Annotated in this window: 42 protein-coding genes, 1 tRNA gene and 1 pseudogene (1 of these 44 running past the window's edge); 35 read left to right on the forward strand and 9 right to left on the reverse strand. The window is 64.0% G+C overall.

The annotated features are described in order from the left end of the window. Positions 1-1,410: retention module-containing protein (locus CAG11_RS22700; RefSeq protein WP_143494735.1), on the reverse strand; the 1,410-nt coding region annotated here is incomplete at its 3' end. A gap of 362 nt (positions 1,411-1,772) precedes the next feature. Here CAG11_RS22700 and CAG11_RS22705 point away from each other — a divergent pair. From CAG11_RS22705 to CAG11_RS22735, 7 genes are all read left to right on the forward strand, one after another. Further along, complete coding sequence (locus CAG11_RS22705) at positions 1,773-3,125, forward strand: TolC family outer membrane protein (protein ID WP_022643250.1); 1,353 nt, start codon at positions 1,773-1,775, stop codon at positions 3,123-3,125. Between the two features lie 38 nt (positions 3,126-3,163). Continuing rightward, the gene (locus CAG11_RS22710) at positions 3,164-5,320 is read left to right on the forward strand and encodes a type I secretion system permease/ATPase (protein WP_085598047.1); all 2,157 of its coding nucleotides are present in this window, start codon (positions 3,164-3,166) and stop codon (positions 5,318-5,320) included. Then, positions 5,310-6,677: an HlyD family type I secretion periplasmic adaptor subunit gene (locus CAG11_RS22715; protein WP_085598048.1), complete on the forward strand. Its 1,368-nt coding sequence runs from the start codon at positions 5,310-5,312 to the stop codon at positions 6,675-6,677. The genes CAG11_RS22710 and CAG11_RS22715 overlap by 11 nt, the downstream gene beginning before the upstream one ends. Positions 6,678-6,830: 153 nt before the next feature. Next, positions 6,831-7,754, forward strand: a complete 924-nt coding sequence (locus CAG11_RS22720) for a LysR family transcriptional regulator (RefSeq protein WP_085598049.1) — start codon at positions 6,831-6,833, stop codon at positions 7,752-7,754. A 117-nt stretch (positions 7,755-7,871) separates the two neighbouring features. Next, a complete protein-coding gene (locus CAG11_RS22725; RefSeq protein ID WP_085598050.1) occupies positions 7,872-9,416 on the forward strand; it encodes an MFS transporter in 1,545 nt (514 codons plus the stop codon). Positions 9,417-9,442: 26 nt separating this feature from the next. Next, complete coding sequence (locus CAG11_RS22730) at positions 9,443-10,513, forward strand: HlyD family secretion protein (RefSeq protein ID WP_085598051.1); 1,071 nt, start codon at positions 9,443-9,445, stop codon at positions 10,511-10,513. Further along, positions 10,510-11,994, forward strand: a complete 1,485-nt coding sequence (locus CAG11_RS22735) for an efflux transporter outer membrane subunit (protein ID WP_085598052.1) — start codon at positions 10,510-10,512, stop codon at positions 11,992-11,994. Before CAG11_RS22730 ends, CAG11_RS22735 begins: the two co-directional genes overlap by 4 nt. Here the strand turns inward: CAG11_RS22735 and CAG11_RS22740 are convergent. Together CAG11_RS22740 and CAG11_RS22745 are read right to left on the reverse strand one after the other, a co-directional pair. Then, complete coding sequence (locus CAG11_RS22740; RefSeq protein ID WP_085598053.1) at positions 11,957-12,706, reverse strand: DUF3142 domain-containing protein; 750 nt, start codon at positions 12,704-12,706, stop codon at positions 11,957-11,959. The two genes, CAG11_RS22735 and CAG11_RS22740, sit on opposite strands and share 38 nt — an antisense overlap. Next, complete coding sequence (locus CAG11_RS22745; protein WP_085598054.1) at positions 12,676-14,892, reverse strand: outer membrane assembly lipoprotein YfiO; 2,217 nt, start codon at positions 14,890-14,892, stop codon at positions 12,676-12,678. The genes CAG11_RS22740 and CAG11_RS22745 overlap by 31 nt, the downstream gene beginning before the upstream one ends. A gap of 444 nt (positions 14,893-15,336) precedes the next feature. Between CAG11_RS22745 and CAG11_RS22750 the strand changes: the two genes are divergently transcribed. The 20 genes and pseudogenes from CAG11_RS22750 (at position 15,337) to CAG11_RS22845 (ending at position 47,617) form a co-directional block, all read left to right on the forward strand. Beyond that, complete coding sequence (locus CAG11_RS22750) at positions 15,337-16,923, forward strand: glycosyltransferase family 39 protein (RefSeq protein WP_085598055.1); 1,587 nt, start codon at positions 15,337-15,339, stop codon at positions 16,921-16,923. 152 nt (positions 16,924-17,075) lie between these two features. Further along, positions 17,076-17,537, forward strand: coding sequence for an aminoacyl-tRNA deacylase (locus CAG11_RS22755; RefSeq protein WP_085598056.1), 462 nt, complete (start codon positions 17,076-17,078; stop codon positions 17,535-17,537). Between the two features lie 14 nt (positions 17,538-17,551). After that, complete coding sequence (locus CAG11_RS22760; RefSeq protein ID WP_085598057.1) at positions 17,552-17,800, forward strand: DUF2789 domain-containing protein; 249 nt, start codon at positions 17,552-17,554, stop codon at positions 17,798-17,800. A 61-nt stretch (positions 17,801-17,861) separates the two neighbouring features. Next, positions 17,862-18,107, forward strand: a complete 246-nt coding sequence (locus tag CAG11_RS22765) for a type II toxin-antitoxin system prevent-host-death family antitoxin (RefSeq protein ID WP_085598199.1) — start codon at positions 17,862-17,864, stop codon at positions 18,105-18,107. Continuing rightward, positions 18,097-18,377 (forward strand): annotated as a pseudogene (locus tag CAG11_RS22770) (type II toxin-antitoxin system RelE/ParE family toxin). Before CAG11_RS22765 ends, CAG11_RS22770 begins: the two are co-directional and overlap by 11 nt. Positions 18,378-18,508: 131 nt before the next feature. Further along, positions 18,509-18,937: a MarR family winged helix-turn-helix transcriptional regulator gene (locus CAG11_RS22775; protein ID WP_022643265.1), complete on the forward strand. Its 429-nt coding sequence runs from the start codon at positions 18,509-18,511 to the stop codon at positions 18,935-18,937. Beyond that, a complete protein-coding gene (locus tag CAG11_RS22780) occupies positions 18,934-21,021 on the forward strand; it encodes an FUSC family protein (protein WP_085598058.1) in 2,088 nt (695 codons plus the stop codon). The genes CAG11_RS22775 and CAG11_RS22780 overlap by 4 nt, the downstream gene beginning before the upstream one ends. Next, complete coding sequence (locus CAG11_RS22785; RefSeq protein WP_022643266.1) at positions 21,018-21,227, forward strand: DUF1656 domain-containing protein; 210 nt, start codon at positions 21,018-21,020, stop codon at positions 21,225-21,227. Before CAG11_RS22780 ends, CAG11_RS22785 begins: the two co-directional genes overlap by 4 nt. After that, a complete protein-coding gene (locus CAG11_RS22790) occupies positions 21,224-22,114 on the forward strand; it encodes an HlyD family secretion protein (RefSeq protein ID WP_031321298.1) in 891 nt (296 codons plus the stop codon). The genes CAG11_RS22785 and CAG11_RS22790 overlap by 4 nt, the downstream gene beginning before the upstream one ends. Next, positions 22,111-23,556 carry an efflux transporter outer membrane subunit gene (locus CAG11_RS22795; protein ID WP_085598059.1) on the forward strand — a complete coding sequence of 482 codons (1,446 nt, stop codon included), beginning with the start codon at positions 22,111-22,113 and terminating at the stop codon, positions 23,554-23,556. Before CAG11_RS22790 ends, CAG11_RS22795 begins: the two co-directional genes overlap by 4 nt. 90 nt (positions 23,557-23,646) lie before the next feature. Beyond that, positions 23,647-24,282, forward strand: coding sequence for an NADH:ubiquinone oxidoreductase subunit N (locus CAG11_RS22800; protein WP_085598060.1), 636 nt, complete (start codon positions 23,647-23,649; stop codon positions 24,280-24,282). A gap of 286 nt (positions 24,283-24,568) precedes the next feature. Next, positions 24,569-26,071 (forward strand): YdgA family protein, encoded by a 1,503-nt coding sequence (locus tag CAG11_RS22810; protein ID WP_085598062.1) that lies wholly within the window; start codon positions 24,569-24,571, stop codon positions 26,069-26,071. A 282-nt stretch (positions 26,072-26,353) separates the two neighbouring features. Then, on the forward strand, positions 26,354-28,831 hold the full coding sequence (pgaA, locus tag CAG11_RS22815) for a poly-beta-1,6 N-acetyl-D-glucosamine export porin PgaA (RefSeq protein WP_085598063.1): 2,478 nt from the start codon (positions 26,354-26,356) through the stop codon (positions 28,829-28,831). A gap of 12 nt (positions 28,832-28,843) precedes the next feature. Further along, the gene (gene pgaB, locus CAG11_RS22820; protein ID WP_085598064.1) at positions 28,844-30,841 is read left to right on the forward strand and encodes a poly-beta-1,6-N-acetyl-D-glucosamine N-deacetylase PgaB; all 1,998 of its coding nucleotides are present in this window, start codon (positions 28,844-28,846) and stop codon (positions 30,839-30,841) included. Positions 30,842-30,844: 3 nt separating this feature from the next. Beyond that, positions 30,845-32,194 (forward strand): poly-beta-1,6-N-acetyl-D-glucosamine synthase, encoded by a 1,350-nt coding sequence (gene pgaC, locus CAG11_RS22825; RefSeq protein WP_085598065.1) that lies wholly within the window; start codon positions 30,845-30,847, stop codon positions 32,192-32,194. Further along, entirely contained in the window at positions 32,194-32,706 is a 513-nt protein-coding gene (pgaD, locus tag CAG11_RS22830; protein ID WP_085598066.1) for a poly-beta-1,6-N-acetyl-D-glucosamine biosynthesis protein PgaD, read from the forward strand. Before pgaC ends, pgaD begins: the two co-directional genes overlap by 1 nt. A 577-nt stretch (positions 32,707-33,283) precedes the next feature. Then, complete coding sequence (locus tag CAG11_RS22835; RefSeq protein WP_085598067.1) at positions 33,284-35,017, forward strand: ShlB/FhaC/HecB family hemolysin secretion/activation protein; 1,734 nt, start codon at positions 33,284-33,286, stop codon at positions 35,015-35,017. A 27-nt stretch (positions 35,018-35,044) separates the two neighbouring features. Then, positions 35,045-46,828 carry a filamentous hemagglutinin N-terminal domain-containing protein gene (locus CAG11_RS34375; RefSeq protein WP_085598068.1) on the forward strand — a complete coding sequence of 3,928 codons (11,784 nt, stop codon included), beginning with the start codon at positions 35,045-35,047 and terminating at the stop codon, positions 46,826-46,828. Further along, positions 46,825-47,079, forward strand: coding sequence for a hypothetical protein (locus CAG11_RS33315; RefSeq protein WP_143494737.1), 255 nt, complete (start codon positions 46,825-46,827; stop codon positions 47,077-47,079). Before CAG11_RS34375 ends, CAG11_RS33315 begins: the two co-directional genes overlap by 4 nt. Before the next feature lie 145 nt (positions 47,080-47,224). After that, positions 47,225-47,617: a DUF2846 domain-containing protein gene (locus tag CAG11_RS22845; RefSeq protein WP_158091440.1), complete on the forward strand. Its 393-nt coding sequence runs from the start codon at positions 47,225-47,227 to the stop codon at positions 47,615-47,617. A gap of 213 nt (positions 47,618-47,830) precedes the next feature. On the opposite strand, the gene CAG11_RS22850 is transcribed toward CAG11_RS22845, so the two are convergent. The 3 genes from CAG11_RS22850 to CAG11_RS34380 all read right to left on the reverse strand — a co-directional run bounded on the left by CAG11_RS22850 (position 47,831) and on the right by CAG11_RS34380 (position 50,231). Continuing rightward, entirely contained in the window at positions 47,831-48,424 is a 594-nt protein-coding gene (locus CAG11_RS22850) for a DUF4291 domain-containing protein (protein ID WP_085598070.1), read from the reverse strand. A 113-nt stretch (positions 48,425-48,537) separates the two neighbouring features. After that, positions 48,538-48,999 (reverse strand): hypothetical protein, encoded by a 462-nt coding sequence (locus tag CAG11_RS22855; protein ID WP_022643471.1) that lies wholly within the window; start codon positions 48,997-48,999, stop codon positions 48,538-48,540. Between the two features lie 5 nt (positions 49,000-49,004). Further along, the gene (locus CAG11_RS34380) at positions 49,005-50,231 is read right to left on the reverse strand and encodes a PAAR domain-containing protein (RefSeq protein WP_085598071.1); all 1,227 of its coding nucleotides are present in this window, start codon (positions 50,229-50,231) and stop codon (positions 49,005-49,007) included. A 442-nt stretch (positions 50,232-50,673) separates the two neighbouring features. Between CAG11_RS34380 and CAG11_RS22865 the strand changes: the two genes are divergently transcribed. The 5 genes from CAG11_RS22865 to CAG11_RS22885 all read left to right on the forward strand — a co-directional run bounded on the left by CAG11_RS22865 (position 50,674) and on the right by CAG11_RS22885 (position 54,644). Next, complete coding sequence (locus tag CAG11_RS22865) at positions 50,674-51,234, forward strand: YbhB/YbcL family Raf kinase inhibitor-like protein (RefSeq protein WP_053132885.1); 561 nt, start codon at positions 50,674-50,676, stop codon at positions 51,232-51,234. Between the two features lie 89 nt (positions 51,235-51,323). Then, positions 51,324-53,072: a VWA domain-containing protein gene (locus tag CAG11_RS22870; RefSeq protein WP_085598072.1), complete on the forward strand. Its 1,749-nt coding sequence runs from the start codon at positions 51,324-51,326 to the stop codon at positions 53,070-53,072. Positions 53,073-53,109: 37 nt separating this feature from the next. Next, the gene (locus CAG11_RS22875) at positions 53,110-53,691 is read left to right on the forward strand and encodes an RNA polymerase sigma factor (protein ID WP_085598073.1); all 582 of its coding nucleotides are present in this window, start codon (positions 53,110-53,112) and stop codon (positions 53,689-53,691) included. Further along, positions 53,688-54,389 (forward strand): hypothetical protein, encoded by a 702-nt coding sequence (locus CAG11_RS22880; RefSeq protein ID WP_085598074.1) that lies wholly within the window; start codon positions 53,688-53,690, stop codon positions 54,387-54,389. The genes CAG11_RS22875 and CAG11_RS22880 overlap by 4 nt, the downstream gene beginning before the upstream one ends. A gap of 72 nt (positions 54,390-54,461) precedes the next feature. Next, a complete protein-coding gene (locus tag CAG11_RS22885) occupies positions 54,462-54,644 on the forward strand; it encodes a hypothetical protein (RefSeq protein ID WP_085598075.1) in 183 nt (60 codons plus the stop codon). 18 nt (positions 54,645-54,662) lie between these two features. Here CAG11_RS22885 and CAG11_RS22890 read toward each other — a convergent pair whose 3' ends face one another. From CAG11_RS22890 to CAG11_RS22900, 3 genes are all read right to left on the reverse strand, one after another. Next, positions 54,663-55,127, reverse strand: coding sequence for a hypothetical protein (locus tag CAG11_RS22890; RefSeq protein ID WP_085598076.1), 465 nt, complete (start codon positions 55,125-55,127; stop codon positions 54,663-54,665). Continuing rightward, positions 55,111-55,962: a hypothetical protein gene (locus CAG11_RS22895; RefSeq protein ID WP_085598077.1), complete on the reverse strand. Its 852-nt coding sequence runs from the start codon at positions 55,960-55,962 to the stop codon at positions 55,111-55,113. Before CAG11_RS22895 ends, CAG11_RS22890 begins: the two co-directional genes overlap by 17 nt. Positions 55,963-56,106: 144 nt before the next feature. Beyond that, positions 56,107-56,183 (reverse strand) — tRNA-Arg (locus tag CAG11_RS22900). 187 nt (positions 56,184-56,370) lie between these two features. Between CAG11_RS22900 and CAG11_RS22905 the strand changes: the two genes are divergently transcribed. The 3 genes from CAG11_RS22905 to CAG11_RS22915 form a co-directional block, all read left to right on the forward strand. Next, complete coding sequence (locus tag CAG11_RS22905; RefSeq protein ID WP_256578696.1) at positions 56,371-56,913, forward strand: RNA polymerase sigma factor; 543 nt, start codon at positions 56,371-56,373, stop codon at positions 56,911-56,913. Positions 56,914-57,031: 118 nt separating this feature from the next. After that, the gene (locus tag CAG11_RS22910) at positions 57,032-57,259 is read left to right on the forward strand and encodes a RebB family R body protein (protein ID WP_031321382.1); all 228 of its coding nucleotides are present in this window, start codon (positions 57,032-57,034) and stop codon (positions 57,257-57,259) included. A 24-nt stretch (positions 57,260-57,283) separates the two neighbouring features. Continuing rightward, a protein-coding gene (locus tag CAG11_RS22915; protein ID WP_085598078.1) for a hypothetical protein crosses the window boundary here: on the forward strand, positions 57,284-57,671 show its 5' portion. Its footprint extends 245 nt past the window's final position; 388 of the gene's 633 nt are visible here — the first part of the coding sequence; it begins with the start codon at positions 57,284-57,286; its stop codon lies off the right edge, out of view.

Genomic DNA, 57,671 nt, shown 5'->3' on the forward strand with positions numbered 1-57,671 from the left:
AGCCGGAGTTGTACTCGGCACCAAGTTCTCGAAATTACCGCCTTCAGCTTTGGTGATGGTGGCTTCGACTTTACCGGCGTCTTTATAGACGTCATCGGCAGGCGCCGGAACGGTCACGGTGCCAGTGGTCTTGCCCGCTTCGATAGTAATCACCGCGCCGTTGCTCAGGGTCACGGTGACCGGAGTACCGGCAGGATTGGTCAGTGTCGCGGTGTAGGTGATCGAGCCACCTTCAGCCACGGTGCCGGTGGCACTCAAGCTCAGCCCAGTATCGTCGATGGTGTCGGTAACCGTGGTCACCGCTTTGTCGGGGTTGGCAACCAGGTTCTCGAAGTTGCCGCCATCGGCCTTGGTGATGCCGACTTCAACCTTGTCGCCATTCTTGTAGACGTCATCGGCTGGTGCCGGGACGTTGATCGAGCCGCTGGACTTGCCCGCCTCGATGGTGATCACCGAGCCGTTGGACAAGGTGATGGTCACCGGGGTCTGCGCCGGGTTGGTCAGGGTTGCGGTGTAGATGATCTGCCCGCCTTCGGTGACACTGGCATCGGCGGTCAGGGTTACCGTGGTGGTGTCGATGGTATCGGTGATCTGGGTCACCGCCGGGTTCGGATCGACAGTGACCTGCAGGCCACCGCCGCCGGTGGTGCCGGTGACGCTTACGCTGATCTGGCCCGGGTCGATATAGACGTTGTCCTGGGGCGCCATGGGCACCTGTACGGTCCCGGTCAGCTGGCCGGCGCTGATCACGATGACCGCGCCATTGGACAGGGTGACGCTCAGGTCAGTCAGCGGAGCCTGGGTCACGGTGGCGGTGTAGACCAGGGTGCCACCGGCTTCGGTGATGGTCGGGGTGGCGTTGAGGGTCAGGGTGGCCGGACGCAGGCTATCGCTGCCGCTGCCATTGGTGGTGCCATTGCTGTTGGCCAGGCCGCCAAAGTTGTTGTCCAGGGCCGAAGTGGCCCGGCCCAGGCCGGCGGTTGGGAAGCCGATGGTGGGGTCTACCCGGCCGGCGGTTTCCTGCAATTGGACGAAGCTATGGCCGCCCCCGGCATTGCCCCCGGTACCGGCAGCGGTCGGGCCGGCGGCAGTGGCTTCAAGGTCGGTGGTCGGGTCGACGCCGGCGGCGATGGCCTGCTGCAGTTCTTCGACCGAAGGCGCGGCTTGCGCGGCGGCCTGGGCCAGGTCGGCGCCGGAGTCCGGAGCGGCACCGCTCCATTGAGTGTCACGCCCCAGGTCGAGCGTACGGCCATCGGTCAGCTCCAGGCTGACGGCGCCCGCTGGGCCGGTATCCACCTGGTCGCCCACGAACAGGCGGTCACCCTCGATGAGTACACGCCGGATCCCTTCCGGGGATACCACGAAAACTTGACCGACAATGCTTTTGACGATGGCAACAACACTGCTCATTAAGGACTCTCCGGTGTACCGCTCATTCGACTTCCATGTACCGGCTCGGGCGCTGGCCGCAGCTCAGTCTGGGGGTACATTGCTGTGTATTTGGGAACGGGTAATTGACAGGTGAATTGTCAATATTTTGGCTATATTCTTTCGAAATTAAGTTTATGCCAAACTATTGACCTTATGGGTGCCATCCTAAACAATCGCTCTATTAATGTCACATTGATATTCACGCGGTAACCTGACTTGAAGTATGTGAACCAGTTCTTAGTTTGAACTTTCCGACAGACGGTCGTTGTGGTTGTAGTCATTCGATGTGGTTCCACGTTCTGACGTGAATCTGGACATACCGTCCGAGGAAATTTCTTACCATGCGTTTTCACCTGTTCAAGGCCCTGCCCTTCGCTCTTGCCGCCAGTTTCGTACAGGCGCAGACACTCCCTGAAGCCATGCAGAAAGCACTGGATGTGCACCCGGAAATCCAGGCCGGTGTGAACAGCCGCCTGGCTGCCGATTACCAATTGAAGGCCGCCAAGGGGGGGTACCTGCCCCGTGTCGACATGCTCGCCGGCTATGGCCGTGAAGGCACAGATAACCCCACTACTCGCGCGGGTAGTGGCAGCAATCACTGGGAAAGCATGACCCGTGGTGAGTCAAGTTTACGTCTTCAGCAGATGGTTTTTGACGGTTTTGCCACCTCCAGCGAGGTTGGGCGTCAACAAGCCACCGTCAACTCCCGGGCCTATTCTCTGCTGGGCACCTCCGAGCGCACCGGCCTGACCGTGGCCCAGGTGTACCTGGACGTGTTGACCCGTCGCCAGTTCGTCCAACTGGCCGAAGACAACCTGCGCAACCACGAACGTATCTACGACCAGATCAAGCTGCGTACCCAGCGTGGCGTAGGCAGCGGCGCCGACCTCGACCAGGCCGAAGCTCGCCTGGCCCAGGCCCGCAACAACCTGATCACCGAGCAGACCAACCTGGCCGACGCCCAGACCAACTACCTGAGTGCGGTAGGGGAACTGCCCGACCAGCTGGAGCGTCCTGCCAGCTTCATGGCGATGATGCCGGCCAACCTCGACGAGGCTCGCCGCCAGATGCTGGAGAACAGCCCGATCCTGCGTTCGGCCGAGTCCGATATCGTGGCGGCCGAGAAGCAGTACGAAGCGGCCAAATCGGCGTTCTACCCACGTTTCGATGCGGAGCTGGGACGCACCGCGGACAACGACCTGGACGGCCAGAACGGCCACAACAACGAATGGCAGGCCATGCTGCGCATGCGCTTCAACCTGTTCGCCGGCGGCAGCAACAAGGCTGACCTGGAGTCCAAGGCCTACCAGTCGAACCAGGCCCTGGATATCCGCAACAATGCCCTGCGGGTGCTGAACGAAGAACTGGGCCTGGCCTGGAACGCCATGAACAACGCCAACTCCCAGGTGCCGATCGCCCAGGAATACGTCGATCGCAGTACCGCGGTGCGTACCGCCTACCAGAAGCAGTTCAGCCTGGGCGAGCGTACCTTGCTGGACTTGCTCGACAGTGAAAACGAACTGTTCACCGCTTCCCGTCGCCTGGCCGAGATCAAGAACATTCAGTTATTTACTCAGTATCGAATCAAGGCGACCATTGGCGAGTTGCTCAAGAGCCAGGGAGTGGTCGCACCCATGGCTTCCGTCGTGCAGAACGACGTGAAGCCCAAGGTCCAGCTGCCTGGGATGAATTGAGCTAATTTCATCCTTATAGCCAGCCAAGAGTGTCGAGAGTGGAATCAGAAGTCCGTCGAGTGCAGCTCCATCATGATCCACGCGGTATGCATGACGACCCTTTGCTGGACGGTTTGCTGACCCTCTGCTTCTTGCACCAGAAGCCCGCCAGCGCGGCAATGCTGACCACCGGCCTGCCATTGCCGTCCCAGCGCCTGAGCGCCGCGCTGCTGCCTCGCGCAGCGGCCCGGGCCGGGCTCCAGGGCCGCGTCCTGCGGCGCAAGCTGGAACAGATCCCGAGCATCGCCATGCCCGCCCTGCTGTTGCTCAAGGACGGCCGCAGCGCCGTGCTGCTGGGCTGGCAGGGCGATGACCAGGCGCGGCTGTTGCTCAGCGAGAGCGATGGCGGCGAGGTCTGCGTCAACCGCGAGCTGCTGGCCGACGACTATATCGGGCAGGTGTTCTTCGCCCAGCCCCAGCACAAGTTCGACGTCAACCACGGTTCGCTGATCCCTCGGGCCCGCTCCTGGTTCCGCGATACCCTCAAGCGCTCGCGCTGGCTGTACATCGATGCCGTCGCCGCCAGCCTGCTGATCAACATCATCGCCATGGCCGCGCCGCTGTTCGTGATGAACGTCTACGACCGGGTGGTGCCCAACCAGGCGACCGCGACCCTGTGGATGTTGTCCATCGGCATCATCGGCGCCTATGTCTTCGACCTGATCCTCAAGGGTTTGCGCAGTCTGTGCCTGGACCTTGCCGGGAAGAAGACCGACCTGATCATCTCCGCCACGCTGTTCGAGCGCATCGTCGGCATGGCCATGAAGTACCGTCCACCGCGGGTCGGCAGCTTTGCCCAGAACATCCACGAGTTCCAGAGCCTGCGGGACTTCCTTGCCTCGCTGACCCTTACCAGCCTCATCGACCTGCCCTTCACCCTGCTGATCTTCCTGGTGATCGCCATCCTCGGCGGGCACCTGGTGTGGATCCCGGTGCTGGCCTTCCCCATTGCCCTGGGTATCGGCTATGCGTTGCAGAAACCCCTGGTGGCGACCATGGAAAAGACCATGGCCCTGGGCGCCGAGCGCCAGTCGAGCCTGATCGAGACCCTGGCCGGGCTGGATGCGGTCAAGGTCAACAACGCCGAGAGCGAGCGCCAGTACCAGTGGGAGCAGACCATCGGCACCCTCAGCCGCCTCGAGCTGCGGGTCAAGATGCTCTCCAGCCTGGCGATGAACATCACCCTGCTGATCCAGCAACTGGCCGGGGTGGTGATGATCATCTTCGGCGTATACCAGATCATCGACGGCAACCTCAGCATGGGCGGTCTGATCGCCTGCTACATGCTCAGCGGCCGGGCCCTGAGCCCGCTGGCTTCGCTGTCCGGCCTGCTGACCCGCTACCAGCAGGCCCGCGTCACCATGACCTCGGTGGACCAGATGATGGAGCTGCCCCAGGAGCGCAACTTCGGCGAGCGTCCGCTGAGCCGTAGCGTGCTGCAGGGCGCCATCGAATGCCGGCAGCTGAACTTCACCTACCCGGGCCAGCAGAGTCCGGCGCTGAAGAACATCAACCTGGTGATCAAGCCGGGCGAGAAGATCGGCATCATCGGCCGCAGCGGCTCGGGCAAGAGCTCCCTGGCCAAGTTGCTGGTGGGCCTCTACCAGCCGGACTCCGGAGCCTTGCTGGTGGACGGCGTGGACATCCGCCAGATCGACGTCAGCGAGCTGCGCCACAACATCGGCTACGTGCCCCAGGACATCCAGCTGCTGGCCGGCAGCCTGCGCGACAACCTGACTTCCGGCGCCCGCTACGTCGAGGACGAGCTGGTGCTGCAGGCCGCCGAGCTGGCGGGGGTCCACGAATTCGCCCGCCTGCATCCCCAGGGGTACGAGCTGCAAGTTGGCGAGCGCGGGCAGAACCTGTCCGGCGGCCAGCGGCAGAACGTCGCCCTGGCCCGCGCCCTGTTGCTCAACCCGCAGATCCTGCTGCTCGACGAGCCCACCAGCGCCATGGACAACACCGGTGAGGAGCGCTTGAAACAGCGCCTGGAAGCGGTGGTGCAGACCAAGACCGTGGTCCTGGTGACCCACCGGGCCTCGCTGTTGTCGTTGGTCGACCGGCTGCTGGTGGTCGACCGTGGGCAGATCCTGGCCGATGGTCCGAAGGCAGTGGTCATGGAAGCGTTGAAGAAGGGGCAGATCAGTGTTGCTTAAGCCGCAAATCAGGGACTCGATCCGCCGTTACTTCAAGGGCAGCGATTCCCTCCAGGGGCAGCCGCTGCCCGAGGTCAACAAGGCTCTGATCGAAGATACGCCACGGGTCATCCGCCTGACCATCTGGGGCATCATCGCCTTCTTCCTGTTCATGCTGCTGTGGGCCAACTTCGCGGTGATCGACGAAGTGACCAAGGGCGAGGGCAAGGCGATTCCTTCCTCCAAGGTGCAGAAGATCCAGAACCTTGAAGGCGGGATCGTTGCCGAGCTGTACGTCAAGGAAGGCCAGGTGGTAGAGGCCGGCGCGCCGCTGATCCGCCTGGACGACACGCGCTTCCAGTCCAACGTCGGCGAAACCGAGACCGTGCGCCTGTCCATGCTGCTGCGGGTCGAGCGCCTGAGCGCCGAGGTGGAGGAGCGTCCGCTGAACTTCCCCGAGGACGCGCTGCGGGATGCCCCGGGCCAGGCGGCCAGCGAGAAGTCCCTGTACGAGAGCCGGCGCCAGCAGCTGCATGACGAGATCGGTGGCATGCAAGAGCAACTGATCCAGAAGCAGCAGGAGCTGCGCGAGTTCAACTCCAAGCAGGCGCAGTACCGCCAGCAACTGGGCCTGCAACGCCAGGAAATCAACATGTCCGAGCCGCTGGTGGCCCAGGGCGCGGTGTCGCCGGTGGAAGTGCTGCGGCTCAAGCGGGCCGAGGTCGAGACCCGTGGCCAGCTGGACGCCACCACCCTGGCGATTCCCCGCGCCGAGTCGGCGATCAAGGAAGTGCAGCGCAAGATCGACGAAACCCGCGGCAAGTTCCGCAGCGAGGCCCTGACCCAGCTCAACGAGGCCCGCACCGAACTGAACAAGGCCAGCGCCACCGGCAAGGCCCTGGAGGACCGGGTCAGCCGGACCATGGTCACAACACCGGTGCGCGGCATCGTCAAGCAGTTGATGGTCAACACCATCGGCGGGGTGATCCAGCCGGGCAGCGACATGGTGGAGATCGTGCCGCTGGACGACACCTTGCTGGTGGAAGCCAAGATCCGTCCCCAGGACATCGCCTTCCTGCATCCGGGGCAAGAAGCGATCGTCAAGTTCAGCGCCTATGACTACACCATCTACGGCGGCCTCAAGGCCCGCCTGGAGCAGATCGGCGCCGACACCATCACCGACGAAGACAAGAAGACCACCTACTACATGATCAAGCTGCGCACCGAGCGCAGCCACCTGGGCAGTGACGACAAGCCGCTGCTGATCATCCCCGGGATGGTGGCCTCGGTGGACATCATCACCGGCAAGAAGAGCATCCTCAGCTACCTGCTCAAGCCGATCATCCGCGCCCGCGCCGAAGCCCTGCACGAACGCTGATCCCTACCCTGCGCCATGCTCGTTCGCCGGACGGCCTTTCGGGGCCGTCTGTCCCGGCAAGCCGTGGCGTGGGTTGGTCCCGCTCAGGATCGCGACCCGCAATCCTGCTAGGATTGCGTTCCAGTCATCATCGATCAGTCATGAGTGCTCAGAATGCAACTTCCGGACATGAATCTCCTGGTGGCCCTCGACATCCTGCTGGACGAGGGCAGCGTGGTGGGCGCCGCGCGCCGCATGAACCTCAGCCCGGCGGCCATGAGCCGGACCCTGACGCGAATCCGCGAAGCCCTGGGCGATCCGGTGCTGGTGCGCGCCGGGCGCGGCCTGGTGCCGACGTCCAAGGCCCTGGAGCTGCGGGCCCAGGTGCATGAGCTGGTGGAGCAGGCGGCACTGGTGTTCCGTTCGGCGGACACCATCGATCTCGCTTCGCTGCAGCGGCGCTTCAGCGTGCGTGCCAACGACTTCTTCGTCGGTGTCTACGGTGGTCGCCTGATCGATATCCTCGAGCGTCAGGCGCCGCTGTGCGAGCTGCGCTTCGTCCCCGTAGGCGATGGTGACGACGAGGCCCTGCGCGAAGGGCGGATCGACCTGCGCATCAGCAATACCCGGCCCCTGAGCCCGGAAGTGAAGGTGCAGAACCTGTTCACCACCAACTTCGTCGGCCTGGTGCGTGAAGACCATCCGTTGCTGGCCGAAGAGATCACCGCCGAGCGGTTTGCCGCCTATCCCCACATCAGCATGTCCCGGCGCGGCATCGCCCGTGGCCCGATCGACGCAGCGCTGGCCGAACTGGGGCTCAAGCGCCGGGTACCGATGATCGCCCCGGGCTTCCACGCCGCGATGTTCATGCTGCCGGACTCGGACCTGATCCTGCCGGTGCCCAAGGAGTCCCAACTCAGCGTTCGGCGCCTGGGCCTGCGGCTGCGCTCCTTCGTACTGCCGATCCCCCTGCCGACCCTGATCCTCAACCAGTCCTGGCATCCGCGAGATGACAAGGACCAGGCCCACAAGTGGTTTCGCGAGGTGGTCCGCACCTGCTGCCACGAGACCTGGAAGCAAGCCCAGCAGGGATCCTGACGCAGGGGCGCCGATCATTGCGTTTGGTGCATTTATTAAGTTCCGATAAGTCAGTTTTCGTCAGTACTGGCTGTTCATAAACTGCTCTGGTATTTCTTTATCTGGAGCAGTACGTCCATGAGTTTCCTCGCTGTCGCTGCGCCTGCTTCGGTCGAAGCCGCCAGCAAGCCGGCGGCCCCCCCTGCGCAAGCCTTTGGGCTGCGGATTGTCATCGGGCTGGTGGGTGTGTTGTTGGCGGTGCTGGTCTCCGGCCTCAACGAGATGGTGACCAAGATCGCCCTGGCGGATATCCGCGGCGCGCTGTTCATCGGCTATGACGAAGGCACCTGGCTGGTGGCCTGCTACACCGCCACCTCGGTGGCTGCCATGGCGTTCGCGCCATGGTGTTCGGTGACCTTTTCCCTGCGGCGCTTCACCCTCTGTGCCATCGCGCTGTTCACCCTGCTGGGGATCTTGTGTCCCTTCGCCCCCAACTACGAAAGCCTGTTGCTCCTGCGGACCCTGCAAGGCCTGGCTGGTGGCGCCTTGCCGCCGATGCTGATGACCGTGGCCCTGCGTTTCCTGCCGGCCAACGTCAAGCTCTACGGCCTGGCCAGCTATGCCCTGACCGCCACCTTCGGCCCGAGCCTGGGCACGCCGCTGGCGGCGCTGTGGACCGAGTACGTGGGCTGGCGCTGGGCCTTCTGGCAGGTGGTGGGGCCTTGCTTGCTGGCCATGGCGGCGGTCGCCTACGGCCTGCCCCAGGACCCGCTGCGCCTGGAGCGTTTCAAGCAATTCAACTGGCGCGGCCTGCTGCTGGGCTTCCCGGCGATCTGCATGCTGGTGATCGGCATCTTGCAGGGCAATCGCCTGGACTGGTTCGAGTCGTCATTGATCACCCTGTTGCTCGGTGGCGGCCTGATCCTGCTGGTGTTGTTCATGATCAATGAATGGTCGCAGCCGATTCCCTTCTTCAAGCTGCAGATGCTGGGCATCCGCAACCTGTCGTTCTCCCTGCTGACCCTGGCCGGGGTGCTGGTGGTGCTCACCGCGGTGATCATCATCCCGTCTTCCTTCCTGGCCCAGGTCCAGGGCTACCGGCCGTTGCAGACGGCGCCGGTGATGCTGGTGATGGCCTTGCCGCAACTGATTGCGCTGCCGCTGGTGGCGGCCTTGTGCAACCTGCGCTGGGTCGACTGCCGCTGGGTGCTGGGGATCGGCCTGGGCATGCTGACCCTGTCGTGCCTGGGGGGCACGCACCTGACCTCGGCCTGGATCCGCGATGATTTCTATGTGCTGCAACTGCTGCAGATCTTCGGCCAGCCGATGGCGGTGCTGCCCTTGCTGATGCTCGCCACGGGCAGCATCGCACCGGTGGAAGGGCCTTTCGCATCGTCCTGGTTCAACACGGTCAAGGGCCTGGCGGCGGTGGTCGCCACTGGGGTCCTGGACGCGCTGACCACGCACCGCCTGCATGTGCACTCCACCATGCTGGTGGACAGCCTGGGCAACTCGCCCCTGGTGGACGACCGGGTGCCCGGCCTGGCCGCGCGCCTGCACCAGCAGGCGGTGGTCCTGACCTGTGCCGACCTCTTTTTGTGCATGGCAGGGGTGGCCGCTGCGCTGATCCTGCTGATTTTCTGGCTGCCGACGCGGATGTATCCGCCGCGTGCGCCTGTTTGAACGCTGATTGATACGGAAGAATTCCCATGACTATTGCAAGCAAAGACAAGATCGCCATCGCGGTGGCGGCGGTAGCGGCCCTCGGCGTGCTGGCCTACCTGGTGGCGCCGGGGCTGTTCGGCCGCTCCGGCGAGCAGAGCACCAACGATGCCTTCATCGTCGCCGACTACACCCTGGTGGCGCCCCGCGTGGCGGGGTTCATCAAGGAGGTGCTGGTGGAAGACAACCAGCAGGTCAAGGCCGGGCAACTGCTGGCGCTGATCGATGATCGCGACCTGCGGGCCGCGGCCCAGGCGGCGGACGCCGAGACCCTGGTGGCCAAGGCGCAATTGCAGAACGCCCGGGCGACCCTGGACCGCCAGAGCTCGGTGATCGCCCAGGCCCAGGCCGCGGTGGTGGCTGCCCGGGCCGAGATGGATTTCGCCCAGCATGAGCTCAATCGCTACAACCACCTGGCCGGGGTCGGCGCCGGCACCGTGCAGAACGCCCAGCAAGCACGTACCCGCATCGACCAGGCCAGCGCCCGGCTGGCGACGACCACGGCGGCCCTGGCGGCGGAACGCAAGCAGGTGGAAGTCCTCACCGCCCAGCGCGATGCCGCCGAAGGTGGCCTGAAACGGGCCCAGGCGGCCCTGGAAATGGCCAGCTACGAGCTGTCCTACACCCGCATCGTCGCCCCGGTCGACGGCATGGTCGGCGAGCGCGCGGTGCGGGTCGGTGCCTACGTCACCCCCGGCAGCAAGATCCTCGCCGTAGTGCCGCTGCAACAGGCCTATGTCGTGGCCAATTTCCAGGAAACCCAGCTCGCTGCCATGCGTGCCGGGCAAGTGGCCGAGGTGCGTGTCGACAGCCTCGGCGGCGAGACCCTGCATGGCCGTGTCGAAAGCCTGGCCCCGGCCACTGGCGTGACCTTCGCCGCGGTGAAGCCGGACAACGCCACGGGCAACTTCACCAAGGTGGTGCAGCGCATCCCGGTGAAGATTCTCCTGGACCCCAACCAGGCAATGGCCGAGCGCCTGCGTGTGGGCATGTCGGTGGAAGCCAGCGTCGATACCCGCAGCTCCGCCACCAGCGCCCGTGAGGTGACCCAGCGATGAGCCTTGAATACAGCAGCCACGGGGCCCGTACTCTGCTGGCAGTGAGCTTGTTGGCACTGGCCGCGTGCACTGTCGGCCCGGATTTCCAGCGGCCCCAAGCCACCCAGCTCCAGGCCTGGCCGACGCCGGCACAGGCCGCCGACAGCCAGGCGGTGGACAGCGCCCTGCAAGAGCGCTGGTGGGAAGTGTTCGCCGATGCGCAACTGTCGGCCCTGAGCCGTCGGGCCCTGGCCGACAACCTCGACTTGCAACTGGCCACCAGTCGCTTGCAGCAGAGCCGGGCAGCGCGCCAGGTGATCACCGCCCAACGCTATCCCGGCACTGCCGCCAATGGCGGCTATGGACGCAAGCGCAACAGCGCCGAAGGCCTGAACGACCCCTCCGGGCACCAGGGCAAGTCCGACTTCAACCTCTGGGAGGCCGGCTTCTCGGCCTCCTGGGAGCTGGATTTCTGGGGCCGCGTGCGGCGCGAGACCGAGGCCGCCGATGCCAGCCTGGAGGTGGCGGAAAATGACCGGCGCGTAGTGTTGCTGTCGGTGCTGGCGGAAACCGCCCAGGACTACATCCAATTACGCAGCGTACAAAGCACCCGGGCCGTCACCGAGCAGAACCTGGAGGTTGCGCGCCACAGCCTGAAGCTTTCGCAATTGCGCCTGGCCGACGGGGTGGCCACCGACCTGGACGTGGCCGAGGCCGCGGCCCAGGTCGCCACCATCGAGGCGCGCCTGCCGGAGTTGCAGCAGCGCCAGGCGCAGTTGATCAATGCCCTGAGCCTGCTGTTGGGCGAGCCGCCCCAGGCCTTGCAGAAGGAGTTGGCCAGCGATGCACCAGTGCCGCAGCCACCGGTGCGGTTGGCGATCGGCCTGCCTTCGCAACTGGCCGAGCGCCGTCCAGACATCCGCCAGGCCGAGGCGCGGTTGCATGCGGCCACGGCCAGCATCGGCGTGGCCAAGGGGGATTTCTATCCGCGCATCACCCTGTCCGGCAACTTCGGCTCCCAGGCCATGCAGTTGGCGGACTTCGGCTCCTGGAACTCCCGGCAGTACAGCTTCGGCCCGCAGTTCAGCCTGCCGCTGTTCGACGGCGGTCGCCTGCGCGGCGTGCTCAAGCTGCGTGAAGCCCAGCAGCAGGAAGCGGCGGTGGCCTACCAGCAGACCGTGCTGCGGGCCTGGCATGAAATCGACGACCAGCTGACTCGCTACAACGCCAGCCAACTGCGGCGCGACAGCCTCGCCGAGGCGGTGCGGCAGAACCAGATCGCCCTGCGTACCGCGCAGCAGCAGTACATCGAGGGGGTGGTGGACTTCGTCAACGTCCTGACCGTGCAGGGCGCCTTGCTGGCCACCCAGGAACAGCTGGTGGAAAGCTCCGCCGGGGTATCCCTGGCCATGGTCGGTTTGTACAAGGCCCTGGGCGGTGGCTGGGAGTCGGTGTATCCGCTGGCTAGCCAGGGTTCTGCAGGAACACCACGTAGCCTTTGAACCAGGGGCTGTCGCGCAGCGCCTGGGGTTCTTGCCAGGCGCCACCCTGGATCAACCCGACCTTGTAGGGCAGGCCCATGCGGTCCAGGCGTGGCAGGTAGGCGCCATAGTTGGCGATGCTGTGGCGGCCCTGGTAGGTCTGCACCACCACTTCGTCCACCACGCCCTTGAGCTGGCCGATGGCTTGCGGGTCGGCGTTGCTGCCCCAGTCCATCAGGCCGGTGATGCTCAGGCGGTACTGCGCCGGCAGGCGCTGGCGCAGGTCCCGCAGGAACTGCCCGTAGCGCTCCAGGTCACGGGTGCCGCTGTCGAAGTCGATCTGGATACCCACCACCCGGGTGCCGCTGTTCTGCCAGCGCTGCATCTGGCCCAGCAACTGCTGGTAGACCTTCTCCGGCCAGGCCAGGGTGTGGGCGCGATACACCACCCACACCTGTTCCTGGCGCAGTCGCGACACCGGCAGGCCCTGGGCGATGAGCTCGACACCCCGTGCCGGCTGGCGCCGTGAACGGCTGACCTGGCCCTGGAGGATGTACAGGGTCCTGGCCTGGGCCAGCACCGGTTGGGTCTTGACGCCGCTCCACAGCCAGAAGGCATCGTGGTCGGCGGCATCCACCGCTGCGGCCGCCGGATTCGTCCAGCACAGCCACAGCGGCAGCAGGCAGCAGCCCAGGTATTTCCTCACCAGTAGTAACGCAGCGACTGGGCCCACTGGGTGTCCCCCAGCTTGGTCTTCAACTGGCGGAACCAGGCCTTGCGTACCTCTGGCTCCACGCCCTGGCCGCCACAGCGGTTGTTGCCGGAGGAGGCGTAGCAGTAGATCCCCCGGTACAGGGCGAAGGCCCGCTCATCGCGGCTGGCCTTGGGGTTGTCGATCACCTTGCGGTAGCTGTCGAGCCGCGAGTAGGTGCTGCCCGGGAACTGGTCCGGGGTGCCGCCCAGGCGCTCGGCCTCGGGCTTGGTATCCAGGGGCATCTGGTCGAAGTTGTTCAGCCGTATGAACTCCGCCAGGCACAACAGGCCAGCGGGGGACTTGGGGTCTTTCTGCAAGGTCGCCGCGGTTTCGGCAATGCCCGGGCATGTGTAGTTGGCGCTCTCGCCCGCCTCGCCCTGGCCATTCCAGTTGAACACCTGCAGCGAAGGGCCGTCGGCGTAGATGTAGCCCAGGTAGTTGCCGATGTTGTCGTTGGACAGGACGCCCTTGCCCTGGCTCGTATCCAGGCCCTGGTTGACGCTGTGCAAGTCTTCGCTGAAGGCGGCGTACCGGCCACGGGTCAGGCTCTTGTACAGCAGGACGAAGTACGCGGTGTTGCGTTCCTCGAGCGAATCGGCCTGGCGAGCTTGCTGGCGCAGTAGCTCGGGCGAGGCCACGTGGCGCAGGAGGATGGCGCGCACCTGGGCGGACTCGATCGGCGAGTCGGCGGCGAACACCTTGGCCAGTTCGCCGCTGCGTTCGTAGGTGTAGGCCAGGGCCAGTTCCAGTTGTTCGCGTTGCAACGGTTGCTTGGCCAGGGGCAGCAGTTGCAGCCACAGCTGCGTTGCGCCCTTCCAGTCTTGCTGGGCCTGCATGGCCATGCCGCGCAGGGTCTGCTGGCTGAAGGCCAGGTAGTCCAGTTGGGCCGGAATCTGCGTCGGCAATTGCTTGAGCGCTGTTGCAGGTTGCTGCTCGACAAACAAGGTGAAGGCCGCTTGCAGATAGTCGTACAAGGCCGGTTGCTCGCTGAACAGGGCCTTGTGTTGCGTTAAGGCTTCGCGGGTCAGCCTGGACGATGGATCTTTGCGCATGTCCATCAGGTCCCGGACCGCCAGCAGCAGCGGAACCCGGATATCGGCATCGGGATTGTCCAGCAGCTTGTAGTCGATCTCCGCCACCAGGTCGTCCTGGCGCTTGTCGTCGGAGTTGTCCGATCTCCGGGTCAGTTGCTGGCCGTAGTCATCGGCCAGGGCCCGGGTATCGCCTTGCAGCCAGTGCACACGGCGGATCAGCCCCTGGGCGGACACAGCATAGAGCCCCTGTGGATAAGTTTTCAGGTAGGCATCGAAGCCTGCCCCGGCTTGTTGCAGCGCCGACTTATCCACAAGCTTGAGGTTGACCGTGCCCCATTCGTCCAGCGCGCTCTGCTGGGCCTGGTTGAGAGCGGTGCGCGCCAGCATGTAGGTGGCCGTCTCGGCCAGCCAGGGCAGGGCGTTGTCCTTGAGGCTGGTGAAGCCCCTGGTCGCGTCATCGAAGTGACCGTCATAGAACTGGACGCTCGCCTGCAGATAGCTGGCCAGGTCGCGAGCCGGGGCAGAAGCCAGGTTTGCCGGCAGAAGGTCGGCCAGCGGGTTGGCTTCCCAGGAACAGGCTCCCAGCAGTTTGATCCGGGCCTGGGCCAGGGCCTGGCGGTCAGCGGGACTCAGTTGCGGGTTGTCCAGTTGAGCGACGAAGGCCAGGGCGCTGGCGTCCGAGTTGCTGCGGCAGCGGCTGCCTTCGCCCTCGATGAAGTTGTCCCCGGCGGCCTTCTGGTTGTCGCGGGAGATGCCCAGGGCCTGCAGCCGGCTGTTGAGCTCGGTGGCAGCGGGAGACAGGCTTGCCTTGGCGCTGTCGCCGTCGTGCTCGTCCGCCGGGTCCAGTGGCCGCAAGCGGTACGTCGGGAAGGGCACGGGGCCGAAACCCAGGCTCAGGTCATCTTTGGTCAGCGCGCGGGGCACCAGCGCCAGGCTGCCCTGGTCGGCCATCAACAGGCGCAGGTTGACCCGGCTGTCGTTGCCTGGGCTGAGGAAGGGCAGGTTGCTGCAGCCGTCCAGTCGGTGGGAGTAGAGCTTCCAGGTCGGTGCACAGAAGTCGTCGGAGCTGGCCTGGGCCTGGCCGGCACAGAGAGTGGCCAGGAGCAATGACGAGAAGAGAGCGATGCGCATGAATTGTCCCTAATTCAGGAGGCCATCAGGACAAGCCTTCAGCTGTTGATGAGTGAGGCGGACGGCCCGTTGCGCGGATTATATGGCCATCCGCCCGGTTCTGCTGTGCGCCGATCGACAGCGCGGCTGCGCGCGTAGCGAAGGCGGGTGATGAATCGAGGTGCGTGCAACTGTAGGTCACGGGCAAGCCACGTCACGCTGTTCACTTAAGCAAGGTGATCCCCTGTAGGAGCAGCCGGTCGATGCTCGCTTGTTCGCGAGGGTCGCTACCGGTAGCGCGTGTCTACTGGATAGGCGCAAGGCCCTGAAGTCCATCGCCGGCAAGCCTCGCTCCTACAAGCTCCTTGACTGATCGGCATTACGCACAAGCCCCGGGGGTTCTGGCCTACAATCAGCGCGTCATGGCTCCGGGCGGGAGCGCAGATCTATCGGCAGAGGGTGGTGATGGGCGTACCGAGTACCGAGCAAACGGCCAAGCAGCGGTATCGCCAGGCTGTCACGCATTCGCAGCCCCTGGCGCAATTGCTTCGTGAACCCTGGCTGGTGCCGCTGCTGTTGCTGGCCCTGGCCTTGCGTTTCTACGAGCTGACGGCGGCGGCGATCTGGGGCGACGAGGGATCCAGTGTTTTGTTGGCCCAGTTCCCGCTGGCGGGCATCTGGAGCCACGCCGCCTACGATGTCCATCCGCCGCTGTATTTCCTCCTGCTGCATGGCTGGATCGGCCTGTTCGGCGATTCGATCCTGTCGATTCGCCTGATGAGTGCGTTGCCTGGGGCGCTCGCGGTATTCCTCGGGACCTGGTTGATGCACCTGGTGGCCGGCCGGCGGGCCACGCTGCTGGCCTGCCTGCTGCTGGCGCTGCTGCCTACCGCCGTGCGCTACAGCCAGGAAGTGCGCATGTATTCGCTGCTGGGGGTGTGGCTGCTGGGAGCGACCCTGGCCCTGGTCTACTGGGTGCGGGCGCCACATCGCCGCCGCTACCTGGTGATCTACGCGTTGCTGATGGCGGCCGGTTTCTATACCCACTACTTCACGGCGTTCTGCGTGGTCTCGCACTGGCTCTACCTGGCCCTGGCCCGGCCCCAGGAAGAAACGGCCCGGCATTTCCTGCGGCGCCGGAGCTGGTGGTGGGCCAACGTCGTCATCGTGCTGCTGTTCCTGCCCTGGCTGCCGGGGCTGGTGGACCTGCTGCTGCACATGGATGAATTGAAGGCCGGCGGCGATGTCGGCTGGGAGCCACCGGTCACCCTGCGTTCATTGCCTTCGATGATCTGGCAACTGCTGGCCCAGGACGATGGCGAAGGCATGCCCTGGTGGTTGTTCGTCAGCCTGCCAGCATTGCTGGCGGCGGTGCTGGCCTACCTGCTTTGCAGCGATCGCAGCCGGTCCCGCCTGGCTACCTTGCTGGTGATCTACAGCGTCTTGCCTCTTTTGCTGGTGTTCGCGGTGTCGTTCATCTCCCCGGTGTTCATCGAGCGCTACCTGACGGTGCCAGCCCTCGGGCTGCCGTTGTGCCTGGCCCTGGCCGTCGACCGGCTGGCGCAACGCTTCAAGATCCTGGCCGTGGCGCTGCTGCTGGTGGTGCTGGCGGTGTTCGCAGTGGGCCTGAAGAACAACTACACCGTGGATGCCGACGACCAGTTCAACAACATGGTCGAGTACATGAATCGCCATACCCTGCCTGGCGACCAGGTGGTGCTGGGCGATATGTTCTGGTACCTGACCTGGGGTTACTACGACCGCAGCCATACCGCTCCGCGGCTGTTCACGCCGCCTGGCGCGGCAGGCGTGTCGACCCGGCCCAACCGCTATGGCTTCGGCACCCTGATCGATGAAAACGCCGAGGTCAGCCTCGATCGCCTGGACGACCTGCCGCCGGGCAATGGCCGGGTCTGGCTGGTGATGAGCCGGGTCGATCCGGACGAATTCCCGGTGATTCCAGCTCATTGGCGCAAGCTCGACCAACATGCCGGCGGCGACACCCAGGCCGTGCTCTATGAAACCTGCGGCTGGGCTTGCCCGGGGCGCTGAGCAGGCGCTCTCCCGGCCTGTGGATAACGCCGGCTCGCCGCGAGTGTCCGGGATCACCGTTGGGAAGTTGTTCCGGCACCTGGCCGCACCCGGCCTAGACTTGCATCAGGGAGTCACAGTCCTGTCCCCGTGGCCGGGCACCGAGGTGCATCATGCGTATGGCGAGAACCGTGCAACACAGTCTGGAGCAAGCCCACTGCCAGTTCGACCTGGTAACCCATCCCCATTCGGCCAGCAGCCTGGAAACGGCTCGGGTGGCGGGAGTGCCGGCGGAGCGCCTGGCCAAGTCGGTGATCCTCGACGACCAGCACGGGCGCTACCTGATGGCGGTGCTGCCGGCCAGCCGCCACCTGGACCTGGGCAAGGTACGCGGCAGCGACCAGTGGCGAGTCACCCGGGAAAGCACCCTGGCGTACCTGTTCAACGACTGCGAGCGTGGCGCGGTGCCGGCCCTGGGCGAGTCCTACGGGCTGGACGTGGTCATCGACCCATTGCTGACCCGCCAGAAGGACATCTACCTGGAGGCCGGAAACCACCACAGCCTGGTGCACATGAGCATGGCCGAATACCTGCGGATGGTGCCCAATGCCGAGGTCTGCGAAGTCTGTCACTGATCAGGAGCCCTACCATGGAATCACCGACCCACACCCTGCCAGCGCTGTTCAAGCAACTGGGGCTGGCCGATGACCCGGTGAGCATCGAACGCTTCATCACCACCCATTCCCCGCTGAAACCGGAACTGCACCTGGCGGATGCGTTTTTCTGGAGCAAGAGCCAGGCGGATTTTTTACGTGATGAAATCCTCGACGATGCCGACTGGGCCGAGGTGGTGGACCAACTGGATGTGTTGTTGAGGAAGGGACGGGGAGGAGGATGAGCTGTGGTTGTTGGGAGCGATAATTTAGACCAGAATCATGACCTGAATTGAGGTCATGAAAATGCAAAGTATCCTGGCTGACAAAGCCGTCAGCGTATCTGAATTGAAGAAGAATCCTTCAGCGGTATTGAACGGCGCTCAAGGTGGCCCGGTGGCTGTGTTGAACCACAACCGGGTCATGGGCTACATGATTCCTGCCGAAGTTTTCGAAGCGTTGATGGAGCGTTTGGACGATCTGGAACTGGCCGAGATCGTTCGGGCGCGCAGTCAGGAGACTCCCGTCCCGGTCAGTCTGGATGACTTATAAACTCGAGTTCCTGCCTTCGGCGCTCAGGAGTGGAACAAGCTGGGCCATACGCTTCGCGAGCAATTCAAGAAGAAGCTCGCGCAACGGCTGCAAATGCCCCAAGTCCCCGCAGATGCCCTGTACGGTTTACCCGAATGCTACAAGATCAAGCTCAAGGCCTCGGGTTATCGGCTGGTCTATAAGGTTATCGAGCAGCGCGTTGTGGTGGCTGTTGTCGCAGTTGGTAAGCGCGAGCGCGGGGCTGTTTACGAGCAAGCCAGGAAGCGTTGAAGCGCATTCGGAACCTGTCCTGGGTATTTGTTACAAAACTTGACTGAAAATATTCGTTGATGTCATATTGATAGTTAGCAAACTATCAGTATGCGAACAGTCTTGTGCCCAAATCCCTTGAATCTCTTCACATGAACATCAGCAGTGGCATGGTGGTCGCGGCGCGGCATTGGCGTCGGATCTGCCAGAACACCCTGATCAACTTCGGGGTCTCCGAAGCCTGCGCAGTGCCCCTGTTGATGATCGGGCGGCTGGGCGAGGGCGTGCGCCAGGTCGCTGTGGCCCAGGCCGCAGGCATGGAAAGCCCGTCCCTGGTGCGCCTGCTGGACCAGCTATGCACCGCCGGTTATGTCTGCCGCAGCGAAGACCCCCATGACCGCCGGGCCAAGTGCCTGAGCCTGACCGACAGCGGTCGCGAGTTGGTGCAGGCAGTGGAGGGCGAACTGGTGCGCCTGCGTCACGAAGTCCTGGCGGGCATCAGTGCCCAGGATCTGGAAGCGGCCTTGCGGGTGATCCAGGCCTTCGAATCCGCCAACCACTCGCCGGTGCAGCCATCTTGAAAGGATTCTTTACCGGTGTGCCTCCCGCGCGGGACTGGTTCTACGGCGTGCGCACCTTCGCCGCATCGATGATCGCCCTGTACATCGCCATGCTGATGCAGATGCCCCGTCCCTATTGGGCCATGGCCACGGTGTACATCGTCTCCAGCCCGTTCGTCGGCCCTACCAGTTCCAAGGCGCTGTACCGCGCCATCGGTACCCTCCTTGGCGCCTCGGCCGCGGTGCTGTTGGTACCGATGTTCGTGCAGAGCCCCTACCTGCTGGTGGTGATCATCGCGCTGTGGACCGGCATCCTGCTGTTCCTGTCCATGCACCTGCGCACCGCCAACAACTACGCGCTGATGCTGGCCGGCTACACCTTGCCGATGATCGCCCTGCCGGTGGTGGACAACCCCCTGGCCGTGTGGGACGTGGCGCAAGCGCGAACCGAGGAAATCTTCCTCGGCATCATCTGCGCGGCGGTGGTCGGCAGCATGTTCTGGCCCCGGCGCCTGGCCCCGGTATTCGTCGGATCGGCGGGCAAGTGGTTCGCCGATGCCGCGACCTACAGCCGGCGCTTCCTCACCCGCAATGTGCAGCCCGAGGAAGTCAGTGCCCTGCGCGCCTCGATGGTGGCGACCTTCAACACCCTGGAAATGATGATCGGCCAGTTGCCCCATGAAGGCGCGCGGCCGCAGACGGTGCGCAACACCAAGGAACTGCGTGGGCGGATGATCCACCTGCTGCCGGTGGTGGACGCCCTGGACGACGCCCTGTCTGCCCTGGAGCGCCGGGCGCCGGAGCTGGCCGAACGCTTCGCGCCCTTGCTGGCCAAGGCCGACGAGTGGCTGGAAAGTACCGCCCAGGATGCCTCGACGCAGCGCTGGCAAGCCCTGCGCGGCGAGCTCGAAGCCCTGCAACCCGATGCCCGGGCCCTGGACGACCGGAGCCAGTTGCTGTTCTCCAATACCCTGTACCGCCTGGGCGAGTGGATCGACCTGTGGCAGGACTGCCGTAGCCTGCAGCACGCCATCCAGTGCGAAAGCCAGGACACCTGGCGCGCGGTCTACCGCCATTGGCGCCTGGGCCGGCTGACGCCCTTCCTCGATCGTGGACTGATGCTCTATTCGGCGGGCTCCACGGTGCTGGCGATCATTGTCGCCTCGGTGCTGTGGATCCTCCTGGGCTGGACCGACGGCGGCAGCGCGGTGATCCTGGCGGCGGTGGCTTGCAGTTTCTTCGCCGCCATGGATGACCCGGCGCCGCAGATCTACCGGTTCTTCTTCTGGACTGCGCTGTCGGTGCTGTTCGCCAGCCTCTACTTGTTCCTGATCCTGCCCAACCTGCACGATTTCGCCATGCTGGTGCTGGTGTTCGCCGTGCCCTTCATCTGCGTCGGCACCCTGACCGTGCAGCCCAGGTTCTACCTGGGCATGCTCCTGACCATCGTCAACACCGCGTCTTTCATCAGTATCCAGGGCGCCTACGACGCCGATTTCCTGAACTTTTCCAACTCCAACCTGGCAGGCCCCATCGGCTTGCTGTTCGCCTTCATCTGGACCCTGGTCGCCCGGCCGTTCGGTTCGGAACTGGCGGCCAAGCGCCTGACCCGCTTCAGCTGGCGCGACATCGTCAGCCTTTCGGAGCCGGCGACCCTTGCCGAGCACCGGCACATGGGCGCGCAAATGCTCGACCGGCTGATGCAGCACCTGCCGCGCCTGGCCATGACCGGCCAGGACACCGGCGTCGCCCTGCGCGAACTGCGGGTGGCGCTCAACGTGCTGGATCTGCTGGCCTATGCGCCCCGGGTCCAGGGCGTGGCCCAGGGCCTGTTGCGCCAGGTGGTGGCCGAGGTGGGCGAGTACTTCAAGGCCTGCCTCAGGGCCGGTGAGCGCCTCGAGGCGCCGAGCCCATTGCTGATGACCCTGGATCGCACCCGCCGGGCCCTGGACAGCCAACGGCTGCAAGGCGACGACGAAACCCGCCGGCACCTGCTGCACGCCCTCAGCGGCCTGCGCCTGGCGCTGTTGCCGGGCGTCGAGTTCGTGGCCTCGGGCGAACATGAAGCACCCCTTCCCCCTGGCATCGATGGAGCGCCCCTATGATCGGTGATCTGGATATCAGCGGGGTGTTCCTGCCCACGCTGCTGGTGCTGATGGGCATCACCTATGGCGTGTACCTGCTGGTGCACGGCTTGCTGACACGCCTGCATTTCTATCGCCTGGTCTGGCACCGGGCACTGTTCAACGTGGGTCTCTACGCCTTGTTGCTGGGCGTCGTCGACTCTCTCAGCCGATACCTGATGACATGAAAAAACCTTTATTGACCATCGGTCGTGTGGTCCTGACGTTATTGGTGGTGACCTTCGCGGTCGTGGTGGTCTGGCGCATGGTGATGTACTACATGTTCGCGCCCTGGACCCGGGACGGGCATATCCGTGCCGATATCGTGCAGATCGCTCCGGATGTCTCCGGGCTGATCCAGCAGGTAGAGGTCAAGGACAACCAGCTGGTCAAGCGTGGCCAGGTGCTGTTCAGCATCGACCAGGACCGCTTCCACCTGGCCCTGCGCCAGGCCCGGGCGAACCTGGCCGACCGCCAGGAAACCCTGGCCCAGGCCCAGCGCGAGGCCAAGCGCAACCGCGGCCTGGGCAACCTGGTGCCGCGCGAGCAACTGGAAGAGAGCCAATCCCGCGAGGCCCGGGCCCAGTCGGCCCTGGCCGAGGCCCAGGTGGCGGTGGACAGCGCCCAGCTCAACCTCGACCGCTCGGTGGTGCGCAGCCCGGTGGATGGCTACGTCAACGACCGCGCGCCACGGCCCCAGGAATTCGTCACTGCCGGGCGCCCGGTGCTGTCGGTGGTGGACAGCAATTCCTTCCATATCGACGGCTACTTCGAGGAAACCAAGCTCGACGGCATCCATATCGGCCAGGCCGTGGATATCCGCGTGGTGGGCGACCGTGCGCGCCTGCGCGGGCATGTGGAGAGCATCGTCGCCGGGATCGAGGACCGTGACCGCAGCAGCGGCAGCAACCTGCTGCCCAACGTCAACCCGGCTTTCAGCTGGGTGCGCCTGGCCCAGCGGATCCCGGTGCGTATCGCCTTCGACGATGTGCCGGCGGACTTTCGCATGATCGCCGGGCGCACCGCCACGGTGTCGATCATCGACGACCAGCCGCGGCAGGAGCCCGGGCAATGAACCACGGCGCGCGTTTGGCCCTGCTCGGGTTCGGCTTGCTGCTCTCGGCCTGCCAGGTCGGGCCGGATTACCAGTTGCCCAAGGATGCGGCGCTGCAACGCCCGGACCTGCAAGGCGAGTTGGCGGGCAAGGGCGCCAATGTGGTCTCGGCCCCGGTGCCCGGCGATTGGTGGCGCCTGTACCACGATCCGCGCCTGGACCAGCTGGTGCAGCAGGCCCTGGCTTCCAGCACCGATTTGCGCGTAGCGGCGGCCAACCTGGCCCGGGCCCGGGCCCAGGTGGACGAAGCCCAGGCCGCCGGCGGCTGGAGCGGTGGGGTCAAGGCTGGGGTCGAGCGCCTGCAGGAGTCCGGCGAGGCCTTCCTGCTGCCGGAGAAGGTGCCGGTGGCCAACGTCGGCAACCTGTCCATCAGCACCTCCTACCAGTTCGACCTGTTCGGCACCCTGCGGCGCGGCATCGAGGCGGCCAAGGCCAATGCCGATGCGACCCAGGCCGCGGCGGACATCGCCCGCATCACCCTGGTGGCGGATGTGGTGCGGGCCTACACCCAGGTCTGCGCGGCCAACGAAGAACGGGAAATCGCCGAGCACTCCCTTGGCCTGCAAGCCCAGAGCACCGAGTTGACCCAGCGCCTGCGCGATGCCGGGCGCGGCGACGAAACCCAGGTCACCCGCTCCCAGACCCAGTTCAAGTCCCTGCGGGCCGAGTTGCCGCGCTACGAAGCGGCTCGCCAGTCGGGGCTGTTCCGCCTGTCGATGCTGCTGGCCAGGCCGGTGGACCAGTTGCCGGCCGGCACCGCCAGCTGCGCCGAGCTGCCGCATATCGCCCAGCTGTTGCCGGTGGGCGATGGCGCCGCGCTGCTCAAGCGCCGTCCCGATGTACGCCAGGCCGAACGTCACCTGGCGGCGGCCACCGCACAAATTGGGGTAGCCACCGGGGCCCTGTACCCGGACATCAGCATCGGTGCCACCGTGGGCACCGTGGGTATCCTCGATAACCTGGGCAAGGCTTCCACCAATCGCTGGGGTTTCGGCCCGGTGATCAGCTGGACGGTGCCGGCCAACGGTGCCCGTGAGCGCATCCACGAAGCCGAGGCGACGAGCCAGGCGGCCCTGGCGCATTTCGACGGGGTGGTGCTCAACGCCATTCGCGAAACCCAGACCGGCCTGGCCCAGTACAGCGCCCAGCTGCAACGGCGCGATGCCCTGGCCGACGCCGAGCAGTCGGCACAGGTGGCGGCGGACCAGACCCACCGCTTCTTCCAGGCCGGACGGGCGTCGTTCCTCGCCGACTTGCAGGCCACTCGTACCTACACCGACATGCGCGCCCAGCTGGCGGCGGCCAACACCCAGGTAGCGATGAGCCAGATCGACTTGTTCCTGGCCCTGGGCGGCGGTTGGGAAAGCGGACGAACGCAAGCTCCGCCAGCCACGAAACCCTGAGGCCGTTGCTATGCTTTGATCAGTTGGCAAGACGCCGAGTGCCGGGCGCCTTGCCATGATCAAAGCGTGATGGCCATGGGGATTCCAATAATGAAAAACCCTTATGCTCCGGGCTTCTGGTGCGCGCTCTGCGCCCTGATACTGCTGTCTGCCACCTACTTCTACGGGGTCATGCTGGCCCACCAGATCGACAAGGCCATGGTGTTTCTCGACAGCGCCAGCGCCTTGATCGCGGTGATGGCCATCGGCGTGGTGGCGTGGTCCTCGTTCCAGAGCCAGAAAATCAAGAAGAGGCAGCTCGAGCAGAGCAAGACCCTGGTGGCCATCTGGGACACCAAGGTGGCCCTGCGCCGGGTCGAAACCGTTTTTGACCGATACTTCTGGGGTAGCTACTGGCAGCCCGGGCGGACCTTCGCCGAGGTCATGGGCGAACTCACCGGCACCCCGCTGGAAAAAAGCCTGGAGGCGCTGAAGGCGCAGTGCATGCGGCTCGACAAGCAAGCCGACGACGGCCACCACTGGCTGAGCAATGCCCGGGAGCTGTCGGATGTCGCCACGGCCATGGCCCGGGAGCGCTACCAACTGGATTTCTGCGACCCCCGTGGCGAGTCCCGAGGCAACAGCGCGGTGATCGATCGCGACTTCGAAGTGCTGGTCTACACCTGGAGCGCCCGGCTCAAGAGCTTCGACCATCAGCTCGATGCCCTCGAGCTCGAATTTTCCTAACGGCAAACTCCAAGCCACAAGCCACAAGCCACAAGCCACAAGCCACAAGCCACAAGCCACAAGCCACAAGCCACAAGCCACAAGCCTGGAGCCAGCGGGCCCCTGCCTTTCGCTTTTGCTTTCGCTTGGCGCTTGCGGCTTGAAGCTTGCAGCTGCACCACTGTTGCACTGCGCCCCACCGCCAATGCTAATCTGCGCCGGTTTCACGCGGAGTCGAGCCGCGACCCGTCATGGGTTCAGGGAAGACCAGCACACTTTCAAACTATGGATATCGATCGGGTCAAACATGAATAAGTCAGCAGGCGTACTGTTAGGAATCGTCGTCGCAGTGGGTGCAATCAGTGCCGGCGGCGCCTGGTACACCGGCACCAAGCTGGAAGGGGTTCTGCAGCAGCAGATCGTGGAGAGCAACAAGGAGCTGCAGGCAGCGCTGATCGGCTACGACGCCACTGCGACCCTGGAGCTGGTGTCCCTGGAGCGCGGTGTGTTCAGCAGCAACGCCCGCTATCGCTTGAAGGGCCAGGGCGAGTTGTTCCACGGTGACCTGGAACTGCTGATCGCCGACCATATCGAGCACGGCCCGCTGCCGTTCTCGCGCCTGGTTCGCTTCAAGTGGCTACCCGTCATGGCTTCCAGTCATTACGAGCTGGTGAACAACTCCCAGACCGACAAATGGTTTGCGGCCACCAAGGGCGCTGCACCGTTCAACGGCGTGGTCAATGTCGGTTATGACCTGTCCGCCGAGGGCACCCTGGATTTCGCTCCGATGGAACTGGCCCTGGATGAGCTGAACAACCTCAAGTTCTCTGGCCTGAACGCCACCTTCAGCGTCAGCGAAAATCGCCGCAAGGCCAAGGTCGACGGCTATATGGACAGCCTGGACCTGTTCCTCAGCTCGCCGGACAAAGCCCCGCTCAAGATGGAAATCAAAGGCTTGACCCTGGCCAGCAACCTGCACAAGAGCAGCTTCGACTACTACCTGGGCCAGAACACCCTGGAGCTCAGCGGCCTGAAGGCTACTTTCGGCGACAAGCAGTCGGTATTGACCCTGAAGAACTTCGAACAGAAGACATCCACTGAAGAAACCGGCAGCAACGTGGCCGGTCGCGCGGATTACCGTGTGGGCGAGATCGCCTTCGATGGCAAGGCCGTGGGTTCCGCCGAGATGCTCTGGAGCATGAAGGACCTGGACAGCCAGGGCATGCTGGAGCTGGTCCAGGTCTATCAGAACGTATTGCAGCCGTACCAAAAAACTGCCGCCGAGGCCTCGGCCAAGGGCGAAGAGGCACCTGAGCTGCAAATGAGCGAAGCCGAGGAGGCCAAGATCCGTGCGGCGGTGAACAAGGTCCTGGCCGCCAAGCCTCAGATCGCCCTGGAAAGCCTGGCGCTCAAGACCGGCAATGGCGAAAGCCGCTTCAGCCTGAGCCTGGACCTGGCCAAGCCGCAGAGCCTGGAGCTGCCCACCGCAGAGCTGGGCAAGCAGTTGATCAGCCAACTGGATGCCAAGCTGTCGTTGTCCAAGCCGATGGTTGCCGACGTGGCGGCCCTGCAGGCCCAGGCTGAAGGCATGACCGACGCCAAGCAGATCGCCGAACAGGGCGCCGCCACCGCGGAAATGCTCAGCGCCATGGCCGTTGCCACCCAACTGGCCAAGCTGGACGGCAACAACGTGGTCTCGGCGCTGCACTACGCCAACAACGAAGTGAACTTCAACGGCCAGAAGATGACGGTCGAGCAGTTCATTGGCTTCGTCATGAGCAAGGTAGCCGGCGCCGGCGCGCAGCAGTAAGCGACCGCCGCTCGATCGCCATTGGCGATCGGTTGCATCACCCTCGACGCCCGGTGCCGTGGATGCCACAGCCCGGGCGTCGTGCTGTCCAAGGCCCCGGTGCACGGGGCCTTGGGCACGTTTTGCCGATCTGATTCTGAATAATTATTGCGTTGCAATTTCTGAACTAACCTTCGTGGAAGACTTCTCCCGGAAAGTTTCGCCGGGTCGCTTGGTCCCGGTCGCCGGGGCGTACAGGCGTGGACGCGGCACTCCGGCCAGCCATGTAAAGGTGCTGACGAAATGCAATGCACTGTTCATCCTGCTCGCCGCTTTGGCCTGCGCCCATTGTTTCGTCTGGCACTGTGCAGCCAACTGTTGTTGCCCGGGCTGGCGTTCGCCGACACCGCCTATGATCAACTGATCATCCAGGCCCGGGCGGGCAGTTATGCCCCGGCCCTGAGCCACTTGCGCCAGGTACCGGCCAACCAGTTGACCAACGGGCTGGTCAGCGACCACCTGCAGATCGCCAGCTGGGCCGGGCTGGATAGTGAAGTGGTGAATGTCTACGAGACCCAGGGGCGCAATCGCGTGCTGCCGGTGCAGGCCCTGACCGCCACCGCCCGGGCCTATCGCAACCTCAAGCAATGGGACAACGCCACCCGGCTCTATCGCCAGGCGCTGGAGCGCGACCCCAGGAACGCCGACCTGCAACTGGGCCTGGCGCTGACCCAGGCCGACGCTGGCCAGCCCGCGGAAGCCGTGGCCCGGGCCCGGGCGCTGGTGGCCGCCAAGCCGGAGGATCCGAACCGGCGCCTGGCCCTGGGCTACGCCCTGACCCGGGCCAACCAGCCCCAGGATGCCCTGGTGGAATACGACCAGGCCTTCGTCCGTGCCGGCGAGCGGCCCGACGTACTGCGCGAGTACATCTACGCCCTGCAGCGCGCCCGCCTGCCGGAGCCGGCCGTGCGCCTGGCGCACCAGCATCCCGGGTTGATCGATCCGGTCATCCAGCGGCGCATGGAAGCTGACCTGGCTGCCGAGCGGGTGCGCCTGTCGGAGCTGGCCAGCCGCAGCGAGAAGGAACGCTTCGTGGTGGCTGATCGCGCCCTCGCCGACTACGACACGCTGTTCGCCGCCTGGGGCAACGATCCCAAGGCCCAGGACGACGTGACCCGCTGGCGCATCGACCGCCTGGGGGCGCTCAAGTCCCGGGCGCGGACCGCCGAGGTGATCAGCGAGTACGAGCAACTGACCGCCGCCGGCGTGGCCATTCCCACCTACGCCCTGCGCTGGGTCGCTTCGGCCTACCTCGACCAGCGCCAGCCGGAGGTCTCCGCCGACCTGTACCGCAAGGTACTGAGCGCCCCGGATGCCGACCGAGGCAATCGCGTCGAAGACACCACCGGCCTGTACTACTCGCTGCTGGAAAGCGAGCAACCCGAGGCGGCGCTGAAAGTGGCCACCGACCTGGCCAACAGCGAACCCCAGCGCATCCAGCTGGTGGGGCAGACGGTGGGCGATCCCAACGACGATTGGCTGGACGCGCAATTGCTGGCGGCCCAGGCCGGCACCTACGGCAATAACCTGCCTGACAGCGAACAGCGCCTGGACGACCTGGCCACCAAGGCCCCGGGCGACGTCAATGTGCGCCTGGCCCAGGCCAACCTGTACCTGGCCCGGGAGTGGCCGCGCCGCTCCGAATACCTGCTCAAGGAGGTCGAAAGCGTGGCGCCGCGCGACGTCGCCCTGGAGGTTGCCCAGGGGCACACCGCCCAGGACCTGCAGGAATGGCGGCAGCTGGATGCCCTGACCGACGATGTGGTCGCGCGCTATCCGCAGAACCGCGCGGTGCAGCGCCTGGCCCGGGAGCGTGAAGTGCACGATATGGCCGAGCTGCGGGTCTCGACCTATGGCGGCAAGAGCAACGGCGGCGGCAGCAATGGCGCCGGGGCCGTCTCCGGGAGCCGCGATTTCGGCATCGAGAGCCGGCTCTACAGCCCGCCCATCGATGAAGACTGGCGCGTGTTCGCTGGCGTCGGCTACGCCATGGGCGACTTCCAGGAGGGCAAGGGCAACCACCGCTGGCAGCTGCTAGGTGTGGAACGGCGCACCCGCGACATGACCCTGGAGGCCGAGGTCTCCAACCACTCCTACGGCTACGGCAACAAGACCGGCGCCCGCATAGCCCTGGCCCGGGACATCGACGACCATTGGCAGTACGGCGGCAGCCTCGACTATCTCACCGCCGCGACGCCGCTGCGGGCCCTCAAGAACGACATCAGCGCCAATGGCGGCAGCGCTTTCCTGCGCTGGCGCGCCAATGAAAGCCGGGAGTGGAAACTGTCCCTGAGCCCCTCGCACTTCAGTGATGGCAACAACCGTTTCGAAGCCCTGCTCACCGGCCGCGAAGGGGTGTACCGCTCTCCCGAAGTCCAGGTCGACCTGGGCCTGGAGGTCGGTACCAGCCACAACACCCGGGACGACGCGCCGTACTTCAATCCCAAGTCCGACTTCAGCGTCCTGCCGACGGTGAACGTCAACCATGTGCTCTACCACCGCTACGAAACCTCGTGGAGCCAGCAGTTCCAGTTCGGCGTCGGCACCTACAGCCAGCGCGACTATTCCACCGGCGGTGTCGGCCTGGTCAGCTACGGCCAGCGCTATAGCTGGAACGACGTGTTCGATATAGGCGCGGTGCTGAGCGTGATCAACCGACCCTACGACGGCGAGCGGGAAACCGACTTGCGCCTGGCCGTGGACCTTACCTATCGCTTCTAGAGGACGGTGACGATGAGCCTGATCGAGCGTTGCATCCTCTTGCTGGGCGCACTGCTGCTCAGTGCTTGTTCCCAGCCTGCCGCGGACTTCGTCGCCCCGGCGCAACGGCCGATGCCGAACAACGAAGCGCCCTGGCCGAAGAACCACGTGCTGGGCATCGCCTACCACGATATCGAGGATCGCAACCCGGACCAGCGCGTGGTGGCGGTGCGCACCGATCGCATGCTCCAGCAACTGGCATGGCTGCGCGAGAACGGCTACAAGCCGGTCACCGTGGACCAGATCCTGGCGGCCCGGCGGGGCGGCCCGGACTTGCCGGCCAAGGCCATCCTGCTGAGTTTCGACGACGGCTATTCGAGCTTCTATACCCGGGTCATGCCGGTGCTGCGCAGTTATCGCTGGCCGGCCCTCCTGGCCCCGGTGGGCACCTGGATCGACACCCCCGCCGACCAGCCGGTGAACTTCGCCGGCGACCTGCGGCCGCGCTCGCAATTCTTGACCTGGGCGCAGATCCGCGAGATCTCCCGCTCCGGCCTGGTGGAGATCGCCGCCCACACCGACAGCAGCCACCTGGGCATCCTCGGTAACCCCCAGGGCAACATGCAGCCTGCTGCTGCGACCCGGCGCTACGACCCGCGCACCGGACGCTATGAAAGCGAGGCGCAGTTCCAGGCGCGCATGCGCAAGGATGTGAGCACCATCTCGGACAAGATCCAGGCCGCCACCGGCTATCGTCCGCGGGTCTGGGTCTGGCCCTATGGCACGGCCGATGGCTCGACGCTGCAGGTGGTCGACAGCCAGGGCTTCAAGCTGGCGCTGACCCTGGACGATGGCCTGGACCGCCTCGACAACCTGATGAGCAGCCCGCGTTTCCTGGTGGTCTCGGACCCGGACGGCATCCATTTCTCCAACAGCATCGTCGGCGTCGAGACCGCGGCTCCAATGCGTGTGGTGCACGTGGACCTGGACAACGTCTACGACCCGGACCCCAAGCAGCAGGAGATCAACCTCGGCAAGCTGGTGCAGCGCATGGCCGACCTGGGGGCCAATACCGTGTTCCTCCAGGCCTTCGCCGATCCCAAGGGCGACGGGCTGGTGCAGTCGCTGTACTTCCCCAATCGCCACCTGCCGACGCGTGCCGACCTGTTCGACCGGGTCGCCTGGCAACTGCGCACCCGCTCCCACGTCAAGGTCTATGCCTGGATGCCGGTGCTCAGTTTCGACCTGGACGCCAGGCTGCCCCGGGTCACGCGCTGGGACCCGCAAACCGGCCAGGTGGCGGTCGATCCGAAGCAATACCGGCGCCTGTCGCCTTTCGACCCGCAGGTCCGCCGCCTGATCGGCGACCTGTACGAGGATGTGGCACGCATGACCTCGGTGGACGGCATCCTGTTCCATGACGACGCCGTGCTCTCGGACTTCGAGGACGCCAGCCCCCAAGCCTTGCGTGCCTATGCCGCCCAGGGCTTGCCAGGCTCCATCGCCGGGCTGCGCGACGACCCCGCAGCGCTGCAACGCTGGACCCGCTTCAAGAGCCGTTACCTGATCGACTTCACCCATGAACTGGCGGCCAAGGTCCGGGCGATCCGCGGGCCCCAGGTGCAGACCGCGCGCAACCTGTTCGCCGAGCCGATCATCAATCCCCAGAGCGAAACCTGGTTCGCCCAGAACCTCGACGATTTTCTCGCCAGCTATGACTGGACCGCGCCCATGGCCATGCCGTTGATGGAAGGGCAAAGCCCACGGCACTCCGGGCCCTGGCTGGAAGCCCTGGTGGATCAGGTGCGCACCCGCCCCGGTGCCTTGCAGCGCACGGTATTCGAACTCCAGGCCCGGGACTGGACCCAGAAGCCCGCCAGCGATTTACCGGCCGGGCAGATGGCCGACTGGATGGGCCGGCTCAAGCGCCAGGGCGCTATCAACTTCGGTTACTACCCGGACAACTTCCTCGAGAACTCACCGGACCTGAAGACCTTGCGGCCCGCGCTCTCCAACAAATGGAGTCCATGAATCATGCTGGATCGTATCTTCGCTGTAGTGGTCTTGGCCTTGGTCATGGGGGTGCCCCTGGGCCTGATCTTCGTGGTGACTGGCGAATTCCTCATGGATTTCGTCTTCTACTACCCATTGTTCATGTCGGCGCTGTGGATCGCCGGGGGCCTGTATTTCTGGCTGCACTGGGAGCGGCACTGGCCTTGGGACGACGAGACCTTGCCGCCACCGCTGGCCGGCGAGCCGCTGATCAGCATCCTCATCCCTTGCTACAACGAGGGGGATAACGTCGCCGATACCATCCAGGCCGCCCTGGCCCAGCACTATCCGAACATCGAAGTGATCGCCATCAACGATGGCTCCAAGGACAACACCGGGCAGATCCTCGACCAGTTGGCCGCCCTCGACCCCCGCCTGCGGGTACTGCACCTGGCGCAGAACCAGGGCAAGGCGGTGGCCCTGCGCATGGGCGCGGTGGCGGCCCATAGCGAATACCTGGTGTGCATCGACGGCGATGCGTTGCTGGCGCCCAACACGGCGGCCTACCTGGTGGCGCCGATGCTGGATAACCCACGCCTGGGCGCGGTGACCGGCAACCCGCGCATTCGCACCCGCTCGACCCTGGTGGGCCGGGTGCAGGTGGGCGAGTTCTCCTCGATCATCGGCCTGATCAAGCGTACCCAGCGGGTGTTCGGCAAGGTCTTCACCGTCTCCGGGGTGATCGTCGCCTTCCGCCGCACGGCGCTGCATCGGGTGGGCTACTGGAGCCCGGACATGATCACCGAGGACATCGACGTCAGCTGGAAGCTGCAGCTGGACCATTGGTATGTGTTCTTCGAGCCCCGCGCCCTGTGCTGGATCCTGATGCCCGAAACCCTGCGCGGCCTGTGGAAGCAGCGGCTGCGCTGGGCCCAGGGTGGCGCCGAGGTGCTGTTCAAGAACATCCGTGGCATCTGGGAATGGCGGCATCGCTACCTGTGGACCCTGTTGTTCGACTATTGCCTGTCCACCGGCTGGGCCTTCACCTTCTTGCTGTCGGTGATCTTCTGGGCCCTGGGCAAGTTCATCGTCATGCCCGAGGCCATCGCGGTGCACACCATCGTGCCGCCGGCTTTCACCGGCCTGGTGCTGGCGATGGTCTGCCTGACCCAGTTCGCGGTGAGCATCCTGATCGACCGCCGCTACGAGAAGGACCTGTGGAAAACCATGTTCTGGGTGGTCTGGTATCCCCTGGCGTTCTGGTTCATCAGCCTGTTCACCACCCTGGTGAGCTTTCCCAAGGTGTTGTTCAGCGAGCACCGCAAGCGCGCGCGCTGGATCAGCCCGGACCGTGGGATCAAGCCCATCGATGACAAAGAGGAGGCGCGCTGATGAAAATCATCCGCACCCGCCAGCGCCCCTTCCTGGTGATAGTCGATGTCTTCTTCACCCTCGTGGCCTGGGGCGCGCTTCTCTATTTACTGGTCCGCGGGCTGTGGCCGTTGCTCTACACCCACGAAGGGCCCAGGTTCGAGGCCGGTGTACTCGATGCCCTGACCACCTTGCAGTTCTATGGGTTGGTGGCGGTGATCAACGCGGTGCTGCTGATCTCCTGGGCCCGCTATCGCCAGCGGCGCAGTCGCAAGTACCCGCCACGCCTGCCGGCCCCGGCGGTGGACGACAAGCGCCTGAGCGAGACCTTCAAGCTCAGCGACGAGACCTTCGCCCAGATGCGCCAGCCCGGCAGCCTGATCGTGCACAACGATGCGGAGGGCGGCATCAGCCATGTCACCACCCAGTTCTACCGCATCCAGCCCGAGGCCCAGCCTCACCCGCCCCTGGTAGCGGAGCCGCCACCACGGGTGATCCACCTGCGCTCGGAGGGGGATGAGGGCAAGACCTAGCGCGATGACCATGACCGATCCACCCGCATGGCTGGTTTGAAATGAATAACCCGGGCTTTGAGGCCCGGGTTTTTTATTACCGTTCGTCGGCAATCCGGGGGCGCAGTGAGAAATTTATAATCTTCTTTTATATCAACTAGTTAATTTGATTTTTTAGGGGGTTTCCGAAAAACAGTAAATTATTGACGCCATGGGTGACTGCTGACTGTTTGCCCGGATATGCTCTGCAGCGCTATTCGCCAACATGTACGCCAGAGTTTCAAGCAACCTGGAAGTGCCTGTGCCTGAAACCGAAATGCCGCTGTCAATGCACCGCTTTTTTTGCGGGCAAATCCCCGGGATCAAAGGGGTTGCCGGTGTTTTTCAGGGCTGGTTCGAATAGCGGATAACACTTTGATATATATGTTTTTTTCATGTTCATGGTGACTATTTAGAGCATTCTTTTGTTCGCCATGGATCATTCTTATAGACAGGAAAGTGTTCAGTCTAAGTTGTCGATAGTTAATTGACGCCTCAATGGTGGCAAATTAGCATCGCCCGCTTTGTTGACTCTTGCTGCTGTTTCGAAGGATCGAACATGTATTTTCCTACCCTCGGGATGAGGTTGTGTTGTGTGCTGTCCTGCCTGGTGTTTTTGGCCGGCTCACTGAACAGTGTCTCTGCCGCTCCGCTGAACAATCCTGGTGACCAGGACCTGATTCGCGAGCGCCAGAACCGCCTGCTGGAAGAGCAGCAACGGCGCCTCGAAGACCTCAAGGACCTGCCTGGCAAGAGCGCGCTGCCCGTGGCGCCGACGGCCCCGACCGACAGCCGCTGCTTCCCCATCGAACACATCGAGCTCAAGGGCGCCGACGCCCTGTCCGCCACCGAGCGCGAACGCCTGCTCAAGCCCTACATCGGCCAGTGCCTGGGCGTGGCCCAGCTCAACGAGTTGCTCAAGGTCATTACCGACCACTACATCGCCAAAGGCCTGGTCACCAGTCGTGCCTACCTGCCGCAGCAGGACCTGTCCCGCGGGCACTTGCAGGTGCTGGTGGTTGAGGGCCGCCTTGAAGGCTTGAAGGCGGCCGAAGGCAGCAGGCTCACGGCGCGCGAGCTGGACATGGCGTTTCCCGGGAGTGTCGGGCAACTGCTCGACCTGCGGCAGATCGAGCAGATGGTCGACCAGCTCAACCGCCTGCCGTCGAACCAGGCACAGATGGAACTGGCCCCCGGCCAGGCGGTGGGCGGCAGCGAGGTGCTGGTCAAGAACACCCCGCAAAAGCCCTGGCGGGTCGGTCTGTCCCGCAGCAACGACGGGCAGAAGAGCACCGGCGAGCAGCAATGGGGCAGCTCCTTGGAATGGGACAGCCCCCTGGGCCTGGCTGACCAGCTGGTGCTGCGCGGCGGCCATGACGCCATCAGCGACCACCAGAAGACCTCGCGCAATGCGATGCTCTACTACAACCTGCCGCTGGGCTGGTGGAACCTGAACTACAGCTACAGCCAGAGCGAGTACCGTTCCCTGGCCCAGGGCCAGGGCTTCAACTTCAAGCAGACCGGCGACAGCCAGAACCACCAATTGCGCGTGGAGCGGGTGATCCATCGCGACTCGGTGAGCAAGACTTCGCTCAACGCCGGCCTGACCCACCTGCGCACCAACAACTACATCGAAGACAGCAAGCTGAGCACCAGCAGCAACCGCTTGAGCGAAGTGCAGTGGGGCATCAACCATGGCCGGCGCATTGGCGGGGCCTTCGTCAACCTCGACCTGGGGCTGCAAGAGGGGGTCGGCCTGTTCGATGCCCAGCGCCAGTCCGAGCGCGACCGGTACGGCAACCGCCAGGCCAACGCCCGCTACCGCAAGTACACCGCCACCGCCAGCTACCTGCAGCCGTTCAAGCTGTGGGACGAGTCCCTGGTGTTCAGCAGCCTGGTCACCAGCCAGCGCAGCGAAGACATCCTGTTCAGCTCCCAGCGCTTGAGCCTGGGCAGCCAGTCCTCGATCCGCGGCTACAAGGACCAGAGCCTCAACGGCGACAGCGGCTACTACTGGCGCAACGACCTGCGCTGGAGCCGCCCGGTGACCTGGGACTGGCTGCGCCCGGTGTTCGCCGAGTACGGCACGGGGCTGGGGTATGACGTGGGTGCCATTCGCCACGACCGCTACAACGCCGAGCAGCACGGGCGGGTGTCCAGCGACTCCATCGAGTTGTTCGCCCGTGGCCAGCACCTCGCCGCCAGCGTGACCTTCGCCCATTCCCTCGAGCGGCCAGATGCCCTGAGTGACCGCGAAGCCCCGATCTATTTCCGCCTGGATCTTTTTCTCTAATTTCGCTCTTTACCCGAGATACCCGACATGGACGTTCGTCAGTTTGCCTTCCTGGCCCGCCAGCCCTCCGCCGCCCTGCAATCGCGTGATTCGTTCTGGGGCCTGCCCAAGCGTGGCCTGGCGTTCATCCTGGCCAACGTGATGTTCTGGCAGCCGCTGGTGGTGATGGCCGACGGCATCGTGGTCAACGGCAGCGGCACCACGCTCGGCCAGGCGGGCAATGGCGTGCCTGTCGTCAACATCGCCACGCCCAATGGCGGCGGGTTGTCCCACAACAAGTTCAGCGACTACAACGTCGGCCAGCAGGGCGTGATCCTCAACAACGCCACCGACCGTACCCAGTCCACGCAACTGGGCGGGATCATCCTCGGCAACCCCAACCTGGGTGGCCGCGCGGCCAATGTGATCCTCAACGAGGTCAACGGCGGCAGCCCCAGCCAGCTCAAGGGCTACACCGAAGTGGCAGGGCAATCGGCCCATGTGATCGTCGCCAACCCCTACGGCGTCACCTGCAATGGCTGCGGCTTCATCAACACCCCGAAAACCACCCTGACCACCGGCAAGCCGGTGATCGAGAATGGCCAATTGCAGCGCTACCAGGTGGACCAGGGCAGCGTGGCCATCGAAGGTGCGGGGCTCAACGCGAGCAATATCGACCAGTTCGAGATCATCACCCGCAGCGCCAAGGTCAACGCCCAGATCCAGGCCCGGCACCTGGCGCTGGTCACGGGCGCCAACGACGTCGACGCCCAGACCCTCAAGGCCACCGCCCGGGCCGCCAACCCGGCGGATGCCCCGCAACTGGCCATCGACTCCTCGGCCCTGGGCGGCATGTACGCCGGGGCGATCAAGCTGGTGGGCACCGAAGCCGGCGTGGGGGTGAAGCTCGACGGCAAGCTGATCGCCAGCGGTGGCGATATCCAGCTCGACGCCAACGGCCAGTTGCGCATGGCCCAAGTGACGGCCGACAAGGGCGCAGTGGCGATCAAGGCCCAGGGCCTAAAGACCCAGGGCGCGGTGTATGCCGGGACCGAACTGAAGGTTGAAACCCAGGGCGACCTGCACAACCGCAACAACCTGGTGGCCCGGGACCGCATCACGCTCACCAGCGGCGGCACCTTGAACAACCAGGGCATCATCGAGGCCGGGGTCAATGCCGACAACAGTCGCAATGCCCAGGGCGATTTGAGCCTGCGTGCGCAGAGCCTGAACAACGCCGGCAAGAGCCTGGTGGCCAGCCGTGATCTGAGCGTGACCACCACGCAAGCCCTGGACAACCAGGGCGGCACCCTCAGCGGGCAGCGCCAGGTCACGGTCAAGGCCGGGACCCTGGACAACCGCCACCAGGGCCGGGTGCTCAGCGCCGGTAACGCCGACCTGACTGCCGGCCAGCTGCTCAATACCCAGGGTGGTCTGGTCAACAGCGCCGGCCAGTTGAACGCCCGGGCCTCAGCCCTGGACAACCGGCAGGGCGAACTCTCGAGTCTGGCTGGCCTGAAGCTGCAAGTGGCGACGCTGGACAACGTCGCCGGGCTGGTCACGGCCGGTACCCAGTTGCACCTGAACGTCGACGGGGCCCTGAACAACCAGGGTGGCCAGCTCACCAGCCTGCAGACCCTGGACCTCAAGGCCGGGCAGGTGGACAACCGTGACGCAGGACGCATCGCCAGCAACAACAAGCTGACGGCCAGCCTCACGACGCTGGATCAGCGTAATGGCGGACGCCTGACCAGCACCACGGCGCTTGACCTGAATCTGAACCAGGGCTTTCTGAACAATCAGGGGGGCTTGATTCGTGGTCCGCGCCTGGTCCTGAACAACCTGGCGCAGGTCAGCAACCAGGACGGCGAGATCTCCAGCGCCCAGGCGTTCACGCTGAACGCCCAGGGGCTGGATAATCGCGGCGGCGAACTGCTGAGCGACCAGGGCCTGACCCTGCGCCTGGATCAGGCCCTGAACAACGCCGGCGGCCTGATCTCGGCCAAGGGCCTGACAGTCCGGGCGGCCGCGCTGGACAACAGTTCCGGCACACTCACCAGCCAGAACGCGCTGAACCTGAACCTGGACGGCGCCCTGACCAACCACGAAGGGGAGCTGTCCAGCGGCGCCGATGGCGAACTGCACGCGGCCAGCCTGGACAACCACGCGGGCAAGCTGATCAGCGAAGCGCGCCTGACGGCTATCATCGCCGGCCTGCTGGACAACCAGGGCCAGGGGCAAGTCAGTGCCCAAGGAGCACTGGCGATCCAGGCGGGCAGTTTTGACAACCGTCAAGGCCACCTCATTGGCCAGGACCTGCTCACTCTCGACAGCGCGCTACTGGACAACCGCCACGGCAAGGTCAGTGCCGGGCAGCGCCTGCAACTTAACGTCGGCCATCTGGATAACCGTCTCAACGGCCTGCTGCTGGGGCGCTCGGCGGTCAACTACCTGGGCACGACACTAGACAACCGGGGCGGCTTGCTAAGCGGCGCCGGGCCGGTACAGCTGGATGCTGCGCTGGTGGAAAACGCCGGTGGCCGGGTGGCTAGCCAGCAAGACCTGAACGCCAATGTCGAACGTTTCAATCAGCAAAAAGGTGAGTTGGTGGCCCAGGGCAACCTGAGCCTGGCAGGTCGTGTCCTGGATAATCGTGAGGGCGGGCTGGTCGGCGCAACAAAAGCGCTGGAACTCAAGGTCGATGACATCGACAACCAAAGCGGGAGCCTGTCTGGCTCCACCGGGGTGAAGGTCAATGGCGCGCGCCTGGACAACAGCGGCGGCAAGCTGCTGACCGACACGGACCTGACGCTGCAGGTTGCGCAACTGATCAACCAGAGCCAGGGCCTGGTCTCCGGCAAGGGCCAGGTGACCGTGCAAGGCCAACGCCTGGATAACCGCGAAGGCACCGTCTCCGGGGAGAAAGGCCTGGCGCTGCACCTGAGTGGCAAGCTGGACAACACCCGGGGCGTGCTCACCACTGAAGGCGCCTTAGGGGCCAGTGCCGCCAGTGTGGATAACTCCACCGGCAAGTTCTCCAGCGCCGGCGCCCTGACCCTGGCCAGCAGCGGAGCCCTGGACAACCGGCAGGGTTCGATCAGCAGTGCCGGTGGCCTGGGGCTTGGCAGCTCCAGCCTCGATAACCGTCACGGCCTGCTCGATGCCAAGGGCCCGGCAACGGTGACCACCGGAGCCTTCGACAACACCGCCGGCGGTCGTCTGGTCAGCCTCGACAGCCTCGAACTCAAGGCCGGGCAAGTCAGCAATGGCGCCGACAGCCGCATTGCCAGCGATGGAGCGCTGACGGCCAGCGTCAGCGGTTTCGATCAGCAGGGTGGCCAGTTGTTCAGCAAGACCTCGCTGAGCCTGGACCTGAACAACGGTCAGTTGAACAACCGCCAGGGGCTGATCAACGGCCCGTTGCTGATGTTGAAAAACCTCAATGGCGTCGACAACCGCAACGGTGAGATCTCCAGTAGCCAGGCCTTTGTCTTGGCCGCCAACACCCTGGATAACAGCGCCGGCAAACTCATCAGCCAGCAGGCCCTGACCCTGCGTATCGAACAGGCCCTGGCCAACCTCAAGGGCCAGGTGTCCGCGGCGGCCTTGCAGGTGCGCAGTGCCAGCCTGGATAACCGCGACGGCATGCTTAGTAGCCGTGGCGCGACGACAGTGGCCGTCGATGGCGCGTTGCTCAACCAGGGCGGCAGCCTGATTGGCGATGGCCTGACCCGGCTCGATGCCGCCAGCCTGGATAACACCCATGGCCAGGTTTCCAGCAAGAGCGATGTGTTAGCTCGGGTGGGGCAAGCCAGCAACCACAACGGCCTGCTGCTGGCCGATGGTTCGCTCACGCTTGAAGGCGCCGGCCTGGACAACCGCAACGATGGACTGGTCCGAGCGACCCAGGGCGTGGAGCTTAAGGTCGCCGAGATCGATAACCGGGGCGGTGAAATCTCCAGCAAGGCGAATGTGCATCTCAAGGGGCGGCAGCTGGATAACAGCGATGGCGGCCAGGTGGTCGCCGGGCAGGCCTTGGACCTGACGCTGTCCAGCATTCTCAACCGCCAGCAGGGCAAGCTGCAGGCGCAGACCGCGCTGGCCCTGAGCGGGACCAGCCTGGACAACACCGGCGGCAGCTTGAGCAGCCAGGAAGATGTCGCCCTGGAGCTTGCCGGGGACCTGCTCAACGACCAGGGGTCGTTGAGCAGCGAGGGCCGGTTGACGGTCAACACTGCCAATCTGCATAACAACCAGGGCGTGCTGTCCAGCGCCGGGCAGTTGGGTATCACCAGTCTTGGCCTGGTGGACAACCGAGGCGGGCAACTGGTGAGCGATGCTGGCCTAGTCCTGCACAGCGCCAGCCTGGATAACACTCGACAGGGAACCTTGAGCAGCGCCCGGGCCCTGCGGATCACCACCGGGACCTTCGACAACAGCCAGGGCGGCCATGTCAGCGCTCGCAACACCCTCGATATTCAGGCCGGCCAGCTGATCAACCGCGATGGCGGCCAGCTCACCAGCAACCAGGCGCTGAGCGCTACGGTCACTGGCCTCGACCAGCAGGGTGGCAAGCTGTCCAGCAACAGTGCTGTGACGCTCGACCTGAATCACGGCCAATTGAACAACCAGGGCGGCCTGATCAACGGCCCGCTGCTGAACCTGAAGAACCTCAAGGGCGTGAACAACCAGGGGGGCGAGATCTCCAGCGCCCAGGGCTTTGTCCTGGCGGCCGAGCACCTGGACAACGGTGCTGGCAAGCTGCTCAGCAACCAGGCCCTGACCCTGCGCGTCAGCCGGGAACTGAACAACCTCAAGGGGCTGATCGCCGCCCAGTCCATCGATGGCCGCGCCGCCAGCCTGGACAACAGCGGCGGCACGCTGACCAGCCGCAGCGACCTGCTGCTGAACATCGATGGCCAGTTGGGCAATCGCCAGCAAGGGCTGATCAATGCCACCCGTACCCTGACGCTCGGCAGTACCGGCCTGGACAACCAGCAGGGCACCTTGACCGCCGCCGCCATTGGTCTGGACCTCGGCGCCGGCGACCTGAACAACAATTCGGGCCTGATCAGCAGCACCGGTGTCCTGACCCTCGAGCACCTGCGGGACCTGGACAACCGCCAGGGTGAAATATCCACCACGCAGCAGCTGGAGCTGGCCGGGCGCCGGCTGGACAACGACGCCGGCACATTGATCAGCCACCAGGGCCTGAGCCTGAACGCCGGCCAGATGAGCAACCGTGGCGGCCTGATGTCTGGCTGGCAAGGGGTGAAGATCGATGCCGCGAACCTGGACAACCGCAACAACGGTACGGTCTCCAGTCGCTACGGCAAGCTCGAGGCCCATGTCGCCAACGAGCTGCTCAACCGTGACGGCGGGGCACTGGTTAGCCAGCAAGGCCTGAGCGTCAGCGCCGCCAACCTCGACAACAGCGAGCGCGGCGTACTCTCCAGTGCGGGCGGACAACGCCTGAGCGTCAGCGGGCGACTCGATAACAGCCAGGGCGGCCTGATCGACAGCGGCGCCGACCTGGACCTGCAGGCCCAGACCCTGGTCAATGCCGCAGGCACGATCAACGCGCAGCAGCAACTGAACGTGACCGGCACCCACCTGGATAACAGCGCGGGCACCCTGGCCAGTAATGGCGCGGTGACCCTCGACCTGCTGGGTGCCCTGGTCAATACCCGGGGCAAGCTGGCCAGCGCCGAGCAGCTATTGCTCAAGCGCGCCAGTCAGGTCGACAACCAGGGCGGCGAGCTGATCAGCCAGGGGCTGCTGAGCCTTGCCGCCGGCAGCCTGGACAACCGCAACCGCGGTACTGTCGCGGCCAATGGCGCCTTGCTCCTGAACATCGACGCAGCCTTGCAGAACAGCACCGACGGCTTGCTCCACAGTCGCAACGCGGATGTGAAGCTCAAGGCCGGCAGCCTCGACAACGTGGCCGGTGTGATCCAGGGCCAGACGGCCCTGGACCTCGATGTACAGGGCGCCTTCGACAACCGGCGCGGCAAGGTCATCGCCGAAACCGCCGACCTGAGTCTTGCGGCCGCAACCATCGACAACCGTGGCGGCACGCTCTCCAGCCTCAAGGGCGCCTTGCAAGGCAAGGCCCTGGGGGGCTGGCTGCGCAATGACTTCGAGCAGGACAACCCCCGCCAGGGCGGAATCATCCAGGCCCAGGCGCTGAGCTTGAGCAGCGCCAGCCTGAACAATCATGGCGGTCGTCTCGCGGCGCAAAGTGGCGACACCACCATCACCACCGGGGATTTCGACAACCGCGACGGCGGCGTGTATGCCCAGCAAGCGGTCAAGGTCAACGCCGCCAGCTTCGACAACAGCGGCGATGTGCGTGGCCAGGTCGCGGGCAACCGGATCGACTTCGACCTCAGCGGTGCGCTGAACAACCAGCGAGGCATCCTGGAAAGTGCCCAGACCCTGAACATCCGCGCTGCCAGCCTGGACAACCGCGGTGGGCAACTGCGGGCGCTGGGCGCAGAGGGCCGCACCGGCTTGCAGATCGCCGGGGCATTCGATAGCCGTGCCGGCAAGCTGGAGACCGCCAACCGCGACCTGACCCTGGATGTCGGCAGCTTCCAGAACCAGGGCGGCAGTGTCTTGCACGCCGGCACCGGCACCTTCGATATCAGCACCGACAACCTGACCCGGGCCGGGGGCAACCTCGTGACCCGGGGCGGCCTGACCCTGGACACCGACACCTGGACCAACAGCAGCGTGATCCAGGCCGGCCGCCTGACCCTCAACGTCAACACCCTCAACCAGACTGCAGAAGGCCAGCTGCTGGCGTCCGAAAGCCTGGTGGGGCGCGGCGGCAACTGGTCCAACGATGGCCTGATCGCCAGTGATGGCAGCCTCGACCTGACCCTGGCTGGGAGCTATGGCGGCAGTGGTCGGACCAGCAGCCAGGGCAGCCTGGACCTGAGCGCCGCACAGTTGAACCTGGCCAGTGCCGGCAGCCTGGCGGGTGGCGGTCGGACCTCGATCGACGTACTCGGGCAGATGAGCAACCTGGGGCGCGTAACCTCTAGTAGCGACCTGCACATCAAGGCCGACACCGTGCTCAACCAGGGCACCCTGGCCGGCGCCCAGGGCTTGACGGTGAAGGCCCGCAGCTTGAGCAACGGCAGCCTGGAAACCAACGGTGGCGGGCTGCTGTTCAGCGGCGCCGACATGGACCTGCAGGTTACCGAGCTGACCAACAACCGCAGCGACATCTACAGCCTGGGCAACCTGGTGGTGGCTGGCCGTGACAGCGCACGGGCCGCCAGGATGGAGAACATCTCCGGCACGCTCGAATCCCAGGGCAACATGCAGCTCGATGTCCAGGAGCTGATCAACCGCAAGGAAAAGATCGACTACAACAAGGAGTTCGTCTCCGGAAACATCACCGTCTCCAACTACTACTCGGGCAGCAAGCACCGGCAGACCAACTACTACGCCCGGGAGACCTTCCGCAACGTCATCAAGGAGGACTCGCCACAGTCCCTGCTCCACGCAGGAGGCAACCTGACGGTCCGGGGCGGCGACATCACCAATACCAACAGCACCCTCAGTGCGACGGGGAACATCAGCATCGATGCTGACAACCTGCTCAACAAGGGCGACGTAGCTGGGGAATCCGTCCGCACCCGGATGTGGTATTCCGGTTGGGCCAAGAAAAAGAGCGATTACGCCTTCAGTGGCGGCTACGTTGCCTCCTACAACGCGCAGACGACCCCGACGCCTATCTCCGAGCAAGCGTTCAACAACTACACCTCCGCCTGGGGCGGCGGCCTGGTCAGTGACGTCACCACCGATTCGCAGGTCGTGGGAGGCGCGATCTCCCCGGCCATCATCCAGGCAGGCGGGGCGATCTCGATCAAGGCCAGCCAGACGCTGGTGAACAGCTCGGTGACCGAATCCAAGCGTCCTGACCGAACCTCGCAGCCCGGGGTCGATACTTCGGTGCGCGGTGGTGTCGAACCGGTGGTCGTGAAGCTCAATGCACAACTGCCGCCAGACCTGGCCCAGCAGCAGGTCAACCCGCTGACCCTGCCAGGGTTCAGCCTGCCCTCGGGCCAGAACGGCCTGTTCCGCTTGAGCCAGCAAGACGGCAGCACCGCCACGGGGGCCGCGCCCCAGCAGTGGAGCATGGGCAGCGCCCAGGTCAGCAACGTGCAGCACCAGAAGGCCGTGCCCACGGGCGTGGAACGAGAGGTGGCGATCACCGGCTCGACCCAGCTCCAGGCCCAGGCGCTGGAGTCACTCCAGGCCAATCGCCAGAAGGGTGAGCGCGCGACCGGCGCCACGGCGATCACTGTCGCAACGCCCGGTATCGAGACAGGCCCGCTGGGGCGGACCACGGTTGCCGATAGCCAGCCAACCGCGACCTTGAGCAACCAGGCCTCCGACCCTGGCTTGCTGAACATCAACCGCGTGCAGGGGTTGCCGGAGCGCTCCCCGGCGGCTCAGCCGCACAAGTACCTGATCGAAACCAACCCGGTGCTGACCGACCTCAAGCAGTTCATGAGCTCGGACTACCTGTTGTCCAACCTGGGCTACAACCCGGACGACAGCGCCAAGCGCCTGGGCGACGGCTTCTACGAACAGAAGCTGATCCAGCAAGCGGTAACCGCCCGCACCGGCCAGCGCTTCATCAATGGCCAGGACACCGACGAGAAGCTGTTCAAGTACCTGATGGACAACGCCATCAAGAGCAAGCAGCAGCTCAACCTGGCGGTGGGCGTGAGCCTGACCTCCGAGCAGGTGGCGGCCCTGACCCATGACATCGTCTGGCTGGAAAGCACCGAAGTGAACGGCGAGCAGGTGCTGGTGCCGGTGCTCTACCTGGCCCACTCCAACAACCGCCTGGCGCCCAATGGCGCGCTGATCGCCGGCAGCGACCTGAACCTGATCGCCGGGAAGAACCTGGACAACGCCGGCACCCTGCGGGCCACCCATAACCTCTCGGCCCAGGCCGGGCAAGACCTGGTCAACAGTGGCCTGATCGAAGCCGGCGACCGCCTCGACCTGCTGGCCGGCAACACCCTGGTGAACAAGGCCGGCGGCATCATTGCCGGGCGTGACGTGAGCCTTAGGGCCAGCCAGGGGGATATGATCAACGAGCGCACCGTCACCGGCCTCGACAGCGGCATTGGCGATCATCGCTTCCACAACGATTTGCTCGACAGCAGCGCACGGATCGAAGCGGCCAACCAGTTGAGCGTGGATGCCGGTCGCGACCTCCTCAACAACGGCGGCAGCCTGAAAAGCGGCGCCGACCTGAGCCTCAAGGCCGGTCGTGACATCCGCATCGCCTCCGTCGAGAAAATCGACAGCGCCGACCAGGGCGCCCATCACCGCAGCCAGACCATCGCCCAGTCTGGCTCCACCGTGGAAGCCGGACGCGACCTCAAGGCCCAGGCGGGCCGTGACCTTACTGCCATCGCCAGCCAGATCGAGGCCAAGCGCGACATCAACATGACCGCTACCGAGAACCTGACCCTGGCCTCGGCAGCCGATGAAGAGCACGCCTATAGCAAGACCAAGAAGGTCACCCGCCAGCAAGACCAGGTCAAGCAAGTGGGCACCAGCGTCAAGGCGGGTGGAGATGTAAGTTTGGGGGCGGGGCAGGATCTGACCCTGATCTCCAGCCGGATCAGTGCTGGTGATGATGCGTACTTGGTAGCGGGTGACAAGCTGGAGCTACTGGCCGCCCAGGACAGCGAATATTCGCTGTATGACATGAAGAAAAAGGGGAGTTGGGGAGCCAAGAAAACCAAGCGCGATGAAGTGACCAAGGTCACCCATGTCGGGAGTGAGATCGCCGTGGGAGGTGATTTGGTGCTGGCCAGTGGTGGAGACCAGAAGTATCAGGCCGCCAAGTTGGAAAGTGGCAATGACATCAGCCTGAACAGCGCAGGGGCCGTCACCTTCGAAGGCGTGAAGGACCTGCATCAGGAGAGCCACGAAAAAAGCAACAACAGCCTTGCCTGGACCAGTGCCAAGGGGAAAGGCAATACAGATGAGACATTGCGGCAGACTCAGTTTGTGGCTCAGGGTGAACTGATCATTAAGGCCGCCGACGGTCTGAAGATTGACATCAAACACATCGACCAAAAGTCCGTTAGCCAGACCATCGATGCAATGGTACAGGCCGATCCCCAACTAGCTTGGCTGAAGGACGCCGAGAAGCGTGGTGATGTCGACTGGCGCCGAGTTCAGGAAGTCCACGACAGTTTCAAATACAGCCATTCTGGCCTTGGCCAAGGCGCGATGCTCGCCATCATGATCGTGGTGACGGCCCTAACGGCGGGGGCTGCAAGTGCTGCGATGGGAACGGCGGCGGGTGCGACCGCTGGTTCTGGAACCGCGATGGCGGCAGCGGGATCTACTGCGGCTGGAAGTACCGTGGCAGCAGGTTGGGCAAACGTTGCGGCCACCGCAGTTGTGACATCCGCTGCCAGTGGTGCGGCAATCAGCACAATTAATAACAAAGGAAATCTAGGGGCTGTTCTCAAAGATGTGACCTCAAGCGATAGCTTGAAGGGCTATGTGGCCGCAGGTGTCAGTGGGGGCATGGGAGGGGCCAATATCGGGGTCCGTTTAGCAGTTAACTCTGCTTTGAAAACTGTGACCAATGGCGGGAAGTTCAAAGACAATCTTAGTCAAGCGGCTATAGGTCTAGCGGCTGACACGCTGAGTGCAGTTATTTACCAAAAAGTGGGTGACAGCCTAGTTGGTAGTGGGTTACCTACTAAGGTAGCTGTTCATGCCATCGTCGGTGGTTTAATTGGCGAGGCTGCAGGTGGTGATTTTTCAACTTCAGCACTAGCAGCTGGGGCAAACAAAACATTAATTGCGCTTGTAGGAGATAAGATATTTCCTGGCGAAGCTCATGAGCAAGTTTTGGCAATGACTTCGCAGCTTATTGGTATGACCGTAGCTGCCGCTGCGGGAGGTAGCGAGAAAGATCAGCAAGTCGCAGGTTGGGTGGCACAACAGGCAACAGTGAATAATTTCTTAAAGCACGAAGAGGTTGATGAACTCGCAAAAGAATTAGTCGGCTGTAGAGTTTCGGCAAATCCAGCCGTATGTCGAAATAATGTACAAAGTAAATACCAAGGCCTAAGTGATAGTAAGTCTGGTGTAAAACTTTACGGTTGCAAGTCAGGGGGTGAGGCCAGTTGTTTTAATCAGTTAGCGGATGTTGAGGCTGGTTCTAGAGCATTTGATCGCCTCTTAGGATCATTTTCGCTTAGTGATGAAGAGCGGGATATAGTTCAGCGTTTTCAAGATATTAATCATGATGACGAACGTGTTGCGTATGATCCATGGAAGCAAAAATTTTGGGAAGAGTCAGGTGTCGCTAGTATTCCTTTGCTTGCTGGTGGGGCTGCAAAGGTAGTTGCTAGGGAAGTTGTTGGGGAGGCACCTGCTGTAGCTAACACTCCGAAGTGGGATACAGTCGGAACTCGTGCAGAGGGAGACTTTGGTTACTTAAATCAAACGCCTAAATTTGTACCTGTTGTTAGGTTTACTCATGGTGACCTTTTTTCGCATAGTATAAGAACTTCGAAAGGTCCCGTTGATTTTATAGCGGAAACGGTTATAAGGGGTGAGACTTTAATCTTGAAGGACGTCGCAGTTTATGGGCAGAGTAGTGCGGCTTTAACGGGGTTGCAGCGAGAGATTTTTCGTGCATCCTCTGAGCTTAAAGAGTTTGCAAAGCAGCAAGGTTTTAAACGTTTGGAGATTAAGGGGACGCGGGTGGAGAATAGCAGTTCGGCTCGACCTGGTCATGATGTTAACTTGGGGTGGGACTTGTTATGACTGATTTACTAGATATTAGACGAAAGGTTAAAGAGGGGCTGGAAGTCGGTGAGGCTGTTATTTTACTTCATGGATTAGGTTTTACGGTTGTTGAAAGTATGAGGTTTTTAGTTGATGAGTATGGATTAACACTTGCGGAAGCAAAGAGAATCGTATCTGGCAGTCCCGTTTGGAGTGAGGTTGTTGCGGCAGCTGCTCCTCTTCAGGATGATATAGTAAATTTTTTAGGCGAAGATAAGGGTGAGTTTTAATCCGTTTGATGTTCAAGGTTTCAATAGTGGAAGATTATTATCAATAGTAAGGGCGGTTCAAGTGTTAAGACCTATCTGTAAACTAGGCATGTTTCTCTTGGTCATACTGCTTTATGGCTGTGCCTCAGCCCCATCAATTGAGAAGATGCAAGCCGAAGTCGCTCAGTACTCACCACCCAAACCTGCAGTTGCTGATAAAGGGTTGGTATACGTCGTTCGTCCCAGCAATCTGGGAATGATGGTGCGTTTCAATGTCTTCCTGGATGACAAGGAAGCCGACTCTGAAATGGGCTACAACCGTGGTAACCAATACATCTATTTTTACGTCACCCCAGGTCAGCACGTTATTAGCTCCAAGGCTGAAAACTGGGCAGACATGCCTGTGATGGTGAAAGCAGGCGAAGTTATCTACCTGAAACAAGAAGTTGAAGTTGGCGTGGTAATGGCTCGCAATAGCTTGAAGGTGTTAAGCGATGTGGAGGGCCGTTATCTAGTCAAAGATGCAAGCCTGGGCACTATTGCTAAAGAGAGCAAATAAGCCTTTTATTGGTATCGCGATCAATTGCGATGAAATAGGGCGACTTTCAAGTCGCCCTTTTGGCTTGCTGGAGCACCTGCTCCAGCAATCTTGATGAGATTTCCAATTCACCTGCTTGATGATGAAAACAGAAAGCTGGTCAATCCGATTGTTGATGCCTCAGGCAGGAATCCCACCAGTGGCGGCTATGCTGAAGATGGCGCGCCAGGCGGTTTACGCAGCAGGGCCCGCCATGGGGTATTCGCGTTCCTGGGGTAGCAGGCGCCGCGCCTCTTCCAGGTCGCCAGCCAGCACCCGCTCATGGATGCGATGCGCCAGCGGCGTGACGTCGCTGATGCGCTGGATCCACTGGTTCACGTACAAGCCCACCGCTTCCTGGCCAAGGCCGATCTGGATGGCCCGGTGTTCCTGGGGCCGCAGGTGCAGGTCGCGCTCCGGGTCCCACTGGATGCGCACCGGCGACTGGTCTTTCAACTGCAACCATTGCTCTTTGCTCAGCCCCTCCTCGGCATGGCTCGGGCAGCTGTGGGCCAGGGCCCATTCGAAGCCTTCGCGGCTGATGTCGATGGCCAGGATGCGGCTCTGCCCAGCGTCTTTGAAGCCCCAGCCGGCGCGATACATCATCCAGAGGAAGGAGGGCTTTATCCAGGTCATGCGCTCCATCTTGAACGGTGGCGAGACGAAGGTGCCATGGGCCAGCGCCGCATCGGCAATGCTTGCCGAGTAGGCCTGGTAGACGCGCAGGGTGCAGGCGTCGTAGACCGCCCGGATCTGGCGCAGGGGGATGTTGTCGGCCGTTGCAGGCATGGTGTTTCCTTGTGAAAACGGACGGCTGAGTGGCCGCCCGTGATGCGCCTGGTGCGCTGCGCCATGCACTGTTGCGCGGCATTTGTGTGCTGGTGCAGCAGGCGCAAGGGTATTCAGCGGGAATGCTGTACCGAAAGAATGTCGCCGGTCGCCGCGTCGATATCCACCCTGAACATCGCCTGGTCGCGTTGCCGGCTGAACATGCAGGTGAAGACGCTGGGCGAATCCTGCGGGAACTGTTCGAACCAGCTGTAGACCCCGGTTTCGAGTTGGCCATCGATCAGCAACTGGTCGGTAATCCGGATCTGTTGCTGGCGGTCGCCGGAGACCACGTAGAGGGTCGCGGCTATGCCCGTGTCGTCATCGTTCCACAGGATGGCGAGGTGTTGCCGATCCGGTACCACGATCGCCAGCAGGCCGCGGCTGTTGACCACGCTAAGGAGCTGTTCCTGCCAGCGCCAGCGTGCCTCGACGACCAGGCAAGGAGACCACCCGAGGGCGATCATCCGGTCCACCGTCATGTTTTCGTCGATGACCTTGCCGTCTTCCCGGATGCGTTCGAAATCACTGATCACTATTTTCACTCCACAGGCAGCACTTCAGGCGTGCCGACTATTTTCAGAAACCTCTCGTCGAGGAACTCCACTTGCTTCACCCCGCCCTTGTAGTTCTCCAGCGGACCGGTGATGCCACTGTGAATCTTTTGCGGGGCGGTGGTTTCGACGGTGATCACATGGGACACATCTGTCTTGAACCGATCGAGGATCACCAGTTTATCCCGGGCATAGGCCTGGTTGGGAATCGCATCGGGGGTGGCGAAGCCGCCGAAGGCCTTTTTGCCCTGCATGATGGCTTCGGCCTGGCCCTTGGCGACCACCATCTGGTATTGCGTTCCCGGTGGCACTATCTCGGTCTTGACCTGGGTTCCTTCCAGCCACGCTGGCAAGTCGCCCTTTTCGATCATCACCTTGTTGACCTCCGCGGCCGTGCGCACTTCCAGTACCTGCGACTGGTTGGCCAGGCGCGCGGCGTTGCGTTCCGCGCTCATCTTGGCCATTTTCGGCCCGGCGCCGAGCAGTGCCAGGCCGGCGATGCCCTGCAGCAGGTCACGGTAGCCCGGGCCGAGCCGGTCACCGATCTGTCCGAGCAATTCCATGCCGCCATAGATTGCAGCCCCCACCGCCACGGTGGTCAACAGGGCTGCCACGCCGGCCATGGCCGCCAGCACCAGGGCTCCTGCGGCAGCGACCAGGCCCAATGCCTCCAGGCCGGTATGCAGCCAACCCTCGATATCCAGCACGAACTCCACCCGCAGCGTCGGGCCGCCGATGAATGTGTTCTGGCTACCGGACTTGATGTGCGCCCCGCAGGTCATCTTGCTGGTCAGGCGCGCCGCCGGCTTGCCGTTGATGTACACGGTGGCGCTGCCTTCGGCGATGGTGACCGGGAACGGCCAGGGCGGATGCCCCAGGGGAAAGCCGCTACAGGAGCTCGATACATCCTCACCGGCCCGCATGGCGTTGCGCAGGTTGACGAAGACGTTGGGGCTGCCTCTTATGAGCTCGCCGGTGGTTGGCTCGGGCAAATCGAAGATGGTCGACAGGCCTTTCACCAGCTGGAACATCGACAGGCCGCCAGCGGCGACCGAGCCCGCCAGGATCACCACCGCCAGGCCGCCCGTTGCGGCAGTTGCCGCGACGATGGCTGCACCGATGAGAGCCCCGGCGACCGCGCCGGCGATCATCGCCGCAACTCCGAATCCATGGGCGATTTCATCGCCAAACCGCGCTGCGGCCTGTACATCCATGCTGAGACTCCGCCCTGGGTGCGCCAAGCACCTTTTTGAGCTACTGATTGTCGTGAACGGCGGATTATCGAAGAGCGGCCCGGGGGGCAGCAAGTCCTGGAAGTTACCCGGCATTCGCCAATGCCCCACACCGTCACACCGGCCAGGGCTCGCCGGGTGGGCAAGGCGTGCCAGCGAGCCAATGTCACAAGCCGCAGCAGGGGATGGCGGAAGATTCACGCCAATGATGAAACCCTGTTCGAAGAGCCCTCAGCACCTGATTGCTGGCTTGAACTCAGTGTTCTGAGTGGTCGTGGCTGGAAAATTCCACTTTTTTTAATTTACAACCACCCCTGCGCTCAAGCTCAATCTCCCACCGCGCCTTGCGTGAAGGGGCGCATTCATTCAAGCCGGCTATAGTCTGGTGCTCACCCCGTTTCCATCCGCAAAAAGGTGCTTTCGTATGTCTCGCTTTGCCTCCCGCAATACTTGGCTGGCCGCTGGTGCCGTGCTGTTGTGCCTGCAACTTCCCGTGCAGGCCCAGGAGCGTTTCACCCTGAATGTGCCCGGGGTGTCGGATGACCGGCTGTTCACCACCGGCAATGCCAGTGATGCCAAGGGCTGTGGCGGGCATAACAACTCCCCGGCGCTGAGCTGGACCGCAGGCCCCGCCGGGACCTTGAGCTACGCCATCGTCATGCATGACCCGGATGGCGCCAAGGGCCAGGGTGTCGATCACTGGGTGCACTACGGCCTCAAGGCCAGCACCCGGCAGCTCCCGGCCGGCGCCGGCACCAAGCCGAACCTGGAAGGCCTGGCGGGTATCAACAGCCGCAACAGCACCACCTACATGGGGCCGTGCCCGCCGGTGGGCGACAGCGCCCATCACTACATCATCCAGATCTTCGCCCTGGACATTTCGCCCGAGGCCTTGCCTGCCGGGCTGACCCGTGCCCAGCTGCTGGAGAAGATCAACGGCCATGTACTGCGCAATAGCAGCGTGGTGCGCCGCTACTCGCGCTGACGAATTTTTTTCCGGGGGCTTAACCCGAATCGCCAAGGCGCTTCGTCTGAAGGGGGGAATGGATCATTTCTTCCCCGAGGTCAGCCCCCATGTTCCTTCCTCTGCATTTCCTTCGCCCGGCCACCCAGGGTTTCGCCATCGCTGGCCTGCTGCTGGCGATTGCCGGTTGCGGCGTGTCGTCCAAGCCTGATGCCACTGCGGAGGCTGCGGCCCAGGGCACCCTGCAGGCGGCGCCTGAGGCCCAGTACGAGATGCCGCGTGCCGATAGGTCGCTGGCCAAGCGCGGCTTGCGCCCGGTATCGATGATCGCGCCCATGCCGGCGCCGGCGGAGTACCGCGAGTCATTCCAGGCCTACCGGGACGAGCCGCGCGAGCAGTACCAGGCCCTGCCGGACAACCCGATCCACAGCGTGGCCGAGGCCCCGGTGTCGACCTTCAGCGTCGACGTGGACACCGGCGCCTACGCCAATGTCCGCCGCTTGCTCAACCAGGGCAGCCTGCCGCCCGAAGGCGCGGTGCGCCTGGAGGAAATGGTCAACTACTTTCCCTACGACTACGTCTTGCCCAGCGATGGCTCGCCCTTCGGCGTGACCACCGAGCTGGCGCCCACGCCGTGGAACCCCCATACCCGTTTGCTGCGCATCGGCATCAAGGCTTCGGATCGCGCGGTGGCCCAGTTGGTCCCGGCCAACCTGGTGTTCCTGGTGGATGTCTCCGGCTCCATGGACCGTCGCGAAGGCCTGCCCCTGGTCAAGAGCACCCTCAAGCTGCTGGTGGACCAACTGCGCGACCAGGACCGGGTATCGCTGGTGGTCTATGCCGGGGAGTCGCGGGTGGTGCTCGAGCCCACCTCCGGTCGCGACAAGGCCAAGATCCGCAACGCCATCGACCAGCTCACCGCCGGAGGTTCCACCGCTGGCGCCTCGGGTATCGAGATGGCCTACCAGATGGCCCAGCAGGGCTTCATCGACAAGGGCATCAACCGCATCCTGCTGGCCACCGACGGCGACTTCAACGTCGGGGTCAGCGACTTCGACAGCCTCAAGGCCATGGCGGTCGAGAAGCGCAAGAGCGGCGTGTCCCTCACCACCCTGGGTTTTGGCGTGGATAACTACAACGAGCACCTGATGGAGCAGCTGGCCGACGCCGGCGATGGCAACTACGCCTATATCGACAATCTGCGAGAGGCGCGCAAGGTGCTGGTGGACCAGCTCAGCTCGACCCTGGCGGTAGTGGCCAAGGACGTGAAGCTGCAAGTGGAATTCAACCCGGCCCAGGTCAGCGAATATCGCCTGCTGGGCTATGAGAACCGGGCGCTCAAGCGCGAAGACTTCAGCAACGACAAGGTCGATGCCGGGGAAATCGGCTCGGGGCATACCGTCACGGCGTTGTATGAAGTTGTCCCGGTGGGCGAGAAGGGCTGGCTGGAGCCGCTGCGTTACGGCCAGGCCAAGACTTCCGCCGCCAGTGGCAAGGCCGATGAGCTGGCCATGCTGCGGGTGCGCTACAAGGCGCCGGAAGGGGGTAGCAGCCGGTTGATCGAGCGGCCGATCAGCACCCAGCAGCCGACGGAGTTGGCCAAGGCCAGCCCCGACCTGCGGTTTGCCGCCGCCGTGGCGGCGTTCTCCCAGCAGCTCAAGGACGGTCGCTATACCGCGGATTTCAGCCTGGCCGACACCGCCAAATTGGCCCGGGGCGCCAAGGGCGATGACCCCTACGGGTTGCGTGGTGAGTTCGTACAGCTGGTGGAGCTGGCGCAAAGCCTGCAAACTCAAGCCCCCAAAGATCGGGCGGCCGATGCGCTGGGCCAGCATGCCGTGCAAAGCCGCCTTGAGTAGAGCCATGACGAGCAGTGAACAGGAGTTCCAGCGCCCTATGTCTGCTCCCCATCCGTCCCCCGACGCCAGCAGCGACGAAGCGCTGCTGGCGCGTTATCGTGCTGGCGAAGGTGCGGCCTTCGAACTGCTGTACCAGCGCCATCGCCAGGGCCTGTACCGTTTCCTGCTCGGTTTGTCCGGCAAGGCGGAGCTGGCCGAAGAGGTCTACCAGGAAACCTGGCTCAGCCTGATCCGCAGCACCAGCGGGCCATCGGGCCGGGCCAGCTTCCGCACCTGGCTGTACCAGATTGCCCGCAATCGGTTGATCGACCACTGGCGCAAGCACGGTGTGCGCAACCCACTGCACGACAGCTATGACGAACAACTGCATGCCGAGGCTGACGAAACCCCAGGGCCCGAGCAGCAATTGAGCCTGTGCCGCGACCGGCAGCGCATCGAGGCGGCCCTGCAAGACCTGCCCGAAGACCAGCGTGAAGTGTTCCTGCTGCGGGCCCACGGCGAGCTGGAATTGCCGCAGATCGCCAGCCTGACCCATGCACCGTTGGAGACGGTGAAGAGCCGTTTTCGTTATGCACTGAAAAAACTGCGTCGGCTCCTGGCCGAGGAGGTACTCACATGACTGACGCCCGACAGACCCCATCCGCCGAGGAGCAGATGCTGGCCCATGTGCGCGAGCACAGCGCCATGGAACCGCCCGCCCATCTCGACGCCCTGATCCTGGCTGCTGCCCGCCGCGAGGCTCCCGCTCCCCGTCCCGGGTGGTGGCAGCGCTGGCTGCAGGCCTGCCAGCGCCCGCGTTACCAGGTGGCCTTTGCCAGCTTGTTCGGCGTGGCCTTGATCATTGGTATGGTGCAGCGCACTCCGGAGCAGTACCCGACCCAGGTTTTCGCCCCGGCGCGAGCCCCAGCCCCGATGCCTGCGGCAGCCAAGGCCAGGCCCCGGACCATGGAACAGGCCGAGATGGCCCCGGTACCAGCCCCGGAACCGGCACCGGCCGAGGCATCCGGTGCCCTGAGCGCTCCCGCCCCGGCGGCGCCCACCAGCAGCTTCGCGATGGCACCGCACATGGACCGGCTCGAGGAACGGCTCGCGCAATCGGACGTCCCCACCGAGGCCCAGGCATCGCACCTGGCCAAGCGCATGGCCGCGACGCTCGGCCCGAGCCCCATCGAGCGGCTGGACCCGGTCCTGAAGGAGGTGTTGCGCCTGTGGGACGGCGGCCATAACCGAGAGGCGGCCGAGCTGTTGCTCAAGCTCTATGCCGCCTACCCGGACGAGGACCTGGACGGCCGCTTGCACGCCTTGCGTCGGCGGTGAGGCACAAGGATTGGCCCTCAAGGCGGAAAACGCGCACTATCGTGGCCGTTTCCAGAACTTGAGAGGCCGTCCATGGCACCTCGCATCGACCGCATTGCGGCAATGTTGAACTGCCCGATCAAGGGCGCGCAGATCCGTCAGGCCATCAAGGAGAGTCGCAAGGACTTCGACCTTGAACAGACCGAAGAGGGCGATGCCGAAGCGCTGGCGCCGCAGGCCGAGGCAGACCTGCCGAAGGCCGACGAGGCTGAATGAGCCCGGCGGCCTGAATCTTCAGGCGTAAGGCGTGGCGGGCAGGTCGAGGAACTCGGCGCAGGCGCCATCCGCGCTCATGCGCCGGGCCCGCTCCGGCAGCAGCCGATGGTGGTTTTCCACTTGCCAGCGATACCAGCTCAGGCGTTGGACGATCCGCCGCTTGCAGGCCGGCGGCAGCTGCCCCAGCAGGTCGGCGCTGCCAGGCGCCAGGCGGGCTCGGGTCGAGTAGTAGTTGAACAGGTTTTCCCGCAGGCCGAAGCAGTCTTCCAGGGTTTGCTCGATGCTGTAGGCATACAGCTCGAAGCTGGCACTGAGCTGCTGCGCGCCGTCGGCGTTGTCGCGCAGGTAGCTGAAGATTCCCGGCCAGTTGATGCAGTACAGGTGCTCGTCCCAATCGCCGTCCCGGGTCAGGTACTGGCCCTGGCCACGAAAGAACAGCAGTACTTCCTCACGCTCCAGCGCCTCTTCAAAGTTGCTTTTCATCTTGTGTTCCCTTGACCTGGGCAATGCTCACAGACAGCGCCACGCATTCGATCACGCTGTCGAAGCCGATCTCCAGGCGCACGTAGCAACCGGGGTTCAAGCGCGTGAGCTGGGCACGCATGGGCCCATCGAAGCGTGTGCCGCTCATGGCCAGTTCGCTGATGCCCTGGATCTCCAGCACCAAGCTGCAATGGCTCGGCCCTGGCGGGCTGTTCCAGCTGGCGGGCAGGAGCAGGCGGGGCAACTCCCCGGACAGGGCCAGGCGCAGTCGTTCGCCATGGAACTGTGGGCCGGGCGTCTGCAGCTCGTAGGGCGTGGCGGCGAGGCCGAACAACGCTTTCCAGGCCTCGGGGTTATCGACGCTGAACAGCCAGTCGCGGCTGCCGCGATCCCGTTCGGCAATCTCCTGGCATTGCTTGAGCGAGGGCAGGTCCGCACGGACCAGGTCGTCGTGCCACAGCTCGCGGGCAGCACGCAGCAGGCGTTGGAAAAAGTCGCGGCTATCGATCACTCGCTCCGGCCAGCCGCTGGGCCACTGCGAGTCCTCGTAGTCGTCCTCGGGCGGCTCCCAGACCTGCCCGAAGTCGTAGTGCGCATCCGCCACGGCCGCTTGCAGCGCCAGGACCCGCTGCTGCCGATGGCGGAAGCTCTCGCGCACATCGTCCCGCGCCAGGCAGTAGCGACGAATCAGCTGTTCACGGTCGTCTGGGTCATTGGGGTCATAGCGGCTCAACTCGGCATCCAGCGCCTCGGGCATGCGGTAGCCGGTGAAACAGGCGATCCAGCGCTGCAAGGTCGGTTGGTACGGTTGGTCGAGCAAGGGGTGGCGCAGCATCGGGACCTCCTGTCCTGGGGGCGAGGAATGTAGCAAGTTGCCCTCCGCCTGGGCAGGCCTGGGTGGCCAGGCCGTTGTCGTCCGGTCTTGGCCGGGCCAACAAAAAAGCCCCGGGCCATGGGCCTGGGGCTTTCTCGTTGAAGCTGGCGCACTCGGCGGGATTCGAACCCACGACCCCTGCCTTCGGAGGGCAGTACTCTATCCAGCTGAGCTACGAGTGCAGTGCGGGCGACATCATACCTATGTCCACCCGGGGCGTCCACGCTGGTTTTCATGCGCGTGTGGTTGTCGGTCGCGATCCCCGGAAACCCCGGGGCTAGCGGTAGTTTTTCCCGCTGAACCGATCCTCTGCCCCGGCGCACCCTGCAGCCATGTCCGTGCGATCACGGGGCACAGGGAGGTGCGGGGATGAACTGTTCCATGCAAGGAGAGCTGTCGGCGGCGTTGGCGGACCATCTGTTCGAGTCCAGTTGGCGGGCGGTGCTGCCCGGCTTGCAGCGCCGCGCCCGGCAGCTGGCACGAGGCAATGCCGATGGTGCCCAGGAGTGGCTGGCAGCCACGGCGATCAAGGCCTTGCTGTTCTTTCGCCGGTCGCCGGAGCGGATCCGCGACCCCCAGGGTTTCCTGTTCCTGGTCCTGGAACATGTGTTTCTCGACAGCTGCCGGCGGCGGACTCGGGAACAGCGGTTGTTCGTCGACCTGGGCGATGTCGAGCAAGACCCCTTGCAGCAACTGGAAGCCCCGCAGATCTCGGTGCTCGAGCATGTGGAACTGCAAGAAACCCTGGCCCAGCTCAGCCGACGTGTGGCGCAGTTGCCCCTCAAGAAGCGCAGGCTGTTTGAACTAAAGTTCATCGAGGATCTGCCCTACCCGCACATCGCCGCCGAGCTGGGTATCAACCAGCCCCTGGTCCGCAAGCATGTGCAATTGCTGCGCGAGCAGCTGCGCTGAAGCTCGACGAGGATTCACAACTGGCGCGCCGGAGCGTTTTCTTTCAGTGAGCCTGTTTTCGACGCTGTAGCCGGCGCCGCCGCCCCTGCGGTGGGCCATTCCATCTAAGGAGAGATGTATGCCAGATCCAATGGTCAACTCGCAGATCACCGATGCCGTCACCCAGACCAACGTCAAGGTGGTGGCCGAGGCGCCCGCCCAGTCCATTGCCTCGCTGTACCAGGTGGCCAGCCATTCCGCGGGCTTGTCGTTGCAGAACGCGGTCAACAGCCAGCAGGCGCTGAACCAGATCTCCAATGCGGTGGTGTCCAAGGCCGTGGCCCTGATCATGGCGATCGGCGAGTAGGGCTGATGGCCCGGGAGAAGCGTCATGGCTTGGTTCAAGAAGAAAACCCCTCGCACGGTTGAAGTCGGTGCAAAACCCGAGCCCGTGATAACGCTGGAGCCGGGCCCGGAAAAGGCGCCCGACCCGGTGCCTACGCCTGAACCGGCACCGCAAGTGCCGCCGTCCACGGGCGGCGACAAAGTCTCGATCATGGGGATGTTGAACGATCAGTTGCTCAAGAAGGCCAACAACCCGGACACCGGCGACACCTCGGCCTTGAACAGCCAGATCGTGCAGGCGGTGCAGTTCACCAATGCGCAGGCCTTCAGCTATGCCCCGGCGCAGATCGCCGTGCCTCCGGACATGATGATCAGCCAGGCGGCCGGCCTGGTGGCGCAGTCGGCCGCCGGTTATTTCGATGGGGTCAGCAAGC

Source organism: Pseudomonas sp. B6(2017) (assembly GCF_002112765.1).
In the GTDB taxonomy this organism is placed as follows: domain Bacteria; phylum Pseudomonadota; class Gammaproteobacteria; order Pseudomonadales; family Pseudomonadaceae; genus Aquipseudomonas; species Aquipseudomonas piscis.

Excerpts from the sequence above, each read along its gene's own strand:
- CAG11_RS22705 (WP_022643250.1), top strand. The coding sequence starts at position 1,773 with ATGCGTTTTCACCTGTTCAAGGCCCTGCCCTTCGCTCTTGCCGCCAGT.
- CAG11_RS22720 (WP_085598049.1), top strand. The coding sequence starts at position 6,831 with ATGCAACTTCCGGACATGAATCTCCTGGTGGCCCTCGACATCCTGCTG.
- CAG11_RS22725 (WP_085598050.1), top strand. The coding sequence starts at position 7,872 with ATGAGTTTCCTCGCTGTCGCTGCGCCTGCTTCGGTCGAAGCCGCCAGC.
- CAG11_RS22730 (WP_085598051.1), top strand. The coding sequence starts at position 9,443 with ATGACTATTGCAAGCAAAGACAAGATCGCCATCGCGGTGGCGGCGGTA.
- CAG11_RS22735 (WP_085598052.1), top strand. The coding sequence starts at position 10,510 with ATGAGCCTTGAATACAGCAGCCACGGGGCCCGTACTCTGCTGGCAGTG.
- CAG11_RS22745 (WP_085598054.1), bottom strand. The coding sequence starts at position 14,892 with ATGCGCATCGCTCTCTTCTCGTCATTGCTCCTGGCCACTCTCTGTGCC.
- CAG11_RS22750 (WP_085598055.1), top strand. The coding sequence starts at position 15,337 with ATGGGCGTACCGAGTACCGAGCAAACGGCCAAGCAGCGGTATCGCCAG.
- CAG11_RS22755 (WP_085598056.1), top strand. The coding sequence starts at position 17,076 with ATGCGTATGGCGAGAACCGTGCAACACAGTCTGGAGCAAGCCCACTGC.
- CAG11_RS22760 (WP_085598057.1), top strand. The coding sequence starts at position 17,552 with ATGGAATCACCGACCCACACCCTGCCAGCGCTGTTCAAGCAACTGGGG.
- CAG11_RS22765 (WP_085598199.1), top strand. The coding sequence starts at position 17,862 with ATGCAAAGTATCCTGGCTGACAAAGCCGTCAGCGTATCTGAATTGAAG.
- CAG11_RS22775 (WP_022643265.1), top strand. The coding sequence starts at position 18,509 with ATGAACATCAGCAGTGGCATGGTGGTCGCGGCGCGGCATTGGCGTCGG.
- CAG11_RS22785 (WP_022643266.1), top strand. The coding sequence starts at position 21,018 with ATGATCGGTGATCTGGATATCAGCGGGGTGTTCCTGCCCACGCTGCTG.
- CAG11_RS22790 (WP_031321298.1), top strand. The coding sequence starts at position 21,224 with ATGAAAAAACCTTTATTGACCATCGGTCGTGTGGTCCTGACGTTATTG.
- CAG11_RS22795 (WP_085598059.1), top strand. The coding sequence starts at position 22,111 with ATGAACCACGGCGCGCGTTTGGCCCTGCTCGGGTTCGGCTTGCTGCTC.
- CAG11_RS22800 (WP_085598060.1), top strand. The coding sequence starts at position 23,647 with ATGAAAAACCCTTATGCTCCGGGCTTCTGGTGCGCGCTCTGCGCCCTG.
- CAG11_RS22810 (WP_085598062.1), top strand. The coding sequence starts at position 24,569 with ATGAATAAGTCAGCAGGCGTACTGTTAGGAATCGTCGTCGCAGTGGGT.
- pgaA (WP_085598063.1), top strand. The coding sequence starts at position 26,354 with ATGCAATGCACTGTTCATCCTGCTCGCCGCTTTGGCCTGCGCCCATTG.
- pgaB (WP_085598064.1), top strand. The coding sequence starts at position 28,844 with ATGAGCCTGATCGAGCGTTGCATCCTCTTGCTGGGCGCACTGCTGCTC.
- pgaC (WP_085598065.1), top strand. The coding sequence starts at position 30,845 with ATGCTGGATCGTATCTTCGCTGTAGTGGTCTTGGCCTTGGTCATGGGG.
- pgaD (WP_085598066.1), top strand. The coding sequence starts at position 32,194 with ATGAAAATCATCCGCACCCGCCAGCGCCCCTTCCTGGTGATAGTCGAT.
- CAG11_RS22835 (WP_085598067.1), top strand. The coding sequence starts at position 33,284 with ATGTATTTTCCTACCCTCGGGATGAGGTTGTGTTGTGTGCTGTCCTGC.
- CAG11_RS34375 (WP_085598068.1), top strand. The coding sequence starts at position 35,045 with ATGGACGTTCGTCAGTTTGCCTTCCTGGCCCGCCAGCCCTCCGCCGCC.
- CAG11_RS33315 (WP_143494737.1), top strand. The coding sequence starts at position 46,825 with ATGACTGATTTACTAGATATTAGACGAAAGGTTAAAGAGGGGCTGGAA.
- CAG11_RS22845 (WP_158091440.1), top strand. The coding sequence starts at position 47,225 with ATGCAAGCCGAAGTCGCTCAGTACTCACCACCCAAACCTGCAGTTGCT.
- CAG11_RS22850 (WP_085598070.1), bottom strand. The coding sequence starts at position 48,424 with ATGCCTGCAACGGCCGACAACATCCCCCTGCGCCAGATCCGGGCGGTC.
- CAG11_RS34380 (WP_085598071.1), bottom strand. The coding sequence starts at position 50,231 with ATGGATGTACAGGCCGCAGCGCGGTTTGGCGATGAAATCGCCCATGGA.
- CAG11_RS22865 (WP_053132885.1), top strand. The coding sequence starts at position 50,674 with ATGTCTCGCTTTGCCTCCCGCAATACTTGGCTGGCCGCTGGTGCCGTG.
- CAG11_RS22870 (WP_085598072.1), top strand. The coding sequence starts at position 51,324 with ATGTTCCTTCCTCTGCATTTCCTTCGCCCGGCCACCCAGGGTTTCGCC.
- CAG11_RS22875 (WP_085598073.1), top strand. The coding sequence starts at position 53,110 with ATGTCTGCTCCCCATCCGTCCCCCGACGCCAGCAGCGACGAAGCGCTG.
- CAG11_RS22880 (WP_085598074.1), top strand. The coding sequence starts at position 53,688 with ATGACTGACGCCCGACAGACCCCATCCGCCGAGGAGCAGATGCTGGCC.
- CAG11_RS22885 (WP_085598075.1), top strand. The coding sequence starts at position 54,462 with ATGGCACCTCGCATCGACCGCATTGCGGCAATGTTGAACTGCCCGATC.
- CAG11_RS22890 (WP_085598076.1), bottom strand. The coding sequence starts at position 55,127 with ATGAAAAGCAACTTTGAAGAGGCGCTGGAGCGTGAGGAAGTACTGCTG.
- CAG11_RS22895 (WP_085598077.1), bottom strand. The coding sequence starts at position 55,962 with ATGCTGCGCCACCCCTTGCTCGACCAACCGTACCAACCGACCTTGCAG.
- CAG11_RS22905 (WP_256578696.1), top strand. The coding sequence starts at position 56,371 with ATGAACTGTTCCATGCAAGGAGAGCTGTCGGCGGCGTTGGCGGACCAT.
- CAG11_RS22910 (WP_031321382.1), top strand. The coding sequence starts at position 57,032 with ATGCCAGATCCAATGGTCAACTCGCAGATCACCGATGCCGTCACCCAG.